This window comes from Dubosiella newyorkensis (genome assembly GCF_001945605.1).
Lineage (GTDB): Bacteria > Bacillota_I > Bacilli_A > Erysipelotrichales > Erysipelotrichaceae > Dubosiella > Dubosiella newyorkensis.
This window is the reverse complement of sequence record NZ_MPKA01000090.1, coordinates 1-57,671: the sequence shown is the minus strand read 5'-3', so window position 1 is coordinate 57,671 and position 57,671 is coordinate 1. Positions and strand designations below refer to the sequence as shown.

At 41.7% G+C, this 57,671-nt stretch carries 48 protein-coding genes and 1 tRNA gene (1 of these 49 running past the window's edge); 14 read left to right on the top strand and 35 right to left on the bottom strand.

Going from position 1 to position 57,671, the window contains the following annotated elements:
- A protein-coding gene (locus BO225_RS09690) for a chloride channel protein (RefSeq protein WP_076342034.1) crosses the window boundary here: on the bottom strand, window positions 1–470 show its start. The gene continues 766 nt to the left of window position 1, outside the view; the window shows 470 of its 1,236 coding nt (coding positions 1–470); its start codon is at window positions 468–470; its stop codon lies off the left edge, out of view.
- A 51-nt stretch (window positions 471–521) separates the two neighbouring features.
- Window positions 522–908, bottom strand: coding sequence for a desulfoferrodoxin family protein (locus BO225_RS09685; RefSeq protein ID WP_076342033.1), 387 nt, complete (start codon window positions 906–908; stop codon window positions 522–524).
- 96 nt (window positions 909–1,004) lie between these two features.
- On the opposite strand from BO225_RS09685, the gene BO225_RS09680 reads away from it, so the two are divergent.
- Entirely contained in the window at window positions 1,005–1,820 is an 816-nt protein-coding gene (locus BO225_RS09680; RefSeq protein ID WP_076342032.1) for an RluA family pseudouridine synthase, read from the top strand.
- Here the strand turns inward: BO225_RS09680 and BO225_RS09675 are convergent.
- The 3 genes from BO225_RS09675 to BO225_RS09665 are packed head-to-tail and all read right to left on the bottom strand — an operon-like array spanning window position 1,803 to window position 4,456.
- Window positions 1,803–3,098, bottom strand: coding sequence for a patatin-like phospholipase family protein (locus tag BO225_RS09675; RefSeq protein WP_076342031.1), 1,296 nt, complete (start codon window positions 3,096–3,098; stop codon window positions 1,803–1,805). The genes BO225_RS09680 and BO225_RS09675 overlap by 18 nt on opposite strands.
- A 25-nt stretch (window positions 3,099–3,123) precedes the next feature.
- Window positions 3,124–3,528, bottom strand: a complete 405-nt coding sequence (locus tag BO225_RS09670; RefSeq protein ID WP_076342030.1) for a hypothetical protein — start codon at window positions 3,526–3,528, stop codon at window positions 3,124–3,126.
- A gap of 58 nt (window positions 3,529–3,586) precedes the next feature.
- Entirely contained in the window at window positions 3,587–4,456 is an 870-nt protein-coding gene (locus tag BO225_RS09665) for an RluA family pseudouridine synthase (protein WP_076342029.1), read from the bottom strand.
- A 169-nt stretch (window positions 4,457–4,625) separates the two neighbouring features.
- Here BO225_RS09665 and BO225_RS09660 point away from each other — a divergent pair, with 169 nt between their 5' ends.
- Complete coding sequence (locus tag BO225_RS09660; RefSeq protein WP_076342028.1) at window positions 4,626–6,143, top strand: 4Fe-4S dicluster domain-containing protein; 1,518 nt, start codon at window positions 4,626–4,628, stop codon at window positions 6,141–6,143.
- Between the two features lie 54 nt (window positions 6,144–6,197).
- Window positions 6,198–8,123 (top strand): NAD(+) synthase, encoded by a 1,926-nt coding sequence (locus BO225_RS09655; RefSeq protein WP_076342027.1) that lies wholly within the window; start codon window positions 6,198–6,200, stop codon window positions 8,121–8,123.
- 17 nt (window positions 8,124–8,140) lie between these two features.
- Here BO225_RS09655 and yihA read toward each other — a convergent pair whose 3' ends face one another.
- The 4 genes from yihA to BO225_RS09635 are packed head-to-tail and all read right to left on the bottom strand — an operon-like array spanning window position 8,141 to window position 13,100.
- Window positions 8,141–8,737 (bottom strand): ribosome biogenesis GTP-binding protein YihA/YsxC, encoded by a 597-nt coding sequence (yihA, locus tag BO225_RS09650; RefSeq protein ID WP_076342026.1) that lies wholly within the window; start codon window positions 8,735–8,737, stop codon window positions 8,141–8,143.
- Window positions 8,730–11,042, bottom strand: coding sequence for an endopeptidase La (gene lon, locus BO225_RS09645; protein WP_076342025.1), 2,313 nt, complete (start codon window positions 11,040–11,042; stop codon window positions 8,730–8,732). Before lon ends, yihA begins: the two co-directional genes overlap by 8 nt.
- 53 nt (window positions 11,043–11,095) lie before the next feature.
- Window positions 11,096–12,379 (bottom strand): trigger factor, encoded by a 1,284-nt coding sequence (gene tig, locus BO225_RS09640; RefSeq protein WP_076342024.1) that lies wholly within the window; start codon window positions 12,377–12,379, stop codon window positions 11,096–11,098.
- On the bottom strand, window positions 12,369–13,100 hold the full coding sequence (locus BO225_RS09635) for a hypothetical protein (protein ID WP_076342023.1): 732 nt from the start codon (window positions 13,098–13,100) through the stop codon (window positions 12,369–12,371). The genes tig and BO225_RS09635 overlap by 11 nt, the downstream gene beginning before the upstream one ends.
- A gap of 191 nt (window positions 13,101–13,291) precedes the next feature.
- Here BO225_RS09635 and BO225_RS09630 point away from each other — a divergent pair, with 191 nt between their 5' ends.
- The 3 genes from BO225_RS09630 to BO225_RS09620 are packed head-to-tail and all read left to right on the top strand — an operon-like array spanning window position 13,292 to window position 16,048.
- Window positions 13,292–14,356, top strand: coding sequence for a TPM domain-containing protein (locus BO225_RS09630; RefSeq protein ID WP_076342022.1), 1,065 nt, complete (start codon window positions 13,292–13,294; stop codon window positions 14,354–14,356).
- A gap of 40 nt (window positions 14,357–14,396) precedes the next feature.
- On the top strand, window positions 14,397–15,017 hold the full coding sequence (locus BO225_RS09625) for a LemA family protein (RefSeq protein WP_076342021.1): 621 nt from the start codon (window positions 14,397–14,399) through the stop codon (window positions 15,015–15,017).
- A complete protein-coding gene (locus BO225_RS09620) occupies window positions 15,017–16,048 on the top strand; it encodes a TPM domain-containing protein (protein ID WP_083632177.1) in 1,032 nt (343 codons plus the stop codon). The genes BO225_RS09625 and BO225_RS09620 overlap by 1 nt, the downstream gene beginning before the upstream one ends.
- Before the next feature lie 48 nt (window positions 16,049–16,096).
- Here BO225_RS09620 and BO225_RS09615 read toward each other — a convergent pair.
- A tRNA-Arg gene (locus BO225_RS09615) sits at window positions 16,097–16,173 on the bottom strand.
- 94 nt (window positions 16,174–16,267) lie between these two features.
- Between BO225_RS09615 and BO225_RS09610 the strand changes: the two genes are divergently transcribed.
- Complete coding sequence (locus BO225_RS09610) at window positions 16,268–17,029, top strand: InlB B-repeat-containing protein (RefSeq protein ID WP_076342019.1); 762 nt, start codon at window positions 16,268–16,270, stop codon at window positions 17,027–17,029.
- Between the two features lie 40 nt (window positions 17,030–17,069).
- On the opposite strand, the gene BO225_RS09605 is transcribed toward BO225_RS09610, so the two are convergent.
- From BO225_RS09605 to uvrC, 3 genes are read right to left on the bottom strand one after another with little or no spacing between them, the layout of a single operon-like run.
- On the bottom strand, window positions 17,070–17,558 hold the full coding sequence (locus BO225_RS09605) for a metallophosphoesterase family protein (RefSeq protein WP_076342018.1): 489 nt from the start codon (window positions 17,556–17,558) through the stop codon (window positions 17,070–17,072).
- 1 nt (window position 17,559) lies between these two features.
- The gene (locus tag BO225_RS09600) at window positions 17,560–18,603 is read right to left on the bottom strand and encodes a M15 family metallopeptidase (protein ID WP_083632176.1); all 1,044 of its coding nucleotides are present in this window, start codon (window positions 18,601–18,603) and stop codon (window positions 17,560–17,562) included.
- Between the two features lie 17 nt (window positions 18,604–18,620).
- Window positions 18,621–20,378, bottom strand: coding sequence for an excinuclease ABC subunit UvrC (gene uvrC / locus BO225_RS09595; protein WP_076342017.1), 1,758 nt, complete (start codon window positions 20,376–20,378; stop codon window positions 18,621–18,623).
- 1,119 nt (window positions 20,379–21,497) lie between these two features.
- Between uvrC and BO225_RS09590 the strand changes: the two genes are divergently transcribed.
- Window positions 21,498–21,992: a hypothetical protein gene (locus BO225_RS09590; protein ID WP_076342016.1), complete on the top strand. Its 495-nt coding sequence runs from the start codon at window positions 21,498–21,500 to the stop codon at window positions 21,990–21,992.
- Window positions 21,993–22,428: 436 nt separating this feature from the next.
- Here the strand turns inward: BO225_RS09590 and BO225_RS09585 are convergent, their stop codons facing one another.
- On the bottom strand, window positions 22,429–24,735 hold the full coding sequence (locus tag BO225_RS09585) for an endonuclease MutS2 (RefSeq protein ID WP_076342015.1): 2,307 nt from the start codon (window positions 24,733–24,735) through the stop codon (window positions 22,429–22,431).
- A gap of 100 nt (window positions 24,736–24,835) precedes the next feature.
- Between BO225_RS09585 and rnhC the strand changes: the two genes are divergently transcribed.
- The gene (gene rnhC / locus BO225_RS09580) at window positions 24,836–25,696 is read left to right on the top strand and encodes a ribonuclease HIII (protein ID WP_076342014.1); all 861 of its coding nucleotides are present in this window, start codon (window positions 24,836–24,838) and stop codon (window positions 25,694–25,696) included.
- Window positions 25,697–25,726: 30 nt separating this feature from the next.
- Here rnhC and BO225_RS09575 read toward each other — a convergent pair whose 3' ends face one another.
- The 6 genes from BO225_RS09575 to BO225_RS09555 all read right to left on the bottom strand — a co-directional run bounded on the left by BO225_RS09575 (window position 25,727) and on the right by BO225_RS09555 (window position 30,871).
- Entirely contained in the window at window positions 25,727–26,212 is a 486-nt protein-coding gene (locus tag BO225_RS09575; RefSeq protein ID WP_076342013.1) for a deoxycytidylate deaminase, read from the bottom strand.
- Window positions 26,209–27,126, bottom strand: a complete 918-nt coding sequence (locus tag BO225_RS09570) for an RluA family pseudouridine synthase (RefSeq protein ID WP_076342012.1) — start codon at window positions 27,124–27,126, stop codon at window positions 26,209–26,211. Before BO225_RS09570 ends, BO225_RS09575 begins: the two co-directional genes overlap by 4 nt.
- Window positions 27,102–27,611 (bottom strand): signal peptidase II, encoded by a 510-nt coding sequence (gene lspA / locus BO225_RS09565; RefSeq protein WP_083632175.1) that lies wholly within the window; start codon window positions 27,609–27,611, stop codon window positions 27,102–27,104. The genes BO225_RS09570 and lspA overlap by 25 nt, the downstream gene beginning before the upstream one ends.
- A gap of 9 nt (window positions 27,612–27,620) precedes the next feature.
- Window positions 27,621–29,210 carry an ABC1 kinase family protein gene (locus BO225_RS09560; protein WP_076342011.1) on the bottom strand — a complete coding sequence of 530 codons (1,590 nt, stop codon included), beginning with the start codon at window positions 29,208–29,210 and terminating at the stop codon, window positions 27,621–27,623.
- Window positions 29,197–29,364: a hypothetical protein gene (locus BO225_RS12415; RefSeq protein ID WP_158023828.1), complete on the bottom strand. Its 168-nt coding sequence runs from the start codon at window positions 29,362–29,364 to the stop codon at window positions 29,197–29,199. Before BO225_RS12415 ends, BO225_RS09560 begins: the two co-directional genes overlap by 14 nt.
- A 64-nt stretch (window positions 29,365–29,428) precedes the next feature.
- Entirely contained in the window at window positions 29,429–30,871 is a 1,443-nt protein-coding gene (locus tag BO225_RS09555; RefSeq protein ID WP_076342010.1) for a leucine-rich repeat domain-containing protein, read from the bottom strand.
- 263 nt (window positions 30,872–31,134) lie between these two features.
- Between BO225_RS09555 and BO225_RS09550 the strand changes: the two genes are divergently transcribed.
- Both BO225_RS09550 and BO225_RS09545 read left to right on the top strand, forming a co-directional pair.
- A complete protein-coding gene (locus BO225_RS09550; RefSeq protein WP_076342009.1) occupies window positions 31,135–31,347 on the top strand; it encodes a cold-shock protein in 213 nt (70 codons plus the stop codon).
- A gap of 63 nt (window positions 31,348–31,410) precedes the next feature.
- Window positions 31,411–31,872, top strand: coding sequence for an HD domain-containing protein (locus BO225_RS09545; RefSeq protein WP_076342008.1), 462 nt, complete (start codon window positions 31,411–31,413; stop codon window positions 31,870–31,872).
- Here BO225_RS09545 and BO225_RS09540 read toward each other — a convergent pair.
- From BO225_RS09540 to sufC, 7 genes are read right to left on the bottom strand one after another with little or no spacing between them, the layout of a single operon-like run.
- Window positions 31,869–32,936: a hypothetical protein gene (locus BO225_RS09540; protein WP_076342007.1), complete on the bottom strand. Its 1,068-nt coding sequence runs from the start codon at window positions 32,934–32,936 to the stop codon at window positions 31,869–31,871. The genes BO225_RS09545 and BO225_RS09540 overlap by 4 nt on opposite strands.
- A complete protein-coding gene (locus tag BO225_RS09535; RefSeq protein WP_076342006.1) occupies window positions 32,933–33,457 on the bottom strand; it encodes a 5-formyltetrahydrofolate cyclo-ligase in 525 nt (174 codons plus the stop codon). The genes BO225_RS09540 and BO225_RS09535 overlap by 4 nt, the downstream gene beginning before the upstream one ends.
- Window positions 33,450–34,850: a Fe-S cluster assembly protein SufB gene (sufB, locus tag BO225_RS09530; protein WP_076342005.1), complete on the bottom strand. Its 1,401-nt coding sequence runs from the start codon at window positions 34,848–34,850 to the stop codon at window positions 33,450–33,452. The genes BO225_RS09535 and sufB overlap by 8 nt, the downstream gene beginning before the upstream one ends.
- The gene (gene sufU / locus BO225_RS09525; RefSeq protein ID WP_076342004.1) at window positions 34,837–35,295 is read right to left on the bottom strand and encodes a Fe-S cluster assembly sulfur transfer protein SufU; all 459 of its coding nucleotides are present in this window, start codon (window positions 35,293–35,295) and stop codon (window positions 34,837–34,839) included. Before sufU ends, sufB begins: the two co-directional genes overlap by 14 nt.
- A gap of 14 nt (window positions 35,296–35,309) precedes the next feature.
- A complete protein-coding gene (locus BO225_RS09520) occupies window positions 35,310–36,563 on the bottom strand; it encodes an aminotransferase class V-fold PLP-dependent enzyme (protein WP_076342003.1) in 1,254 nt (417 codons plus the stop codon).
- Entirely contained in the window at window positions 36,553–37,341 is a 789-nt protein-coding gene (locus tag BO225_RS09515; protein ID WP_076342002.1) for a SufD family Fe-S cluster assembly protein, read from the bottom strand. The genes BO225_RS09520 and BO225_RS09515 overlap by 11 nt, the downstream gene beginning before the upstream one ends.
- Window positions 37,341–38,162, bottom strand: coding sequence for a Fe-S cluster assembly ATPase SufC (gene sufC / locus BO225_RS09510; protein ID WP_076342001.1), 822 nt, complete (start codon window positions 38,160–38,162; stop codon window positions 37,341–37,343). Before sufC ends, BO225_RS09515 begins: the two co-directional genes overlap by 1 nt.
- Before the next feature lie 132 nt (window positions 38,163–38,294).
- Here sufC and BO225_RS09505 point away from each other — a divergent pair, with 132 nt between their 5' ends.
- Window positions 38,295–39,317: a peptidylprolyl isomerase gene (locus BO225_RS09505; protein WP_076342000.1), complete on the top strand. Its 1,023-nt coding sequence runs from the start codon at window positions 38,295–38,297 to the stop codon at window positions 39,315–39,317.
- Window positions 39,317–40,228, top strand: a complete 912-nt coding sequence (locus tag BO225_RS09500) for a peptidylprolyl isomerase PrsA family protein (RefSeq protein ID WP_076341999.1) — start codon at window positions 39,317–39,319, stop codon at window positions 40,226–40,228. Before BO225_RS09505 ends, BO225_RS09500 begins: the two co-directional genes overlap by 1 nt.
- A gap of 50 nt (window positions 40,229–40,278) precedes the next feature.
- On the opposite strand, the gene BO225_RS09495 is transcribed toward BO225_RS09500, so the two are convergent.
- Both BO225_RS09495 and BO225_RS09490 read right to left on the bottom strand, forming a co-directional pair.
- Window positions 40,279–41,025 carry a class B sortase gene (locus tag BO225_RS09495; protein WP_076341998.1) on the bottom strand — a complete coding sequence of 249 codons (747 nt, stop codon included), beginning with the start codon at window positions 41,023–41,025 and terminating at the stop codon, window positions 40,279–40,281.
- A 79-nt stretch (window positions 41,026–41,104) separates the two neighbouring features.
- Window positions 41,105–43,288, bottom strand: a complete 2,184-nt coding sequence (locus BO225_RS09490; protein ID WP_076341997.1) for an ATP-dependent helicase — start codon at window positions 43,286–43,288, stop codon at window positions 41,105–41,107.
- A 112-nt stretch (window positions 43,289–43,400) separates the two neighbouring features.
- Here BO225_RS09490 and BO225_RS09485 point away from each other — a divergent pair, with 112 nt between their 5' ends.
- The gene (locus tag BO225_RS09485; RefSeq protein ID WP_076341996.1) at window positions 43,401–44,180 is read left to right on the top strand and encodes an SGNH/GDSL hydrolase family protein; all 780 of its coding nucleotides are present in this window, start codon (window positions 43,401–43,403) and stop codon (window positions 44,178–44,180) included.
- A gap of 49 nt (window positions 44,181–44,229) precedes the next feature.
- On the opposite strand, the gene BO225_RS09480 is transcribed toward BO225_RS09485, so the two are convergent.
- The 6 genes from BO225_RS09480 to BO225_RS09455 form a co-directional block, all read right to left on the bottom strand.
- A complete protein-coding gene (locus BO225_RS09480) occupies window positions 44,230–46,287 on the bottom strand; it encodes a sulfatase-like hydrolase/transferase (protein ID WP_076341995.1) in 2,058 nt (685 codons plus the stop codon).
- Window positions 46,288–46,350: 63 nt separating this feature from the next.
- Window positions 46,351–47,793, bottom strand: coding sequence for a cellulase family glycosylhydrolase (locus BO225_RS09475; RefSeq protein ID WP_076341994.1), 1,443 nt, complete (start codon window positions 47,791–47,793; stop codon window positions 46,351–46,353).
- Window positions 47,794–47,886: 93 nt separating this feature from the next.
- The gene (locus BO225_RS09470) at window positions 47,887–50,124 is read right to left on the bottom strand and encodes a phage tail tip lysozyme (RefSeq protein ID WP_076341993.1); all 2,238 of its coding nucleotides are present in this window, start codon (window positions 50,122–50,124) and stop codon (window positions 47,887–47,889) included.
- 83 nt (window positions 50,125–50,207) lie between these two features.
- Window positions 50,208–52,499: an RICIN domain-containing protein gene (locus BO225_RS09465; RefSeq protein ID WP_076341992.1), complete on the bottom strand. Its 2,292-nt coding sequence runs from the start codon at window positions 52,497–52,499 to the stop codon at window positions 50,208–50,210.
- A 14-nt stretch (window positions 52,500–52,513) separates the two neighbouring features.
- Window positions 52,514–55,396, bottom strand: a complete 2,883-nt coding sequence (locus BO225_RS09460; RefSeq protein WP_076341991.1) for an RICIN domain-containing protein — start codon at window positions 55,394–55,396, stop codon at window positions 52,514–52,516.
- Between the two features lie 218 nt (window positions 55,397–55,614).
- On the bottom strand, window positions 55,615–57,348 hold the full coding sequence (locus tag BO225_RS09455) for a hypothetical protein (RefSeq protein WP_076341990.1): 1,734 nt from the start codon (window positions 57,346–57,348) through the stop codon (window positions 55,615–55,617).
- Between the last annotated feature and the right edge of the window lie 323 nt (window positions 57,349–57,671).

The following is a 57,671-nucleotide window of genomic DNA, read 5'->3' as shown; positions in this document are numbered from 1 at the left end:
CCTACCACCAAAAAAATCGATTTTGCGTCTTTATATTTGAGAAAAGGTTTAGAAAATGTATCCGAGATCGCTGCTCCGATCTGCATCGCAACCCCTTCCCTACCAACACTGGCTCCAACAAGATTTGAGATCCACGTTCCTAAAATCATCAATGGGACCATTCTTTTAGGGATCCGCTTGCTGATGCCTTGAGAAACTTCAAATACAAGATTCATTCCTTTCATACAATCTTTTCCAGTATGTTGGAAAAGATAGACGATCAAGAGCCCTGCTAGAGGCAAGATCAAAAGCAGCCAGTTTTTCGTTCGATGATGGATTTCGATCATATATTCGAGCCCATAGCCGAAAAACACCTCAAAAAGGGAGACACATAAGCCGATCACGATTCCGACCAAAGTCAAAACGGCGAGTTCTTCATAATTCATGAATGTGCGCTGAAGAGCTTTTTTAAATAGTTCTTTTTGATTCATTGTTTCCTTTCAAAAAAAAGATGTGATCTAAGATCACATCCTGTTCGTATCTTAAAGTTCGATCTCTTTTTTCCAAAGTCCGTGTAAATTGCAGTATTCGTAAACGCTAACTTTTCCGTTCTTGTCTTTGATATCGAATACAGCTACAGGTTCTTCTCCTGGCTTCAAAGTCGTTTTGTCCACTGTTCCATCTGGATATTCGACCCAAATGTTCGTGATATAGTGCTCGTTGAGCATTGGGTGTTGGACCTCACCAACTTGGACATGTAATTTATCGCCTTCTTTGATTACAGCAGGCACGTGCTTTTCTAAAGCTGCATCTGTAGTATCGGCAACCAATTCAACCATTGGTTCTCCGCCCAATGTAAGATCAAGTTCACCTTCTGGTGCGTAGATCACTTCTACAACTTCACCGTTTTTACCTTTATAGAGTTTCATTGCTTTTTACCTCCTCTTGTTCTAGTTTCTATTATATTCATATTTCTGATCGCTTCCTACTTGATTGCATGAATTTCTTCTTGCTATTCTAGAGCTATGGAAACAATAAAAACATATCCTGACCAAGTCACAAAAGTCAAGGGGAGCCTTACAGAAATCCTTTCTCGCTACGCGATCACGAAAACCGCATTAAAAAATTGGACGATCCAAGAAAAGGAGTCGTATGTCGATTTTATTCCCAAAAAAATCGATCCTCCTCTGTTCCAAGAACAGGAAGCGAAGATTGTTTATGAAGACGAAGCATGCCTTGTCGCTTATAAACCCTTTGGACAGCTTGTCCATAGCGATGGGTCTGGCGAAAATACGCTCGAAGACGATGTGAACTCGTATTTAGCGCTTCAAAACTTTCCATATAAAGCGAAAGCTTGTCATCGGATCGACACGTCGACATGCGGACTTGTCCTCTTTAACAAGATCCCTTTTCTGCAAAATTTTTTCGATAAGCATTTTCGAGATCAAACGATCGAAAAAGAATATTATGTTCTCGTGGATGGCCTTTTTCCTTGGCCAAAAAAGCGAGTCAAGAAACCGATCGGCAAAGATCGGCATGATGCCAAGAAAATGATTCCATATTCGCAAGGAAAGGAAGCGGAAACTCTGTTTGAAAAGATCAAAGAAGCGAATGGACGCACTTTATTGAAAGCGAAGATCTTTCATGGCCGGAAACATCAGATCCGTGTTCATGCCGCTTATCTTGGCTTTCCGATCGTCAACGACCGACTTTATAATCCTAACCATAAAGCAGGTGTACTGGGATTGGAGAGCATGCATCTAGTTTTCGATTCTCCTATTCAAACAAAAAAAGTCGACATCGAAGTCGACTTGGATCCAAGACTAGCTGATTTCATTTAAATAAATATGCAGCTCGTACCATATAAGAGCAAGGATATATTGAACATCAAAAACGTTTTTTAAAGGCTCATAAGTAAGCGGCAGTTTACCGTTGTTGTTTTGAAGAAGCAAATGGAAGAGATTGACGATCTCTTCTTTTTTGCGATTGTGCATAAAATCGTGGATCGATTTGATCGAATCCGGGACTTCAAGATGTGGCAAGGCTTCTAATCGATGATCCAGCTCTTGAAGAAATTGGGAATAATCATACAACATGACAGGATCTAGATTGGCAATAAATGCTAAACATTCGATTAGGCGACCATAAAAGTAATCGTTCGTATTGTACTTCGAGTCCAGCTGACTAGGCTTGTAGCCTAAAACTTTCTGGTAGGCTTTCTCATTGATGCCCTTTACAAAGATCGATGCGTGGTTCTGGTTTTTAAGCTTTAAATATTGCTCGATCATAAAGATCTTCGGCCAGCTTTCTTTTGTAAATGTGAACAAATAGCCACAGAACTGGCTATAATACTTCATTGTCTCTAAATACCCTAAATGAAGCGAGCGCTTCGCTTGCTGGGGCATGAAATCTAAAAAGTTGCCAAGCGGAAGAAGTGGCTGGATCAATTTCACCTGCAAGTTCGCATCGATCTTTTTGACACGACCAGGACCATGGACATCGATCACGACAAATTCATTGGCACCCATTTCTTGACATAACGAAATTGGAATATTGTTCTCAAAGCCTCCATCGATATATAAGTCGTCTTTGATCTTGGCGATCGGAAAAGCTGGATAGCAAGAAGCGGAAGCGATAATGATGTCGATCGCATCTTGTCGAGTCATCTCTTTTTTAAAGAACGCTTCGCCTCGCATTTTTGTGATATTGTAGGTCATACACGCGTAGTTGATCTTGGAAGCCATAAACGCGTCATAATCGAACATATGTTCGATCCTCTCTTTTAATGGCGAAATATCGCTTCCCTCTTTGATATACGATTTAAAGAATGCGAACAGCGTTTCTTTGTTCGCCACGATTTCATCAAAGTTTTCTGGAAGATCCGGCATATTGGTGATGATATGACTTGGCTTCAAGGTATAGACGAATTCGATCGCATCATGAAGATTGCCTTGGACATAGATCGCGCCTACGATCGCGCCAATGCTTGTTCCGCTCACGCAATCAAAATGAATGTTGCATTCGCGGAATGCTTGCCAGGCGCCGACCTCATAACAACCTCTTGCTCCTCCGCCCCCTAATACGAGTCCACGCACTTTTTTATTTTGTTCTTGTTCCATGTCGAAAGTATACCATGACTCGATTTTAGAGCGGTATCATGACGATCGAGAGAATGGAGCCAAGCATCAAAAATGGAACGAATGGGATCTTTTGCTTCCTGAAACAAAATGTAATCATCAAACCGCTGATACAAGCTGCACAAACCATCGCGTGCATTTGGGCGAGATTGAAAAATGTCCCAAAGAAGAATAAAAGAAACACGTCGACCCAACCGATCATGCATGGATAGATCCAATAGATCAGCAGAGCAGACACCCCATAGAGCATTGGAATAAAGCCTTCTTGAAAAAAAGAGGTTGGAGCTAGAGAGACAAGCAACCCCCAATCGAGCACAAGAAAGAGGATGAGTTTTACGGGAACATAAAACGTTTTCAGATCCATGTAAGTTCCTAAAAGAAGAAGGAGCCAAATCACGCTCCAAAGCATCATAATAAAGAATCTCATATCTTATAAATACGACTTTTTGAAGCGTTTTGGTTCCTATTTCTTATTTTTTTGTAAATTCGTTGGTTTCAAATTCCATTTCGATCGGATCGATCTTGATTTTGTACGCGTCCAGCTTCATGTCTTCGCTAGACAAGGAGCCATATTTTTGGTCGCCCACTAAAGGATGTCCTAGATAGGCCATTGATGCCCGGATCTGATGAAATCTTCCCGTGATCAATTCGACTTTGATCCAAGTGTTTCCGTTTTCATACTTATATGGATAGATTTTCATGACCGCCTTTTGGTAGCCTTCTTTAAAGGTCGGTGAAATATAGGCTTTCGTCTCTCGTTTTTGAAGATAGAGAACGATCAAGCCTTCTTTTTCCACATGGCCTTCTACATAGGCATTATAGTATTTATGAATATGGTGATCTTGGATCGCCGCATTGATTTCGCGGCTTGCGTAGGCGTTTTTAGCTCCAATGATCAAGCCAGACGTATTGCGGTCGAGTCGATTGCAGATCGAAGGTGTAAAATGGTGTTCGCTTTTTGGATCGTATTCTTTTTTTTGATAGAGATAGCTCTTGAGTCGTTCCACGACGCAGTCTTCTTGTTCTTTACTGCTTTGAGAAAGCAGGCCGGCCGGCTTGTCGATCACTACGATATTATCATCTTCATAAACGACATTCAGTTGGGCGTTTTTTTGAAGATATACTTGTTTTTCTTGGAGGATATCGTCGGGCAAAAATAGCTGAAGCTGGTCTCCTGCTTGCAGCATTTGGTCGTAGTTTGCCCGTTTTCGATTGATCTTGATCTTCTTTTTACGCAGTGCTTTATAGAGCATCCCGGATTTGAGCTCTGGAAATGTTTTAAATAAAAATTTATCAAGTCGCTGGTTGGCGTCATTGACTTGGATCGTTAATTCTTTCATATATGGAATCCTTTCGTGTTTCGTTTATTTTTAGTATATCTCTGTTTTACTTTTTTTCCTTCTTGTTCGATTTCGTTAATTTTTTCACGAATGAGGTTTCCTGTTTTCGGCTTTTTCGATATAATATAGAAAGTCAGCCGGAAGCAACGGCAGTAAGAAGGAGTAAACTATGAGAGGAATTTATAATTCGGTTACTGATATTCGAAGAAAGGTTTTTTCGGAAATTGCGAAAATGGCCTACGACGATGTAACAGACTATGCAAAACGCATCGAAGAGATCCCCTACGAGATCCTTCCAGGAACAAAAGCAAAATATAGAAACTCGATCTTTTTAGAGCGAGCTGTCATTGGCGAAAGATTGCGTGTTGGAATGGGCCTTCCCCTTCGTGAAATGGGAGAATATGGCGCTTTGAGCGATGGAATCGAAGAGAGCGTTATCGCTACGAAATACTATGATGATCCTCTTGTCAATATCATTAATTTCGCTTGTCATGGCTGTCCTGAGAAAAAAGTGTTCGTGACAAACGGATGTCAAGGCTGCTTGTCGCATCAATGCACGGAAGTTTGTCCTAAAGACGCGATCCATATCGTTGATGGGCACTCCAAGATCGATCAAGATAAATGTATCAAATGCGGAAAATGTATGGAAGCTTGTCCATATTCGGCGATTATCAAGATCGAGCGTCCTTGCGCAGCCAGCTGTGGAATGAATGCGATCACGAGCGATGAAGATGGAAAAGCAAAAATCAATTACGATAAATGTGTAAGCTGCGGCATGTGTCTTGTCAATTGTCCATTTGGCGCGATCGTCGATAAAGGTCAGATCTTCCAAACGATCTATTCGATCAAGCAAGGGGAACGTGTGGTTGCTGCGATCGCTCCTGCTTTCGTCGGCCAATTTGGCCCTACTGTAACTCCGGATAAAGTCAAAGCGGCTTTGATGGAGCTTGGATTCGCGGATGTCGTGGAAGTTGCGATCGGCGCCGATTTATGTACGATCGAAGAAGCGGAAGACTTCCTTGACAAAGTGCCCGAAAAACAACCATTCATGGCCACAAGCTGCTGCCCTGCGTGGTCTGTGATGGCGAAAAAGGAATTCCCGCAATTCGCTCCTTATATCTCGATGGCGCTTACCCCTATGGTCTTGACTGCCCGTATGATCAAGAAGGACGATCCAAACTGTAAAGTTGTTTTCATCGGTCCTTGCGCGGCGAAAAAGCTCGAGGCTTCAAGAAATTCCGTTCGTTCCGATGTTGATTTCGTACTCACTTTCGAAGAAGTGATGGGTATGTTCGAAGCGAAAGGTGTAAACTTGTTGTCGATCGAAGATGTGACCCCTCTAGAAGCAGGCACGAATGATGGTCGTGGTTTTGCGGTCAGCGGTGGCGTGGCGAAAGCGGTCAAGAACGTGATCGAGAAAAAGCATCCGGAAATGAATGTCAAGGTGCAAGCGGCCGAAGGTTTAAAAAACTGCAAGACGATGCTCATGATGGCCAAAGCAGGCCGTTTGAATGGATATTTATTAGAAGGTATGGCTTGCCCTGGAGGCTGTGTAGCGGGAGCTGGAACGTTGCAGCCGATCGCGAAGTCAAGTGCGGCCGTTAAACGGTACGCGACAGAAAACGCGAAGAAAACTTCAGATGAATCGCAATACGCGGACCGTCTGCATGAACTCGCGGAAAACTAAGATGTTATAATGAAACCATCGAGCGATCGATGGTTTTTTTGAAAAGGAGATAGTATGGACCGTTTTTCCTATTATAAGGTGGCTGCGATCACTCCACCGGTCTCGATTGGAGATCCGCATCAAAATGTCGATGCGATGATCGATATCCTCCATCGTTTGGATTATGATACGCAGCTAGCCGTTTTTCCCGAATTGGCGATCACAGGCTATACATGCCAAGACTTGTTTTATGAATCGCTGCTTTTGAGTGAAGCGAAAAAAGAGCTTCTTCGTATGGCGAAAGAAATGCCAGTCAACCTCGCTTGCGTTGTAGGTGTTCCATTATTGATCGAGGGGACTTTGTATAATTGCGCCGCGTTCTTGTTCGAGCAAAAGATCCTTGGAATCTATGTGAAGTCGTTTATTCCTGGTTATAACGAATACTATGAACCTCGTTGGTTTTCAAGCTCTGATACGCTAAAATGCGATCGCATCGTTTTAGGCGACCAAATCGTTCCGCTAAGCAAGCATATCGTCTTTCATGATCAAACGACAAACGCGACCATTGGCATCGAGATTTGTGAAGATCTATGGGTCAGCATTCCAATGAGCAGCGATCACGCGCTTGCAGGCGCTAACATTCTTGTAAATTGTTCTGCGAGCAACGATATCATCAGCAAAGACGAGTACCGTCTTTCTTTGATCAAGCATCAATCTGCAGCTTGCTACGCGGGATATGTATATGCTTCTGCGGGCGCGGAAGAAAGCAGTTCGGATCTTGTTTTTTCTGGTCATGATGTGATTGCTGAAAATGGCCGCATCCTCGCGCAATCAAGTCTTTACGAACCTAAAGATGTAATTTATGGTTTGATCGACCTGGAGCATCTACAAAATGATCGACTTCATTTTAAAACGAGTCTTTCTAGAATGCCGAAACCAGACTATATCCATATCCAATACGCTTCTATGCCGATCCAGGAAGTTGAATTGATCGAAAGGATCGACGCGTTTCCTTTCGTTCCAAAAGATTCAGCCAAGCGGCTTGAGCGATGCCAAAAGATCTTGACGATCCAAGCGCAAGGACTAGCTACCCGCTTAAAGAAGATCCATTGCGAAAACGCGATCATCGGGATTAGCGGAGGATTGGATTCTACGCTCGCTTTATTAGTCACGTATCGAGCCTTTAAGTTATTGGGACTCAATGTCAAAGGGATCCATGCGATCACGATGCCTGGTTTTGGAACAAGCGACCGAACAAAGAACAACGCGATGGAGCTGATGAAAGAACTTGGTGTCTCGATCCAGACGATCCCGATCCAAAACGCGGTCCTGACCCATTTTAAAGATATCGACCACGATGAGTCGAATCACGATATCACGTACGAAAACTCGCAAGCCCGATATCGGACGATGCTTTTAATGGATCTAGCCAATAAATACAATGGGATCGTTATCGGCACAGGGGATCTTTCTGAACTTGCGTTAGGATGGTGTACGTACAATGGAGATCATATGTCAATGTACGCGGTCAATGTGAGTGTCCCGAAAACATTAGTCCGTTATATCGTTGAATCGGAGGCGATCAAAGCGAAAAAAGATGGAGAGGTTACTTTAGCCGCTGTACTTCTCGATATTTGCGATACTCCAGTCTCTCCAGAACTTCTTCCTTTAGATGAAAGCGGCAAGATTGCTCAAAAGACCGAGGAAGTTCTTGGAAGCTACGATTTGCATGATTTCTTTTTGTATCATATGCTTCGTTATCATGAATCGCCAAAAAAGATCTTTGCGTTGGCAAGATCCGCTTTCCCATCGATCGAGACTTCTGTGATCTTAGAAGCTCTTCGAACGTTTTATCGTCGTTTTTTTACTCAACAATTTAAACGAAACGTCATGCCAGATGGCGTAAAAGTCGGTACGATTTCTTTTTCTCCTCGTGGAGATTGGCGGATGCCAAGCGACGCTTCTGTTCGGCTATGGATGCGAGAAGTCGAACAATTATAGCAATTAAAAAAGATGGATCATTGCTTGTCCATCTTTTTTGCTTGTTCGATTCGTTTTTGTAGCTCCTCTTCGACCTGCTCAAAGCCGATCTTCTCGGTGGAAGAGACGGCAAAAATATGAGCAAGAGGGATCTGAAGCTTTTGCGAGATCTTTTTTAAATGATTGATCCGTTTTGTTTTAGGGATCTTATCGATCTTTGTCGCGACGGCGACGATCGGAATGTGCATCTCTTTAAAAAAATCGACCATTTCCATATCGTCTTTCGATGGATCGTGACGCGCGTCGACCAATTGAACGACACATGTCAAATTTTTCCGTTTGAGAAAATACTCATCCATCATTCTTCCTAATTTCGCGATTTGCGCTTTTGATAATTTTGCGTATCCATAACCTGGAACATCGACTAAATACCAAGCGCCGTCGATCATAAAGAAGTTGATCAGCTGTGTTTTCCCTGGCGTGTTTCCGACATAAGCGAGTTTTTTTCGATTCGTGAACGCGTTGATAAACGAACTTTTCCCAACATTGCTTCGTCCCACCACGACAACTTCAGGGCGATCGGCTTCCGGATACTCTCCTTCTTTTGTCGCGCTCGTTAAAAATTCACTATTCATAAGCTACTAGAGCGTTTTTCAACACTTCCTCCACCGTGCTGACTGGAATAAATGTTACGGACTTCTTAACTTCTTCCGGAACTTCGTCAAGATCCTTAACATTCGCTTTCGGAATCAAGATCGTTGTGATTCCTGAACGGTGCGCGGCTAATGATTTCTCTTTCAATCCGCCGATTGGCAGAACGTTCCCTCTCAAAGTCACTTCACCAGTCATGGCGAGGTTGGCTTTGACAGGCTGATCGCTTAGGCAGGAGACCAGAGCCGTAGTCATCGTGACCCCTGCGCTTGGACCATCTTTAGGAACCGCTCCTTCTGGAACGTGGATGTGGATATCTTGTTTTTCGAAGATTTGCGGGTCGATGCCATATTCCTTGGCGTGCGCGCGTACATAGTCGAGTGCGATCGTCGCGGATTCTTTCATGACATCGCCTAATTTCCCCGTCAAGATCAGTTTACCAGAACCTTGGAAGCGGTTCGCTTCGATCTGAAGGACATCGCCGCCAAATGAGGTGTAAGCAAGTCCTGTGACCGTACCTACTTGATCTTCTTTTTCTTTTTGACCGTATTCGACTTTTTCGTTTCCTAGCCATTTATGGATAAGTTCTTTGTTCAGGACAATCTTTTCTTCATGATCTTTCAAGATCGCCAAGACTGTTTTGCGACAAATCGTCGCGATCGTACGTTCTAATTGCCGCACACCGGCTTCTCTAGTATAATAACGGACCAAGTACAAAAGCATATCGTCATCGATTTGCAGCTGGCCTTCCTTCAACCCATTTTCTTTCATTTGTTTAGGAAGCAAATGCCGCTTGGCGATATTGACTTTTTCCGCGTCCGTATAAGAGCTTAGCTGGATGATCTCAAGACGATCCTGCAAAGCTGGCGGAATATTTTCCAAGTAGTTTGCGGTCGCGATAAAAAGCACTTTGCTTAGATCATAAGGCTCTTCGATATAGTGATCGGAGAAAACCGAATTTTGTTCAGGATCGAGCACTTCGAGCATGGCGCTGGAAGGATCGCCTTTATAATCAGAAGCCATCTTATCGATCTCGTCGATCAAGAAGACCGGATTGATCACTTCTGCCTTTTTCATGCCTTGAATGATCCTGCCAGGAAGGGCGCCTAAATATGTACGGCGATGTCCTCTTATTTCGGCTTCATCACGAACGCCGCCTAGCGACATTTTCACAAAATGACGATCGAGCGCCCGAGCCACGCTGCGGGCTAGAGATGTTTTTCCGACTCCTGGAGGACCGACTAGACAAATGATCGGCGCTTTCAAAGAGTTTGTCATTTGTTTGACAGCGAGGTACTCCATGATCCGCTCTTTGACTTTATCAAGTCCATAATGATCTTCATCCAAGATCTTTTGGGCTTCGTTCAAATTCTCATTGTCTTCTGTTTGCTGCCACCAAGGAAGATCCATCAGCCAATCGATATACGTCTTGATGACGCCCGTCTCGCCGCTTGCTTGCGGAAGCATTTCATAGCGAGCGAGCTCGTCTTTGACTTTTGTCTTGATATATTCTGGGTATGGATTTTCGTCCAAACGTTTCCGGATCGATTCCGCGTCTTTGTCGGCTTCGACCACGTCGCCAAGCTCTTCCCGGATCGCATGGATCTTCTCTCGTAAATAGTAGTCCTTTTGTCCTTGATCGATCCGCTCTTTTACAGTCTCGTTGATCTTCTTTTCAACTTCCGACATCTTCTTTTCTTTTTCAAGATCTTGAAGAAGCATGATCAAACGTTCATTGATTCCTGTCGTTTCAAGGTATTGTTGCTTGCGTTCGACAGGAAGAGGAAACGCCTGGACCGCTTTATCGGATAGTGCGTCGGCTCCAACACCCTTGGAAAGCTCGATCATGAGATCTTTCGAAACAAATCGTTCCCCAGGATGCATTTGTTCAAAAGACGAAGCGATCATTCGCACAAGCGCGCTCTCTTCCGTCTCATCTTCCCTTACACTTGGTAATAATTCGACGTGCGCCATTTCTGATAGGGATCCATCGATCCACTTTTTCAGGCGTACGCGGGATAATCCGCGGAATTTCACACGCAAAAACTTATCGAAACGACGAACATGACGGATTTCGCATAAAGTTCCTACATGGTAGATATCGTCTTCTTGCGGATTTTCTTGATCCATCTTTTTTTGCGAAAACAATACGATTTGATCATCATAATTGTCTTGCGCGTTTTCAATTGCTTTTAAGGAAGCCTCTCTTCCTACATCAATTACGATTTCCTGATTTGGAAATATGATCACCCCTCGGGTGCAGATCAAAGGATAGATTTTATCACTCATCCAGATCCTCCTTTTCTTTATGAGCAAAAAAGACGCCTAGCGTCTTTTTGATCTTATTCAGATTGCGCTGTTTTCTTCAACAGATCCAACGCTTGTTGTTGTTTCAGATCGTATTCAATGTTTTCTGGAACGATGATCGCCTTGATCTGTTCCACTGGCATTTGATACATATCTGACATTAATTTGTATTCTTCATCGATTTTTTCTTTCGGAATTTCGATGTGTTCATTATTGGCGATCGCTTCGAGCACCAATGTTGTTTTTACTCGTTTAGCCGCCTCTTCTTTCATTTGGTCTTTGATATCTTGCTCGCTTTGGTGAGTCGCTTCCAAGAATTGTTTCGCTGTAAAGCCTGAGCTTTGCATTCGTTGCTCGAATTGCTGATACATTTTATTGACTTCTTGGTCGATCATTACTTGTGGGATCTCAACGGAAGATTGTTCGACCACAGCGGCAAGTACTTCGTTTGTGAACTTTTCATCCGCTTCTTTTGTCTTATGCTCTTCTAAAGCGTTACGAGCTTGTTCTTTGTATTGCTCAACCGTTTCAACGCCATCACGTTTGAGATTCTTAACGAGCTCGTCATTGATTTCTGGAAGCTCCTTGTATTTGATATCATGGGCTTTGACTTTAAAGATCACGGCTTGTCCAGCTAGATCTGGAGCTTGATAGTCTACCGGGAATGTCACTTCGATATCCTTTTCTTCGCCGCTCTTGATCCCTACAAGCTGATCTTCGAATCCAGGGATGAACGTGTTCGAACCGAGTACTAATGGATAATCGTTTCCAGCTCCGCCTTCAAATGGGATCCCATCTTTTTCACCGACAAAATCGATCGTCACTTGATCGCCGATCTGCGCAGGCTCTCCTTCTTCACGAAGTACCCAGTCTGCGTAGCGGTCTTGTAAGTGCTTGACTTCGGCATCCACTTCCTCTTCGCTTACGCTCACTTCTGGTTTTTCGATCCGAATCGAAGTGTAGTCGCCTAACGTAACTTCCGGTGAAACTGTGCATGTGAAATCAAGAACCGCTTCGTCATCGCCTAATTTGCTGACCGTCAAGATTGGACGAGAGACTAGATCCAAGTCAAACTCTTTGATTCCTGCCTGCAAGGCATCGTTTGCGATCTCATCGATAGCTGCTTCTTGGATATGCTGAGAACCGATCGTTTTTTTAGCGACCGCATCAGGAATTTGGCCTTTTCTGAAGCCTTTGAGCGTAAGACCGGATTTCAATTTATTGAATGCCTTTTTTTGTGCTTTTTGCCATTCCTCTGCATCTACTGTAACACTCAACACGCCTGTTGAGTTCTTATCGATTGTCCAATTACTTTTCATAAGATTCTCCTCGCTTTTCAATAAATAAAGTAGTATTTTCGACTTTTTCAAGTCCATTTTTTTCGTAAAACTGTGCTAACGCATCCTCTTGAGACATTGCTTCGTAAACAAGTCGCACAATATTTTTCGCCAATACGAGCGGGTCTAGATCGCTCATATCGTAAGGCAGCATTTCATAACGTTCTTGTTCGAGCAAACGGATGCAAAATGCAAGCATCGAAGGATCATTGTTCGAGAACCACGCCTCAAATAAAGAGCGCACGCTTTGCATCGTGGGGTCGTCTTGAGAGGAAACGATCAAAGATGGAACGAAGGTGATCTCCAATCCCTCTTTCTCGATACGATAAGGAGTGTCGATTTTTTGTTCCATGAGAGCTTCGATCAATTCTCCTTTGAACTCATCCAAAAGAGAAGAATCAAGCAGTTTCTGAACTTCCGCTTCGTGCATCCTTAAATTCGTGGTTTTTAAGAGATTGACCGCCTTTTCCTTTTGAAGCTCATTACCTTCGCATAACTGACTTAATTCGATCGAGCTAGAAACAATCGGTTCATCCGTGTTTTCAAGGCATTCTTGTTCGATCTTTTCAAGCGAATGCATCGCATCCAAAGGGACATAAGGAAGTTCTAGCTCTTCTTTTGCTAGATTGAACACTTCTTGATATTTTCCTTCCTGGATCATCTGTTCAAGCTCCTTCAAGAGCGATCGATAATATGGGTTCACTCTTACCTCCTTGCGACTTTTAGCATTATAGCATAGCGATTGCTAACTAGCAATTCGTTCTACTCTTATTACTATACCATAGCTTCCCTTATTGTTAGAGAAAATTGAGTGGTTTTTTCCACGAATTTTAGAGTTTCTATATCGTTGAACCGCCTAGGAAATGCTATAATTGCACTGGAAAGGAAAAAATTATGCTCAAAAAAAGCTTAAGATTTCTCTTTCTTATTCTGATCTTTCCTGTATTATTAACCATACCAGCGTATGCGCGCAACGAGCTCGCTTTACCGATTCATGATTATGTCAACGATTACGCGGATGTGATGGATCCTTCTTCCGTTGAAGAACTCGACAGGATCGGTCGCGCGTTTTATGAGAAAACAGGGGTGCAAGCCGTGATCGTCACGACCGATTCGCTTAATGGTAAAGATGCGATGCAAGTAGCGACGGATACAGCCAATGAGGCGCAGATCGGGAGCAAAGATAAAGACAATGGTGTCTTGATCTTAGTCAGCATCGATGACAAACAGCGTTTTATGGCTGTAGGAAGCGGATTGGAAGGCGATCTTACGGATATCGACTGCGAGCATCTGCAGCAAGAATATCTCGTCCCCGCCTTTCGTCAAGGCAACTATCAACAAGGTCTTGTCGATCTATACAAGGCGACGCTCCAGCATATCGCCAACGATTATGGCGTCGATCTTTCTAGCGAAGGGATCGAAGCGCCTGAAAACAGGACTCCAGAAAGACAAAGCGATTCGTTTTCGCTCTCGAGCTTGATTCCTATCGTTTTCGTGCTTTTGATCGGAATCGTTTTCTTAACAAGAGGCTCTTCGAAAAAAGGGTCGGCTTTGACGCTTTATGTTGGTCAAAAGTATCGTTTAACGACCCCAGGCTATGATTTTGATTCTGGATCGATCATCGTGAGCAGCTCCGACCCAAATGTCGCATCGATTCGTCCAGATGGAATCATCCACGCCCTCTCCAAAGGCTATACGATCATCACATTGCAAAAGCTGGATGGAGAAAGCACCAAGATCCAGGTACAAGTCATCTATCGCTCTCATTCAGGCGGAAGAAGAGAGGACGACGCGCTCGACGCCTTTATTTTAGGCAATATACTTGGCCGAGCCTCTAGACGTTCTAATCGCTATGGGGGATTTGGCGGATTCGGTTCTGGTGGCGGATTCGGTTCTGGTGGCGGATTCAGCGGCGGAGGCGGAGGCTTTCGAGGTGGAGGCTCTGGCGGAAGCTGGTAAAAAACAAGACAGAAAAAAAAGAATTTGAAAAGGAGAATTTATGACTCGTAAAAAATTTCCAGGTTGGGCGATCGCTCTGATCGCTGTTCTCGTGATCGTTCTCATCGGCGGTGTGGCTGTCATTGGCCCATACAATACGATGGTCGGTTATGATGAACAAGTTAGTACAGCCCAAGCGAACATTCAAACCCAACTGCAGTCACGGCTTGACAAGATCAATGAATTGATGCCTGCCGTACAAGGTTCCATGAACCAAGAAGATGATATTTATAAAGATATCGCCGCTCTTAGAAGCAATACCCCAGGAATCAATATGGATGCCGATGGCAAATTGACGATCGATAAAAACGCATCGATCAAAGAACTAGAAAACGCCGACGCAGCCAGTTCCCAGATGATCCGGGATATCAATATCGCGCAAGAAGCGTATCCTGAACTCAAATCAAGCGATTTGATGAAGGATTTCATGACTAGTGTCGAAGGAATCGAAAACCGCATTTCGTACGCTCGCGACAACTACAACGAAGATGTGCAAGCCTACAATGTCTACATTCGATCTTTCCCACACAATATTGCCGCTTCGCTTTTTGGCTTTAGTCCAAAAGAAAAATTCGAGGCGTCTTCGGCGGCTCAAAACGCGCCAGTCGTGAAATTTGACTAATGGCTGCGATATTTAAAAAATGTCTATGGAGTTCAATGTGCATTGGACTCCTTCTTTCTATCTTTTCTTGTTCGATCTATGCTCAAAGCGAGGCGATCCCAATCCACAATTATGTCAACGATTATGCAGGGATCCTATCGAGCGAAAAAGAGGACGAGCTCAATCAAGCAGGCAAAGAGTTCGAAGAGAAAACAGGCTCTCAAATCGTAATCATCACCACCGATTCTTTAGATGGAAAAGATCCAATGAAAGTCGCGGCCGATTCAGGCAATGAAGCAGGTATTGGGAATAAAGATCTAGACAACGGGGTCGTGATCCTTGTCTCGATGGAAGACAAGCAGCGGTTTGTCGCGACGGGAAGCGGAATTCAAGGAACGCTTAGCGATATCGTCACCGAGCATTTGCAGGAAAAGTATCTTGTTCCCGCCTTTCAAGATGGCGATTATGAAAAAGGCTTAAGCGATTTGTATTACGGGATCATGGACGCGATCCAATACGGAGTCGATCAAGGAGAACTAGAAGCGTATCAAAAAGAAAAAGAGCAAGAAATCTGGTGGATCCTTGGGATCGTGCTTTTCATCTTCGTGTTCGTATTCGGTATTCTTGGCTTTGTTTTTTATACAGTCTTCAAGAAGCGGATCGTTCTAGAAGTCGGCGATATGTTTCAGCTCAAACATGCCGGATGGGATTTCGAAGATCCGAATGTCGTATGCATTAGTTCCGATCCTGAGATCGCTTCCGTGAGCAAGACAGGTTTGATCAAAGCAAAGGCGCTTGGCCAAGTCAAGATCACCTGTATCAATCACGATCGAACGAACCGGTACATATATGTAAGTGTGAAAAAACAAGCGAAAACTCAAGATGAAAATGAAAAATATATGGAACAGCTCTTCAAAACTGCTATGATCATCAATTCGAACACAGGCTCAAGCGGTTCCGATTTTGATTCTGGTGGCGGTTTTTCTAGCGGATCCGGATTCTCTGGAGGAGGCGGAAGCTTCAATGGTGGTGGATCTGGCGGCAGCTGGTAAATAAAAAATCTCTCATCGTTTGATGAGAGATTTTATTTCAAAAAAAAATGGCGTCCACGGAGGGATTCGAACCCCCGACCGTGCGCTTAGAAGGCGCATGCTCTATCCAACTGAGCTACGTAGACAACACATTCATTATAACAAATATCGGATAGATTTCAAGACAGAAAATTTCTTAAAAAAAGCGGTATAATAAAACGATAAAAGGTGAATAAAACGATGAACAACATTACGAGAAAAGGCTATCGATTTGTCGGCTGGTATATCGATCCTGAATTCACGAAACGAATCAATCCTGGCGGGGTGCTTCCTCATACCGTGACTCTCTATGATCGATGGGTCCCTGAAGTCTATTCGATCACATACGATTGCAACGGAGGAATCAATTCAAGACGCAACCCTCGTCGTGTGACTGTCGAATCTGGTTTGATCAAGCTTTTCCCCGCTTACAAAAAGAATCGACAGTTCGTCGGCTGGTCCTATCAGGGCGATCTCATTGAATTCTTGCCTGTTCAGATCACAGAACCGATCACTTTAAAGGCGGAGTTCAAAGAATTGACCACAATCGCTTTCGATACGGATGGCGGCGGCAAGATCCAGCCAAAATCCACCAATGAGTTTGGTTTCTTAGAGCCATTTCGCGATCCTAGGCGATTAGGTTATCGTTTTAAAGGTTGGTATTTGGATCCAAAACGGATCATTCCATTTCATTTCGATCTTCCGCTTAAGGAAAATATCACTTTATATGCGAAATGGGAAATCGAACGTTTTCATATCCAGTATCATCTAGATGGCGGGATCGCCTCTAGAAAAAACCCAAAAACGTATACATACTTTGACGAGACGCACATGCTGCTTCCTGCCCGCAAAAAAGGCTATCGCTTTGTAGGATGGTTCGATCCTCGAGGAAATCCATTGTCCGAGATTCGGGAGCGCTCTTTAGGCGACAAAGAGATCTTTGCCAAATTCGAGAAATTATAAAACAAAATGTCGAGGGATACTCCCTCGACATTTTAGCTTTCTACCATTCGCTTTCAAATCGCAATTCGGCTTCCACTTGCATTCCTTCCAAATACAAGATCGCATAGCTCGGCTCTTTTCCATCCCGGCTAGACCAAAGCGAGCCTGGATTAACTAGAAGGACATCGTGCATTCGTTTGATCATTGAACAATGCGTGTGGCCAAAACATACAATATCGCATCCATAGCTGCGGGCGATCCTTACAAGCTGCTCTTCCCGATTCACAAACGAGACCCGATGGGAATGCGCGACATAAATCCTATGCTCGCCAACTTTGATCGTCCTCTCCATAGGCATCGTATCTCCCGGGAAGAAATCATTGTTGCCCCGGACAAACAGCCATCGATTAAAGTCGAGTGGATTGTCTTCAAGATCGCCGCAATGAATGAATAGATCGGCATCGGGATTGTCCTTTACGATTTGATCCAATAAGCCTGACAATCCATGCGAATCTGAAACAACGACTACTTTATACCGCTTTTTATCCATTTTAATTTTCCTCACTAAACTTCATCGTCTCCATGACTTGCCCTTCCTCAAACATGATCTTGGCATTTTCCTTGCCTACATACCGCAACAAAAAAGGTTGATACCAATGCCCCGTAAGCTCTTCTTTGCCTTCTGGATAGCGGATGATGAATCCATAACGCCAGGCATTGCTTTTGAGCCAGTTGAGCTGATCGATCTCGTTGTCGTCTAGTTGTTCTTGGGCTTTGGCGTAGTCATTATCCAAAAACAGCTTTTGTTCGATCATCGTCGCGTTCCACTTGATCGAAGGTTCCAATCGGATCGAATATCCTAGCTGCATTTCATTTTCACCGGCTGAATAAATGAATCGGTCAATGTAGTCTCCAAGCTGCGAGGAATATGTATAATATGCCTCCAAAACTTGTTCATAGCTCGTATACCCTTCGATCACCTTTAAATGATCTTCTTGATTTTTTAGCTTTTCATAGTCCGAACACATCGCTTCTAGGTTTTTCTGCATCGTTTGCTTGATTGAAACTCCCTCTTGTTCTACAAGTTCCGATGGCACATATCGATAGACCGATCGATCTTGATCAAGAACGAGATATGGATAGGAAGGATCTGCGACCAGCTGGATATTTTCGTGAAGCACTTGCTCATTTTCATAAAAAGAAGTCAGATCCGTGTAGGAATAGTGTTTGAGCAATGTCTTCAATGTATCCAAATTGAAATGGCTTCGATACTTGTTGACAAAGTTGATGATGAACGCATTAGGGGCGTCTTGGATCTTTTTTGCTTGCGCATAATACAATGTATTATAGATTGAAAATTCAGGTTCATCAATGAAATCAAGAAATTGATTCGGTTTGATCTGCTGCGTAATAATATAATCCACACCTTTTTGATCGAGATGCTCTAAGATCGTTTTCCGATTCTCTTCGGTAGCATAAGGATAACGGGCCAAAGGATCGTAAGTTTCATGGATCTTTTGAAGACATGTCAAAGCGATCACGGCGCAAAAGACGATCAATAAGATCCGGATCATCAATACTTTTTTATCTTGCATAAAAAAATTATATCCATCTACTCCGCGGGATTCAAGGAAGCATGGACTCTCTTGGCGATCTCTTTTGGAACGACTTGCTCGAGTTCCTCGATACTCGCGCTTTTGAGCCGCTTCATACTTTTAAACGTTTTGAGCAGCTCTTTTTTACGCGCAGGACCGATACCAGGGATCTCATCTAAGATCGATTTTGTCATCGACTTGTCCCGAAGCTTGCGATGGTATTCGATCGCGAACCGATGCACTTCATCCTGCATCCTTGTCAACAAGAAAAATAAGGGATCCTCTTTCGAAAGAGGCACCTCTTCAAGATTTTCTAGCATGAGCGCTCTTGTGCTGTGCTTCTCGTCTTTGACCAGACCGACGATTGGAAAAGGAAGATGTAGGGAATCACGGATCTCTTGAGCGGCATGGATCTGCCCTTTCCCTCCATCGACCACTAACAAATCGGGCATTGGCTTTTTCTCTTTGAGCAAACGGAAATACCGGCGATAGACGACTTCCTTCATACTGTCGGTGTCTGACCGATACTCATCGAGCTGATAATGACGATATTGGGATTTGTTCGGCTTTCCATCTTCAAATACAACGAGTCCAGAAACGTTGAAAGCGCCTTGAATGTGCGAGTTGTCAAAGATCTCGATCGTATGGATCGGGGTTTTTAAGATCCGAGAAAGATGCTGCATCGCCATAGCGAGCTCTTGATCTTTTTTATAGATGAGCTGGAATTTTTGATCATGCGCCTCTTTGGCGTTTTTGATCACGAGATCGACGAGCTTTTTCTTTTCTCCGCGTTCTGGGATCCTCACTTTTACATCCAGCGCTTCTTCTAACGCTTCGACATTCGTTTCTTTAGGAACCAAGATCTCTTTTGGCTTCGTATTCGTTTGATAATATTGAACGATAAAGGAAGTGAACGCGTCTTGGACCTCTTCATAGATCGGGGTGATCGAAAGTGTTCTTTCAAGCAGCTTTCCATCCCGGATAAAAAAACCATAAAAGCTGACATATCCTTTATCTTCATAGTAACCGAAAACATCGCGGGAAAGCGTATCTGAAAAATCGATCGACTGCTTCTCTTTGATATGCAATATATTCTGGATCTGATCGCGCAGCTCTTTAGCTTTTTCGAATTGCAGATCCTCGGCCGCCTTTTCCATCCGTCTTTGCAGTTTTTGGATCACATCATCCATATCGCCTTTCAAAAACTTGATCACTTGCGCTCTGATCGCTTCATTTTCTTTGGGGTCGATCGTCTTGACACAAGGAGCCAAGCATTGATGCAGATGATAATACAGGCACACTTGTTTTTTTAAGGTGGAACATTTCCGGATCGGAAAGATCTGATTGACGAGCTTGACCATTTCATAGGCGCTTGTCGCGTTTGGATACGGTCCAAAATATCGTGATTTTTTATGATTCGGTTTTCTTGAGATCCTCACGAGAAAATCGTTGTCGCCTGTCACTTCGATATAAGGATACATCTTGTCGTCCATAAACATGATGTTGAAGGGAGGGCGATGTTTTTTGATCAAGTTGATTTCAAGAAGAAGCGCTTCTTTTTCGCTTCCGGTCACGATATATTCGAAATCGCGTATCTTTGAGACGAGCTTTGTCGTCTTATTGTTGTGGACGCCAGAAAAATAAGAGCGGACCCGATTTTTGAGCACCTTCGCCTTCCCCACATATAAAATCTTTCCTTTTTCATCTTTCATGATATAGCAACCAGGCGATTCTGGAAGCAACGCGAGCTTATCTTGAATATGTTTTGAAGCCATAGATGTCTACTAGTATATTGAATTTGCTCAACAAAGATGGCTTTCAATATACCTTTTCCTTTCTAACTAAGCCTTTGTTTTCTGCTTAGGTTTATTCTAGAATCGAAATTGTAAATATGTTCTCCTTATATCTTTGATACATTGTTCATCATTGGATGTTTACTATAATTGCGATTATTTTGATGTCGGATAATTCAAATCCTATTTCTTGATATATTGCTGAAAATCATCTTTTAATATTTTAATAAAGACGCAGAGCACTTTTAAGCCTTTACAGAAACTTATTTATTAAAAAAGAACATATGTTACCTTTAATTCGCAAAAAAAGGAAAAAAATCATATGCCCCATAACAATATTATCAAAAAAGGTCAAAGAATCAAATCCGTTGTACTTACATGAACCAATATAGATGAAAAACAGCAGACAATTCCGGATACTGCTCGTTTCAATTATTCTCGAACACATCATTATCTCAATGTAAAATAATTTAACCAGTAGACACCATCCTTTCAAAGATCAAGGGAAGCGATGGTCATAAATCCAATAAATAATTCAATCGTTATGGAATCGTCATGTATACAGCAGAAATAATGGATAAAGATAAAAAACGCAATGGAAACAAATATACCCTAGCTTTCCGCTTATAAAGGACAAAGACTCTTTTTCAAGCGTGCTTCATCAGAATTATCGTATTTTTAATCACCTTTCAATTTCTAGTTCCGAAATTTTCCTGAATCAAACTTTCTCTAGCTTTTGTCCGCGTGCCTTGCCCTGTTCTCCCTCTTTCGGTTCTCCACTATACTACAATTCCAATACTCTTTAATAATATTTTTATCTATCTTTGTTTTTGAACCTTTGTTTAAAATCCAATATAAAGCAATAAATGCTAAAAGCTGCTAAAATATAACAATATAAATAATAATCAGAATTTAACCATGTTGGATGACTCTTATCAAGGTAGCTTATTAATATTTGGATACACATCGCACTTACTAATAAAAATGAACTAGAAAAAAGCAACATTATATTGACCTCCATTTTCTTAAGTTATATAACCCAATCAACAGAAAGCTTTCTTATGATAATGATATTATATAATATTCTAAGGAGAAAGGATTATGAAATTTAAAAATTTTGCTTTAGGTTTTTCTTTGATATCGTGTATATTTTCTGGCGTAATTTCACCTATATCAATCACAGCTAAGGAAAATGATGATTCCACCGAAGTTGCTCCTCATGGATCTACCCGCGTGGAAAATACACTAATATCGACAGCATATCCAAATAATGTTTTTATTGGTTATTCATCTATGATTGGAACTTGGCAAAAAGCCTCTAGTTATACTGTAAGCGCTAGTTATACGCAAACCGCTTCTGGTTCCTATAATTATGACGGAATCACTATTGGAGTAAGTGTTTCGAACACTTCCGGAGCATCTTATATTCTTCCGGCTGATTCTTCAAGATATAGTAGATTAGGGATTTGGGCAGATTTGACGGTCCGAAAATATAAAGCCACTCAAATTGACAACAATACTGGCCAAGTTCTTAGCACATGGTATTTTGGAACTGCCCAACAAAGAAACACATACGTAAATGTAATTTATCAATAGTATTTACAGTATTATAACAACAAAATAGGTTAGATTGTTTAATAGAACGCTTTTAGAAAACCACCCGACTTTCGAAATCAAGACCTCGAAATGGTATTGCTATCAGCTGTTGGTTGAACACTATTGCTTTTGATTCATTTTAGAAAGTACTGCATGTAAAAAACACTGAAATAACTATTTATAATTTTCAAATCTAAAAAAACTTGATTTTGGTTACACAAAATCAAGTTTTTTTCATTCCACACTTCTCTTATCTGAAGCAGTTAGAAAAAAATGTAGAGCTGATCGATTGTAAAGGATCACTTCAAAAAGGGTTGACGGAGTTAATTCATTGACTTTTAATTACCCACACTCTTTTAATGATTTCCACAGATTATTTGATGCGATCTAAATAGTGAAGGAATTAAAACAAACACAAAACCTACTTATATTCCTCTTATTTAAAATTGACGATTGTTGCCCCAAGGCCTCCTTCTTGCGGGCCTCCTGCTTGAAAGCTTTTGACGGTGCTGCGCTTTTTTAGATCGTTCCAGATCGCCGCTCTTAGCTTTCCAGTGCCCATTCCATGAATGATACGAACACTGATCGCTTTATGGACGATCGCCTGATCTAAATAATGATCGAGCGCCTGCAAACCTTCTTCCACCCGCATTCCGATCAAATTGAGTTCAAGAGGGAAACGAGTCGAGACTTTATCGACGCGAGCTTTCGTAGGCACTGGTTTGGGTCTAGGCCTTTCGATCTTGGAGAGCGTATTCAGTTTGACATTCATCTTCATGCCGTTACTCAATACTGTCGCCTGCTTCTTTCGGATTTCGATGATCTCGCCATGGGAATTTAAAGAAGAAATATGAACATAATCTCCTACTTTGAAGTCCTCTTTTGCTTGTTTTTCTTCTTTTTGAACTGGAGCCAATTGATTGATCTGATGCAAGGAGTCGATTTGCTCATGGACTTTCGCGTTGGACTGCATCGATTTAATGATGGAGCGCGCTTCTTCTCTTTTTTCTTCAAGCATCTCCTCGATACGCTGCTCATACTCCGCTTGCAGCTGTTCGTATTTTCGTTCCCATTTTTGACGCTCGGCTTCCGCTTTCTTTTGAAGATCGTGTGCGTCTTTGATCAATTGATCGAATCGTTCTTTCTCTTGCATCACTTTCTTTTGTTCGATCTCTAAACGCTCGAGCGCCTTATCCGACTCCTTCATTTGACTTTCCTTGAATTCGATCGCGCGATCGATGATCTTCTCATCAAGTGATAAGTCTTTAGCGATCGAAAACGCGAACGAACCTCCAGAAATACCGGGCAAATATCGATAGGTCGGTTTGAGCGTCTCTAGATCAAATTCCACACTGGATACTAACGTATGTGGATTGGAAGTCCCGAACGCCTTGACTTGCTCATAGTGGGTGGAGGTGATGATCGTCGCTTTTTTGGCGATCAAATACTCTAAGATCGCCGAAGCGAGGCTCGCTCCTTCGTTTGGATCGGTCCCATTTCCGATTTCATCCAGCAACAAGAATGTTTTATCTTTCGCGTGCTCACAGATCGTGGCAATCTTGCTCATATGGGAAGAAAAAGTCGATAGATTTTGTTCGATCGATTGATGATCTCCGATATCGAACCACATCGATTCGAACCAAGGAAAGAGAGCTTCATGAGCCAAGACAGGAAAACCAGCATGCGAAAGAGCGACAAATAAGCCGATCGTCTTTAGCGTCACTGTTTTTCCTCCCATGTTCGGGCCTGAGACCATCAAACAATATTGTTCAGGTTTTAGGGCATAATCATTCGCAACCACTTTTTTCTCATCGATGAGCGGATGACGCGCATTATTGATCTGCAGTCTAGAATCTCGTTGCTGGAATACAGGAACACACCCATCATATCGATACGCCCATTTGGAACGGGCAAGAAGCGAGTCGATCTTAGTGATCGTTTCAAGATCTGATTCAAGAGCGATCGCTTTCGCCTTCACTTGTCTGCTCAAGGTTTTGCGGATCGCTTTCTTTTCTTCTTCGATCTGCAGTTCCAGAGATTGAAGGGTATTGTTGATCTTGACAAAGCTGGATGGTTCCACATAATAAGCAAGTCCCGATTGGCTCGCGCTATGGATCAGACCGCCAAACGTGTTTTTTTCGCTTGCTTTGGCCAAAACGCAAAAGCGGCCTTGGATCGTCGTGATCGTCGTATCCATCAATTGATTGACGTGCTTGCGAGCGAATTCTTTCGTGCTGCGAGTCGCTTCAGCGCGTGTGTTCCGCTGCTGTTGAATAAGCCGTTCTAAAGCTGGTGTCGCGTTTTCTTTGACGTCTCCGCTCAGATCGATTTTGGCGTCGATCTCTTTTCTAAGGGCGATACATGGATCCATCGTATCGCAAAGATCAAAGAAGAGCGGCTCTTCTTCATGGAACGAGTTGATCGCATTGTAGACTCCCGAAAGAAACATCGAGACTTGCATGAGTTCGCCCGCAAGAAGGATGATTCCTTTTTTTGCAGATTCAATCAAAGGCTGAATGTCGCTGATCCCACCTAACGAGCAGTCTTTTCCTTTGCGGATAAACTCGATCCCTTCTTGGATATAAGCGAGATCTTCTTTAGCTTTGGCGAGCTCAGAATAAGGAAGCGCTTGTTCTATGTGTTGTTTTGAAGCCGAAAACGACGCGAATCGAGAAACTTGTAAAAGCACTTGATGATAGTCGATGGCTTTATTCAGTTCATTTCGAAATTGAGAAGGATCCATTGGACCTTATACCTCCTTTTAAACGATTGTTTCACACTTATTTTAGCATATTCGGCAAGCGAATCTATTTTACGACCTGTAAGCGTGCTACAATCAATCTATGCCTACAATCACAAAAACGATGTCGCTTGAGGACATCGACTCTCTAAAACAAAGGATCGCCCCCTACGTCGTTGCATGGAAACAACCTAACTATACGCTTTTTCAAGCAAAGCTCGAATCGATGAGCATCACCGCCTACGCTTCAGGCAAAGTCGTTTACCAAGGAAAGGACCTTTCTTTTTTGGAGCCAGAGCCAGAAAAGAAAACAGAGGCGATCTTTCCTCAAGCAGGAAGCGATGAAGTGGGAACGGGCGACTATTTTGGTCCAGTCGTCGTAGCAGCTTGCATCGTCGATCAAAAAGCGGCCGAAAAGCTCATGACGTTGCAGATCACCGATTCAAAAAAAATGAAAGACGCCTTCATACTGCAAGTCGAAGAAACGATCAAAGAGCTTTGTCCGCATTCGATCTTGATCGTCAACAACGCGAAATACAACGCGATGTCTTCGCGATACAATATGGTCGCGATGAAATGCATCTTACACAATCAAGCGTATTGGAATCTTGAACAAAAAGGAAATCCGCTCCCTTCTTTAAGTGTTGTCGATCAATTCGTCCAAGAAAAATCGTATTACCGCTATTTGCAAGGCCAAGATCACGTCGTGAAGGATCTTCATTTTGAAACGAAAGCGGAATCGAAATATTTAGCAGTCGCGGCTGCAAGCGTGTTGGCTCGAGCGACCTTTTTAAAGTACATGGATAAGATGTCGGAAAAATACGATTTTCTCTTTCCGAAGGGCGCTGGCGCGAAAGTCGATCAAAGCGGTGTTCAGTTTGTAGAACGCTATGGATGGGATCCTCTGTATGATGTTGCCAAATTGCATTTCAAGAATACAGAAAAGATCAAACATATGCTTTAAAAAAGCCTTTTTTCGCAAAAGGCTTTTTTCTCATTCTTCGATTTCTTCCACGCAGACTTTCAAACAATAAGGCAGCTGGATCAAAACGACTCCCGCGTCGAGAAACATGCGCTTGCTTGCCATATTTTCAGGAGAGCCATCATACTTGTCATCTTCATAGACTACCGTTTTGATTCCGGATTGAATGATCGCTTTCGCGCACTCGTTGCATGGAAATAACGATACGTACATCGTGCATCCCGCTAAGTTTTGAATACTATTGAGGATCGCGTTGAGTTCGGCATGAACGACATACGGATACTTCGTTTCTAGAAAATCGCCTTCCCTCTCCCAAGAATACTTCGTGTCGCTGCACCCCATCGGGAATCCATTGTACCCTAAGCCAACGACTCTTTTTTGAGGATTGACGATACATGCGCCCACTCGCGTGTTTGGATCTTTGCTTCGCATCGCGCTTAGATGAGCCATACTCATAAAGTATTGATCCCATGTCAATACATCTTCCTTGGCCCTCATTCGATCTCTCCTGTTTCCATTTTATGGAGCACGTCTTGAAAAATCTGAGGCGGCTCTTTTTCAAAGCGCATTCTCTTGCCTGTCGTTGGGTGCGTGAATTCAAGCGCATAGGCGTGAAGAAGCTGTCCATCAGTCGGAAGCGTTTTACGATACCCATATTTTGGATCGCCGACGATCGGATGTTCGATATATTCCATATGGACACGGATCTGGTGGGTCCTTCCCGTCTCGAGCTTGCATAAAATATAGGCGTAGTTTTTAAAGTTTTCCAACACCTCAAAATGCGTGATCGCGTTTTTAGAGTTGTTGGCTGTGACCGCCATTTTTTGGCGGTTCTTCTCATCTCTTCCGATCGGTGCGTCGACTGTGCCAAATGTATGACTGAATGGACGATGGACGATCGCCTTATATTCTCGTTTGCACTCTTTCTCTGAAAGTTGCTTAGAGATTTGTGTATGTGCGTTGTCGTTTTTGCAGACGATCAATAACCCACTTGTATCTTTATCGATCCGGTGCACGATCCCTGGACGCATCACTCCATTGATCCCGCTTAAATCTTTGATGTGATACATCAAGGCGTTGACTAGCGTTCCTGAATAATGGCCTGGCGAAGGATGAACGACCATTCCTCTTGGCTTGTTTACGACCAATACATCCTCATCTTCATACACGATATCGAGAGGAATGTTTTCCGGCTTGATCTCGACTTCTTCTAAAGGCGGCATGAGAAGTTCGATCTCATCGCCCGTCTGTACTTTATACGAGGGTTTGGTGCCGATCCCATTGACAAGGACCGCTTCTTCATCGATCAGCTCTTTGGCTCGATTTCTAGAAATGTCAAAGAGTAGACAGAGCGCTTTATCGAGGCGTTGATTGGCGCCCTTCTCTTCTACGACTTGATATTGTTTTTCCATTGTTTTTCCTTTCTGTATTCATCCCACAACAAATAAACGACTAAAAGGATAAAGCCGACACTAATACAAATGTCCGCGATATTGAAGACGGGAAAATCCCAGCCAAAAAGATTGAAGCTGAAAAAATCCACCACATAACCTAGTCTCATGCGGTCGATCAAATTGCCGATCGCTCCTGCGAAAATAAGCGTTAAGCTCAGCTGCACCATCCGATCGTTCGTATGATAGAAATAGTAAACTATGGCGCATAGAGCGATCAGAGTCAGGATCAAGAAAAACCAAGGTCCAAATCCTTCAAATAAACTGAAGCCAGCTCCCGTATTCTGGACATAAAACAGCTTGAAAAATCTAGGCATGATCGGGATCGATTCATACAGCTTCATGTGGGTTTGGATTGCCCATTTGCTCCATTGGTCAAGTCCGACAAGGATCAAGATAAGCAAGCTTGAAGCCATTGTCGCTTTTATATGTTCTTTCAAATTCATGCTCCTTTGCTAAAACGGTTTGTTTTTTTGATGCAGAAAAAGCATCTTCACAAACAACCACAAACTCATGCCAAAAGCGATCATAAAGCCAAGAAAACCAATCAATGGGATCCCTAGCACTTTTGGCTTCATATTGGTCGTACATATTATACTGCTTCCCATCAATAAAGCGGCGATCAAGACACAAACAACGATGCGATTGATCATTCGATCTAAATTCGCGATCGGCGCTTCGCTGCCCAATAAATTTAGATTCACCTTGATCTGCCCTTTTTGGACCGCTTTCAAGACCGCGTCGAGCGTGATGGGCAGATCGAGCGACTTGTTGGCCGCGTCCAATACTTTGAGGGTCGTTTTCTTGAGCTGCTTGGCCCAATCGATATCTAGAAGATCGTTTCGATACATCGAGACGATTTCCATGATATTCGTCATCGGATCGAGCGCTTTTATCGTTCCTTCAAAGGTGACGAGCGATCGTGCGAGCATCGAGATCCCTTTTGGCAACATGATCGAATATCGATGACAGATCGCGAACATATCTTGGATCATCTTTGGTAAATTGATATCCACTAACGACTGATTGACGTATTGATTCATGAACCGATCAATCTCGACAGTAAATTTAGAATAGTCGATTTCCTTTTGACAAACGCCTAATGTCAAGATCGTCTCGACTAGCAAGTTCGTATCCCGATTGGCCAGAGCTTCGATCCCTTGGCGCATCAGATCTCTATCACGTATCGAGAGCTCTCCCATCATCCCAAAATCGATCCACACGATCTGTCCTTGGTCGACCCTTAAATTTCCTGAATGAGGATCGGCATGAAAAAAGCCGACCTCGATGATCTGGTTCACATAGTTATAGGCGAGTTTGCGGGCGATCTCTTTTCGATCATAGTCTTGCTGATCAAGAGCGAGCGAATCATCGATTTCTTCTCCTCCAATATACTCCATCGCCAAAACGAGATTCGAGGTATACGTCTCATAGATCGAGGGGGCATTGATATAAGCCGTATCTTTGTAGATTTCTTTGAAGCGCTTGGCGTTGTTGGCTTCATGATGAAAATTCATTTCTTGTTTGGCTGTGCTCCAAAATTCATCAAGCACCATATTTAGATCGACGACCGAAGAGAGCGTTTCCGATACATTGAGGACTTTGATCGCCTTGCGGATCAGGTTTACGTCGCTTTCCATTTCTTTATAGATACCTGGGCGCTGGATCTTTAAGACGACTGGATTACCATCTCTTAAAACCGCTTTGTGGACTTGCGCGATCGAGGCGGAACCAAGAGGGACTTCATCGATGCTCTCGAAAATTTCCAAAGGTGGTTTGTGATAGTTTTCCCGTAAGATCTCGAGGATCGTTTCATAAGGAAGAGGCGCGACATTGCTTCTAAGTTTTGTCAATTCTTCGCAATAACGCTGGGAGAACATATCTTGGCGTGTCGACATGATTTGGCCGATCTTGACAAAGGTGGGTCCTAGATCTTCTAAAATATGCCTGAATTTGACGGGATCCATTCCTTTTTCGATATGATATTTATGCAGGATCTTGACGATCTCCACAAAACGATGGAAGCTGGATTCATTGGTTTTCATTCTCTTCCTCCTTTCTATGGAGCGGCGTGTTCATGACATCTTCTTTTTGGAAGAGGATCTCGATCAGGCTGGCTGCGTAGTGGATCGTCGCGTTGGCGACCTGGATCTCTTTGTCGATCATTTTTTCGATTCCCTTTTTTGCTTGTTTTAACATACGGCTATTTTAGCATACTCTTCTTCGTTTTCATCTTCAAAAGAAAAATCCCGGAAGCCCGGGATCAATCTGTGAACTTATCATAAAATTCCATGCTTTCCAATACGGAAGTATCCGCGATCGGATTGTCATCTAGACGGAGCGCTTCAAGCAATCGAAGGTCTTTAAGTGGCGAAACATCCGTGATGTAGTTGGCTTTCAGCGTCAATGAGCGCAAGAATTTCAAATGTTTGAGCGGAGTCAGATCGATGATCGCATTGTGATCCAAACGCAGATACGATACATATTCAAGGTGCTCTAGCGGTTTGAGATCAGAAATCACGTTATTGTAGAGATCGATCATGCACAAATTATCCAGTCCGGCTAATGGCTCGATATTGTGGACATCGTTGTTTTCTAGGGATAGGATCGCGAGCTGCTTCATATCCTTCAAGCACTCGATATCACGGATCTGGTTGCGTCCAACATTCAATTCGACGATATTTTTATCCTCTCTCAATACGTCGATGCTCGTGATGCGATTCGTAAAGAGATCGAGGCTTTCCAGCTTGTGCGCATGTTTCAAGAAATCGACATTGGTAAGCTGGCAGAATTCGGCCTTCAAACTTTCTAGATTCTCGACATTGCGGAATCGATCGACATTTTTCAGATCGTTTTTCGATACGTTCAGAACACATAAGCTTTTCATGTGATTGAGAAGCTCCATATCATGAAAGCCGGTCTGTTCCATCGAAAGCTCCTCCAAAAGCGGAAGATTTTTCAAAAAATCAAAGTTGTTCGGCTCGTTATAGTTCATATTGAGCTTTTTCAGCGATGGGAATTCTTCCAAGATCGTATAATCTTTCAAGTATGGGTTGTTGCTTACATCCAGCTCTTTTAAATGCGTCATGGAAAGGAGCGGTGAAAGATCGCTCATTAAATTAGTCGAAAGATTCAAGCTTTCTAGTGTCGAGATGTAGGTCAGATCGTCGATATAAAATCGGCGCATTCCCGACATATCCAGTTTCTTCAAATGTTTGAGCGTGCCTAAGATGGAATAGTTGAAGGGTCCATTTTCGGTATTGATCCTTAGTTCTTCGAGTTTTTTACAATGGATGATGTGCTCTAAAGAGTCGATCTTCGCTTTCTTCAGATCAAGCACTTCGAGATGGATCATGCCAGCGATGCTCGAAATGTCCATCGTATACAAATTATTTCGGGATATATTGAGTTTTTTCAGTTGACGATAGCCATGCAGCGCTTGGATATCGCGAAGCTGATTGCTCGAAACATCCAGAGTCAAGACGTTTCTTAGATCTCTGATCGGTTCAAGCGATTGTAAGTTGTTGCCACTAGCGTCTAAAAATTCCAGGTTTTCCGCATATTGGAGTCCTTCTAGCGATTTGATCTCCATATCGGGCACTTCGAGATGGATGAGTCCTTGCAGCGATTCTGGGGTAAGCTCATCCTCTTTGATTTTTAGGTTTCGTGCAACTGCCTCTCTTAAGGCTTCATCTTTGATAAACATAGGTTTGTCCTCCTGCACTCTTTAGATTTATTATACTTGAATGATGTTTTAGAACCAATCAGAATGTTCGACTCCCGCAAAAAAAATGTGGTATACTTTTGAAAATGAATGCGCTTTACATTTAACGACTTCTTTGTTGACACTTTGTTATAGGTTTCGTATAATTTCTATAGGGAAAGCCTTATCGTGATTTTGTACTTCATCGGATTGTTGACGGTTGATGCGGGAAAATAATCGATAAGATCGAACCAGGGGGTTAAACAATGAACACAGGAAAAGTAAAATGGTTCAACGCTGAGAAAGGGTATGGGTTCATTACCGGCGAAGACGGAAAAGATGTTTTCGTTCACTACTCTTCCATCAACTGCGATGGGTTCAAGACATTAGAAGAAGGACAGACTGTCACATATGATGTTATTGAAAGCAATCGCGGTCAGCAAGCCAGCAAAGTGACTGTAGTCAACACGATTGCTTAATGTAAGTCACGATCGAGGCAGCGCATGATTTAAATTCATGCGCTTTTTTTTGGGAGGTTTTCTATGGAACGCTATCAACGCATCAAAGATCATGTTTATGGAAAATTCAACGCGATCTATAATGAGATTTTAAGAGCCAACGCGATGACGCACACCAACGCGGTCGACAACTGTATCACGTTGCTCGCCATTTCCCGTAATTTAAATCTAGAACTTTGCAAGATCTGTGCTCTTTTCCATGACTTTTCTCAATATACGCAAAATTGTCCCCACAGCGAGCATGCCCGCATGTCGGCGATCTATGCCCATAATTTTTTGAGCGAAACGAATTTATTCAAGATCAGCGAAATCGACGAGATCTGCTACGCTATCTCGCAGCATTCGAAAAAAGGTCAATACGATTCTCCTTTATGCGAAGCGCTCAAAGACGCGGATGTGTTGGCTCATTTTTTAGAAGATCCGACCAAGCAATTTGAAGGCATAAAAAGAGAGCGCCTGCTGAACGCATGCGCTGATCTTTCTTAATTCATCGTTTCTTGAAATGTTTGAAAATGAAGTTCGACTTTCGGGTCGAGCTTTTTTTTGATCTGTTCGAACGCTTTTTCAAAACCTTCTAGATCGAAGATGATCCAATCGATATACGAAAAGCTTTTCCCCATCGCGCCGCCGATCACCTTTCCTAAGTTGAGCTTCGACATCGTTTCGTCAAGCTGCTTCGAGAGCTCTTGCCGAAACAAAGCGTTATCCTTTCCTTGAAAAGGATTCACATAATAAATATATCCATAATCGCCATCTTTCGCTTTAAGATCTAGAAGAACATCGTTTTTTTCTCCTAGCGTTTCCTCGACTAAAAGTGGATGGGTGGTGAAGATGATCTTCATATCTTTACGCAAGGCGTCATGGGCAAAATCTTGATTCGGTTCATAGATCGAATAAATATCTAATGGAGAAGCGTATTCTTTCCAGTGATCCTTTTCAACGATGTCTTGGATCTTCGTGTAGAAGTCGACAAGGGAACAAAAATTTGGATTGTCCGCTTCGGGCTGGGTCAATGGTTCGACTAGCGAGATATAAGCTTCATAATACGTTTGTCCGATCGCGAGCTCTAAAAGATACATGCTCATCTCTTTGGTGTATTCGTCGTTTTCGATCAAGGAATATCCAGGACAATACACTTTGGTCTGGATCGTTTGGCTGCTTGAATCCACTGTATAGAAGACATAAAAATCCACGAGAGAATACACTTGGTCTTTGATCTGGACGGAGGCCTCGATCGCTTTTTGTGAAAGCGGCTGCAAAGAGGCGTTGATGCGCCATAGCGCTTTCACGTTATCGGGCGCCATTTTTTTTAGACGCTGGGCTAAATACTGGCTCGTTTTATTTGGACCTGGATCAAAGGTCATTTCAAAATCTTCGCTGACATCTTCTACAAAAAAACTGCATCCGCTGATCGCGTTGACTTCTTCGTTCAGTCCTTGAACGATCTCGTTGATCAAATCATAGTTTTTGGTTTTTAGCGCGTTCTGCAAGTCGCTTTGTTCATCCTCAAAGCGTTCCCAGAATTCGCGAATATTTGTAACAACACTCATAATTCTCTCCTCTTTTTTTTGGCAAGGATCCTCTTGTCGGTAATGATATAATCTAGCGCCACATCCCACGGCTGGATCATGAATTCGCCTTCCTGCTCCTCAAAAGCGAGTCCGATATGGAGAGCCTCGCTCGTTTTTAAATAGCGATCATAATATCCTTTCCCATATCCTAAACGATTCGTATTGGAAAAAGCCACAAGCGGCACGAGGATCACATCGATTTGGCTTGGATCGCTCAAAGGATTGATGGGAGGTTCCATGACTTTGAATTGACCTCTTTCCAGTTTTGTTTGGAGATCAACTTTTTCAAAGCGCATTTGAATGGAACGAGGATCTGTTTTTGGTAAATATTGGATCCGATCGTCTAAAAAGCGTGTCACGTCGACCTCGCCTAAGATGGGCATATAGCCTGCGACGATCTTTCCTTCTAAAAAAGGCAATAGTTTTTCAACGATTGCCCTTTCTTTGGATTCACGATCTTCGATGTGTTTTCGCTTTTCGATCCAGTCTCTTCTATCCAATGGAATCACTCATATCCAATTTGAGGAGCTGGTTGAGTTCGACTGCGTATTCCATCGGAAGCTCTCTTGTGAATGGTTCCAAAAAGCCCATAACGATCATTTCGGTGGCTTTTGAACGAGACAATCCTCGAGACATCAAATAGAAGAGCTGTTCTTCGGAAATATTCGATACCGTGGCTTCATGTTCGATCTGGCTCGTTTTGTTGTAGGCTTTATTGAGCGGGATCGTATCGGAGCGGGATTTCTCATCTAAGATCAGCGTATCGCACTCGACTTTCGATTTTGAATATTCGGCATTCTTGCTTTGAACGACCCAGCCCCGGTAATTCACTTCCCCTCCATCTCGAGCAACCGATTTCGAGACGATCGTCGAATAGGTATGCGGAGCAAGATGGATCATCTTAGCGCCCGCGTCTTGTTTTTGGCCCTTGGAAGCCACAGCGATCGAAATACATGTGCCTCTTGCGTATTCGCCAGCAAGAAGACATGCTGGATATTTCATATTGATTCCGCTGCCGATGTTTCCATCGATCCATTCCATATGACCAAACGCGTCCACTTTGGCACGTTTAGTGACGAGATTGATAATGTTGTCTGACCAGTTTTGCACAGTTGAATACCGGCATCTCGCGTTTTTATGAACGAAGATCTCTACGACGGCCGCGTGCAAGGAATCTTTGGAATACGTTGGCGCGGTACAGCCTTCAACATAGTGGACATCCGCGCCTTCATCGACGATGATCAATGTCCGCTCGAATTGTCCCATCTGCATCGAGTTGATTCTAAAATACGATTGCAGAGGTTTTTCGAGCTTGACACCTTTTGGTACGTAGATGAATGAGCCACCAGACCATACGGCTGTATTGAGGGCCGCGTATTTATTGTCGTTATAAGGAACGAGTTTCCCAAAGTACTTTTTGACGAGATCTGGATGTTCGCGCAGCGCAGAATCTGTGTCTAAGAAGATCACGCCTTTTTCTTCGACTTCTTCGAGCATGTTATGGTAGACGACTTCCGATTCGTATTGGGTAGAGACTCCAGCTAAAAATTTTTGTTCCGCTTCCGGGATGCCGAGTTTCTCGAATGTGTCACGGATCGTTTCTGGGACCTCGTCCCACGTTTTTTCTTGTTTCTCGCTTGGTTTGATGTAATACGTATAATCGTCGAAATCGATCTCGCTAAGATCAGGTCCCCAGTTTGGATTCGGTTTTTCTTCAAAGGCGTGATATGCTTTCAAGCGCAGATCCAGCATCCATTCCGGCTCTTTTTTGATCCGCGAGATCTCGCGGACGGTTTCTTCATTCAAGCCTTTTCCTGTTTTAAACACGGAAACGTCTTTATCGTGGAATCCGTATTTATATTCGGTCGAGGGGAGTTCTTTATTGTTGTCCATCTTCTTCCCCCTTCTTTGTATCGTTGAGGATCTCTTGGATCCCATTCCATCCAATGGTTGCGCATTTGATCCGATTGGCTTGCTTGCCAACGTTTTGGAACGCGATCGCTTCATCGAGAAGCTCTTCGTCGTAAGCTTCTTCGTCTACCATCGCCATATAATTGTCGATGATCTCTTGAGCTTCTAGGATTGTCTTTCCTTTTAAAAGCTCGCCCATAATGTCGGTAGAAGCTGTCGAAATTGCGCAAGCAACACCATCGAAGCGAACATCTTCAATCTTTCCGTCTTTAACTTTCGCTTGGACGGTGATATCGTCGATGCATGAATCGCTGGCCATATGTTTGGATTTATATGAATCGTCGTTTTCGACGAGTGTTTTATTTCTTGGATATTGATAATGGTCCATGATGATGTCCCGAAGGATCGTTCCATCGATATTCGCCATATCTATTCCTCCTTTCAAAAGAAAATGTCGAGACACGTCTCAAAGGAGGCTTCCTTCAAGGCTAGGACAAATTTGTCGATTTCTTCAAATGTATTGTAGAAGTAGACGCTGGCACGGCAAGTTCCAGGAACACCTAAAACTTCCCCGAGCAGCTTAGCGCAATGCTCTCCTGATCTTACAGCGATCCCTTTTGTGTTCAAGAAGCTGGCCACATCTTGCGGGAAGATCAATTCGCCTTTGTCATAGACATTGAAGGTGATGATTCCCGACTTGGCATCCGCGTTGTAGACCTTGACGTTGTCGACATCTTTGATCTTTTCTAAAAAGTAGTGCTTTAGTTCGAGCTCATAGCGGTGGACGTTTTCTTTGCCGATCTTATCGACGAATTTCATCGCTGCCGCCATGCCCAAAGCGCCTTCGATCGGCTGGGTGCCGCTTTCGTATTTAAATGGGGTTTTCTTCAGCTTTAATTTGCCACATTTTGAAAAGCGCGCATTGCTTTCGCCGCCAAAGTAGATCGGACTTAGAGCGTCGAGATATTCGAGTTTTCCATAAAGAACTCCGATTCCTGTCGGTCCGCACATTTTATGGGCTGAAAAACAAAAGAAATCCACATCGAGGTCTTGTACGTCGACTGGAAGATGCGCGATCGATTGCGCGCCATCGACAACGACCTTGATCCCGTTTTCATGGGCGATCTTTACGATTTCTTTGACTGGCGCCTCATATCCCAACACGTTGGAGACTTGTGCGAAGCAGACGACTTTCACCTTTGGATGAAGAGCTTTTTTGAAATTCTCCACGGTGATCCGTCCTTTTTCATCCAATGGAATGTACTCGACTTTGATTCCTTTGCTTTCGCCTGCTTCTAGCCATGGCAGCACACTTGAAGCGTGTTCAGCGACCGTTGAAAGAACGACATCTCCTTCTTGAAGCCATGTGTTGGTGATCGACATAGCTAGGATATTCAAACTTTCTGTGGTGCCGGATGTAAAGACAATTTCTTCTTTTTTTGCCGCATGGATAAAATCTTTCGTGAGTTTTCTTGCGCCTTCGTAAGCGAAATCGACTTGAGCGCTCATTTCATAATCGCCTCGATGCGCATTGGCTCCTAAATACGTATAGTAATGAACGACTGTATCGATCACAGATCTTGGTTTTAAGGTCGTCGCGCAATTATCAAGATAAACGAGAGGATGATCGCTCATCGTTCGCTTCAAGATTGGAAATTCTGCGCGAATTTCGCCGATATGGTCTTTAATGTCCATAAACGCCTACCTTTCTTTCCATTTCTTCCCGTGTTTTTTCTCGGATTTCTTCCTCTTGGATCATTTCGATCGTCGGCATAAAGTAGCCGACACTCAAAAGACCAAGCGCCATTTCTTTGCTCAGTCCACGGGATTCTAAATAATAAAGCTGGTTTTCGTCAGGTTCGCCGATCGTCAAGGCGTGAGAGGCTTTGACATCGTTTTCGTCGATCATCAAAAGTGGGATGACTTTGGTCGCGTGTTCTTTGCCTACAGTCAGCACGCGCGTCTCTTGATGAGAGGCCGCTTCTCTTGCCCCTTTATCGATCGTTCCATTGGCGACCATCTCATAATTTGCGCCATCTTTCAGCACCGCGAAATTATGCATATATCCATACGTATAAGGACTTGAATGGCGGACGAGGATATCGCCTTTTTTCTTTTGATCTTGGCAAAGCTGCGCTGTATAGAGTTCAATTCTCGCACCTGGCGCTTTTAGATCGAACGATTCGTAGAGTTCGAAGTCTGTATCTTCTAGATCAAGCAGTCCGAGCTTCACATCGGCGTTTTCTTGAATATCGCCGAGTAGATGAAGGCGCACTTTTCCTTGGGCTTTGTTTTGGATAAATAAATGGATCGATGTCGAGTGCATAGGCGCAAGCTCTATCCGGTATTCTCCTTCTTCTTTTAAAATCAGGCGCGTATTTCCATAGGTATGTGGGGAGACGAGGATCTTGAGTTCTTTTTCTTCTTTGAGTTCAAGTACGTCTTGAAACTCGTCTTCATAGATTCTCTCCATTAAAACCCTCTCCTTTTTGCGCCGCAGCTGCCCAATGAGATCGGTCTTGTGTTTTCTTCTTCTTTGTTGGCTTTGACATGATATTCTTTTTCGATCCAATCATAGCCTTCCTTGTCGATCTTGTCGACGAGTTCAACGCCTCCAGAGATCACGATCTTTCCATCGATCAAGACGTGGGCGTGTGTTGGCTTTAAATAGTCTAAGAAGCGCGCGTAATGGGAGACGATGATCATTCCCATATTCGTTTCTTCCTGGCATTTTTGGATCGCGTCGGCAACGATACGTAAAGCGTCGACATCCAGGCCGGAATCGATTTCATCAAGCATGGAAAGAGTTGGCTTTAAAAGCATCATCTGCACGATCTCGTTGCGTTTTTTCTCGCCGCCAGAGAATCCATCGTTCAAAAAGCGGTGAGCGAGATCGGGTTTCATTTCAAGTTCCTTGATGGCTCGATCCATTTCTTTGATGAATTTGAACAGCGAAATTGGTTTTTCGCTTCTTGCGTTGATCGCTGTTCTTAAAAAATCAGAGTTGGTCACGCCTGGGATCTCGCTTGGATATTGCATGCCTAAAAAGATTCCTAATCGGCTTCTTTCATCGACTTCCATCGCGAGGACGTCTTTTCCATCGTAGGTGATCTCTCCTTGTGTAACAGTGAATTTCGGGTTTCCCATAATGGCGGCTAAAAGCGTGCTTTTCCCATTTCCATTCGGGCCCATGAGTGCGTGTCTTTCTCCGTCTTTGATGACGAGATCGACTCCTTTTAATATTTCTTTATCGTCTACACGTACGTGTAAGTCTTTAACCACTAATTCGGGCATATTGATACCTCTTTTCACGGTGTAATCATAGCAAAATTCTATGTAAATCTCAATGCATACGATTTTGTGCAAACATTGCTTTTAAAAAGAAAATCTCTTATAATTTTATGGATATTTTAAAAGGAGGTCTCTATGTCAGACTTGATCAAAGACAATTGGTTCGTCATTTTGATCGCGGTGATCATCATCGCTTTCGTTGGCTATTTTGTATACGACTCCAATACAGGAAAGGTCGATTCGAAGAAGGCGGATGGAAAAGATGTCGTCGCTTCATTAGCTGATTCTAACATCACGGCGGACGCATTGTTTGAAAACTTTTCACAGTTCGATGGCGCTTTGCTTTATAATTTATACCGAAACGCGGTGGTCGAACAAAGCGTGGAAACTACAAAGGAAATGGAAGAGCAAGCTAAATCGATGGAAAAAACGATCCGCTCGAACGTTTCAAGCCAGAATTCTTCAACGTACCGGGATGCGATCACGCAAGAGCTGGCCAGTTATGGATATGGCAGTTATGATGATTTATACGACTACGCTTTAATGACAGTCAAGCAGCGTTCTCTCAACCAAGAGTATGTGGATGCCCATTTTGAGGAGCTGAAAGATTCGTTGAAAGATGCGAAGCCTCGGATCGTTTCGATCATCAAAATGGAGGCGGCGGATCCTCAAAATCTTACCGATGAAGAAACGAAAAAGAGAGATAGCATCGATAAAGCGATCGAATCGGATTCGTTTGCTCAAGCGGCGACCGCTTTTTCAGATGATGCCGCAACGGCAGCCAAAGATGGTTTATTTGGATACATCGATTCAAGCTCTTCGGCTTCTTCGACAGGTTTAGATCAAAACTTGCTCGCGAAAGGTCTTGAATTAAATAAAGGCGAGACGAGCGACTGGATCGAAGTGAAGAACTCGCAGACAGGTGTCATTTCTCTTTATAAGATCCATGTTGATGAAACGGATCTTGAAAAGATCCACCAAAACAAAGATGAAGATGTCAAAAAATCATTATTATTTTCGATCTTGAATGCGAAGGCAGGCTTGGAAGCGGATATTTTGGAAAACGCGGCGAAAGATCTAAAGATCGAATTTGAAGACCAAGACGCAAAAGAGAAATTGGATCGATATATCGAACAATTGAAGGGAGGCAATGCGTAATGAAAAAGAGTTTGGCAATGCCTTTGATGCTTTCGGCTTTGTTGTTGAGCGGCTGCTCTAGCGAACATACGACTTCGATCACAGATGCTAGCGAAAAAGTCATGACGATTGGCGATGTGAGCGTGACGAAAGGTCAAGAATACGATTTATTAAAAACGAGCAATGGTCCAGTTCAAGTCATCACGATGGCGCAGAACGTGATCTATGATAAAGAAGTGCCTGTTAACGAGGAAATGAAAAAGGAAGCGGAAGACCAATTCAAATTGATTGCTGAAAACAATGAAAAGGTCGTCGATCAAATCGTGAATCTCGGCTATAAAGACAAGCAAGATTATATCGATAAGGTCATGCTTCCTGGCGTGCAAGCGCAAGCGCTTATGAAGAAATATTTTGTGGATGACGCGGAAACGATCGAGCTTCAATATAAACCGAGTATTGCGCAAGTGATCCAATGCGACACTAAGGAAAATGCCGATCAGGCTTTGCAAGCGTTGAAGGATGGAAAGAGTGCGCAAGAAGTCGCAGAACAATATGGGCTTGATTCTTCTAGTTATACGGGTTCTGAGGAATTGGTCACGACAAATGATTCTGCTTTGCCCACGCGGTTGATCAACGCGCTCAATTCGGCGAGCGAAGCGGGAGTCATGCCTGAGGTGTATGAAACCGAGGATTCAAATCCATCTTATTATGTGGCTGTTCTCGTTTCCAATGATTATGATGAAAATGTAGATAGAATCGCGGATACGCTTGGAAGCGATTCGAGCATGTCGAAAAGCTGTCTTGTCTATTATTTAACAAAATACGATTTTGAGGTGTATGATCAAGAATTGTTTGATTATTACAAGCAAAATACGCCTGAGTATTTAGTGACCCACCCTGATTTGATGGAAACGGCGAAAGAAACGGATTAAGATGTTTAAAAAAGGATATCCCTTGAGGATATCCTTTTTACGTTATGTTTTTAGACAGCTTTTTCTTCGACTTCGGTCGCATTCACGATCCATCTTTGATCAGAACCTACCCCGACGCACGTCGATAAAGACAAGATCTTGGAGGCTTGGCTCACTTGCAGGTCGCGGTTCGTGTTGGCTCCGGCTGTATTGATCAGTTCATCATAATAGTTCTGGAACGTTTCCGGATCTGTGTAGTCTTCATTGAGCAAATAGCGGTCATCAAATGTGAGGGCGGAAAAGACTTGGTATTTGATCGTCTTAGTCGGCGTATAGATATAAATATAAGGTTGAGATTCGAAAAATGCTGGATCCTCATATTTGTGAAGGTCCGTGAACATGGAATCCCATTCTGGATTTTCCGTAAATACAGTATGGCCATAGACAGGTGTGACTGGATCGCTGAAGTCTTTCTTATTGTAGCGTTCGGTATAGATCGATCCTGCTTCGTTGTCTTCTTTATTGATCGTTCTTCGCAAGTAATAGCTATCGTCATCGGCGGACTGCACGATCGGGTAGTCGACTGTTGTATCTGGAATATAGATCCATGCGTAAATGTCGGGATTGGTTTGTTCAAGCGCGGCGAAGTCGATCTTCCGGTTGATTGGATCGTTATCGTCGGCTACGACTTCTTCTTGAACTTTTTCGTATTCCTTTTTTGCCTTTTCTAAGTTCTTTTCTTTTGAGTTTGAGCATCCACTGAGCATCAAGACGCCCGCAAAGAAAAGAAAACCTAATTTTTTGAGTGTTCTCTTCATAGTGTTCTCCTTTTTTATGCCACTCATTATACTACAAGATAGCTATAGCAAGAAATACCTTATTAATTCTTTATCGCTTTTAATTGAGATGGGGATCGATCGTTTGATCGTCGAGTTTTTTCAGCTTGGCTCGATGTGAGATCTTTCGTTCTGTTTGTAGACGATCGAAATGGATCGTATACACTTTGTTGATCGGATCGGATTGCAAGATCGTTCCTTTTCCAAAGGCGGGATGTTCGATGCGATTGCCAGGCTCGAATTCGAGTTCCTTTTTTTTAAAGCGCATAAAATCAGTGTGGATGCCGATAAATTGCTTGCTGTCTTCGATGAGAGTTTCAGGAAGCTTAGGATCGTATTCAACGAGGCTTGGATCGATATCGAGCACAAAGCGGCTCGGATATTTTGGCGATCCATCAAAATTTCTTCCTTGCGCTCCGCTTAAGTAAAGTCTTTTTTTCGCTCGGGTCAGGGCTACAAAGGCAAGTCTTCTTTCTTCTTCCATGGATTCGATCGATTGCACTTTTTTTGTCGGAAACATTCCTTCATTGAGTCCTACCACAAAGACATTGTTGAATTCGAGGCCTTTTGCGGTATGGATCGTCATCATTTTGACGGAATTCTTTTTCATATCGAGATCCGCGTTCGTATAGAGGGCGATATGGTTCAAATAGTCGGCGAGTTCGGCTTCTTCCCCGCTGTTGATTTCATAATCTAAGATCGATTGCTTCAGTTCTGCAATATTATCCAGGCGTTCTTGACTGCCTTCTGTCCTAAGCATCCTTTCATATCCGCTTTCGTTGAGCAGCTTTGAAAAGAGATCAGAAATACGTTGTTCTTTGGATTGGCTGCTGAATGTTTCGATCAATTCAATGAATGTCAGCGCTTTCGTCGTTTTAAATAAGTCTGAATTCGCGTTTTCTTTTAGCGCTTCATAGAGGCTGATCTCTTTTTTGGCCGCATATTCTTTAAGGTGTTTAATGCGGCGGTTGCCGATGTTTCGTTTTGGGACATTGACGCATCGCAAAAACGAGAGATCGTCTTTGTACGCGATCATTCTTAAATACGATAGGGCGTCTTTGATTTCCATGCGTTGGAAAAACGAGACGCCTGAGTAGATCGTATAAGGAAGCTCGGCCTTCAAGAACACTTCTTCAATGACTCGAGATATATAATGGGCTCGGTAGAGGATGGCAATCTCGTTGAGCTGAACTCCTTGTTTTTGAAGGGCTTTGATTTTTTCTAAAATCCATTTGGCTTCATCGTCTTCATTTTTTCCATAGTGGACAAGGACATCTTTCCCGTCAGAAAGTGTTGGGATCAAATCTTTCTTGATGCGTTGTTCATTGTTTGAGATCAAGGAATTGGCGGCGTTCAAGATCTGAGGGGTGGAGCGATAGTTTTTGGGCATCATGATCGTTTGGGTAGGCACAAAATCGTTAGGAAAATCGAGTAGATATTGGATGCGCGCGCCTCTCCACGTATAGATCGTTTGGTCGGGATCGCCAACAATGAATAAGTTTTTATGGTATTGGGCGAGGACTTTCATCAAGCGATATTGGAGTTCATCAATATCTTGAAATTCGTCGATCATGATATATTCGAGTCGTTCTTGCCATTTTTGACGAATTGTTTCGTTTTGTTCAAAAATATAGAGCGTTAAGACGATGAGGTCGTTATAGTCGAGTCCGAACATTTTTTTGCATTGATACAAATATCCATAAAATATGATATCTTTTGGATTTTTGGCTTTTTCATATTTTTCTTTGAGAATATTCAGATCCATTTCGATCAAGTCTAAATAGTATTCTGGATTTTCTTCGAGTTTGATGATTTCGATCATATCTCGCGCCTTGGAGAAGGTCATATGTCGAAGGGTCAAATTTCTTTCTTCGTAAATGATCTTTAAGATTTCGTCGATATCGCTGTTGTCTAGAACAATAAAGTTTTTGGGATAGCCGATCGCGAACGATTCTTCAAGAAGCACGGTGTTGCAGAAGCCATGAAATGTGCTGATGAGCCCTGTATCATTGTCTCCAGTTAATTGATGGATCCTTGAGCGCATTTCATTGGCGGATTTATTCGTAAAGGTCACGCATAGGATGTTGGCTGGCATGATACCGAGTTCATTGACTAGATAAGCGAAGCGGTGCGAGAGGGCTCTTGTCTTTCCGGTTCCTGCTCCAGCGATAACTCGAACGTATCCTTCTGTTGTTGTGATGGCTTTTTGTTGTTCTGAATTGAGGATTGGTTTTGTATGATTCATAGGTTCATTTTATCACATTGAATGACAGTTTTTCTGAACTTAAAAAAAAAGATCGTTTGTTTGATTCATTTTGATCGATATAAGGTATGATAGACAGCATAAGGGGATATAAATGATGAAATTTAAATTATGGTTCAAAACGTACTTTAAAATTATTTTGGTTGTTTTTTTGCTTCTTTTGATCGGATCGAGCGTTTGGTTTTTGTTCTTTCGTTTTGATGAGACAGCTTCTGGTTTGTCTTACTTGCGGACGCAGAAATCTAAAGATATTGTCCAGCTGAAAAATGATCTTGCAACGCGTGATCAAGAAGAACTCGAGCAGATGATGGGCAATGGTTCCTTGGAGATCTTTGATTTATTCAGAGACTTTTTGATTTTTGGCGATTCAAGGGTTTATGGTTTTGAGAGTTATGGTTTTTTTCCTGCTGAAAATGTTTTAGCAGATGCGGGCCATACGATCATGAATATTGATGAAGGGATCGAGACGGTTAAACAAAGGCAGCCTAAGAATTTGTTTTTTTCGTATGGAGTCAACGATATGGGATTGAATATCGGTGAAAATGAAGGTGATCCTGGATACGATGTCGTCTACGAGGAGCAGATCAAGAAACTTTTGGCTGTCGATCCTGAGGCGCATGTTTATGTAAATTCGATCATTCCGGCCACGCCTACCGCGCTTCAAAAGTCGCCTAGATGGGATAAGGTGGATGCCTTCAATGCGAAGATCAAAGCGATGTGCGATAGAAATGGTTGGACGTATATTGATAATGATGCGCTAGCGCAAGGCGGACAAGCGAATATTTATCAAGAAGATGGTGTTCATTTCCTTCAGCCATTTTATAGTCAGTGGGCTGAAAATATGTATAATACCAAAAAGAAAGCGGATGCTTGAATGAAAAAAACAGAGTTTGTTCAATGAATGCAAACTCTGTTTTTTGTATTTATTCTGTAGGAGCGGATTGCATCGTTCCGCTGTCTCCTCCTGTTGATGGTGGGGTTGTTCCCCCGCTATCTCCTCCTGTCGAAGGTGGCGTTGTGGTTCCGCTATCTCCTCCTGTTGATGGTGGGGTCGTTGTTCCACTATCTCCTCCACCTAAAGGTGGCGTGGTTGTTCCGCTATCTCCTCCGCTTGAAGGTGGGGTGGTTGTTCCGCTATCCCCTCCTGTCGATGGTGGAGTCGTACTTCCACTATCTCCTCCTGTTGATGGCGGAGTCGTCGTTCCGCTATCTCCTCCTGTCGATGGTGGAGTCGTTGTTCCACTGTCTCCTGGATTGTCTGTTCCAGTGTCTTGGGCTGGTGGCGTATAGCTAGGTTCGTTATAGACTGGTTCATTATACACGGGTGGTGTCCATACATAATTGGAGTCGGAGAAGTTGTCCCGATTGGCTTGATATTCTTGTGCGGTCGGAGCTTGAACGACTTGTTGTTCTTCTTGCGGTTGTTGTTCCTCTTCTCCCTCTTTTTTTGGCATCTTCGATTCATCTCCGCTCATGATGACTTCATTATAGAATTTTGAAGTATAACTCATTTGTCGATTAAGTTCATCGTAACCTAACAATTCGATGAGCGTAGGTGTTTCTGAATACAAGGATGTCCCTAATCCTAAGCGGCTTCCTTGGATCGTCGCGCCTAATGATTCCAAGATTGTCGGGAAAATATCCATTGTCGAATATTCTCGAGTTCGATTGAGTTTATATTCAGGACCGTTGATGACTGTGAAGAATGTTTTTCTCGTGAAATCATCCGGTACGGCTTCGGCGACAAAGCCGTCCATGCTTTGGTGATCTCCCGCGATCACGATTGTCGTGTCTTTGTAGAAATCTTGTTTTTGGCACCATTTTACAAATTCGGCGACTTTATGGTCTGAACATTTGATGACATTTTCGTATTGGGAATCAAATTCATCAGGACAGTCTGGACATTTGTATCCATCTTGAAAGTGGGTGTCTACAGTCAGCATCGTAAAGTTGAATGGTTGATCATTTTTTGCGATGTCCGTTAGTTCTTTTTTAGCGTATTGAAAGAGTTTTTTATCTTCATATCCCCAGAACACGTAGTAGTCGTCATCGATGATCCCATCTTTTTTAGCGGTATTGTAGTCGAAGATTTGATAGTTTCCGTGTTGCTCGTAATAGTTTTTACGGCCCGCGAACGCGGCATCGGATCCGCACATAAAGTAATTATGGTAGCCTTCGTCCTCTAAAATATCCCCGAGTCCTTGTACTGTCGGCATGAACTGGCTCGAATCTTCAAAGTTGCGGTTGAATTCTCCATTCCCGATATTGAGGGGGATGGCCATCGATTGCGCCGCGATTCCGGCGATCGTCCATACTGTATTGCCTGGGGTTAATCCTCCGTTCAAATTTTTGTCGTCTTTTGCGGAGAAGTCGGTGTTTTCTTTGGCTAGCTTTGTAAGCTCAGGAATGAGCGACTTTTTAAAGCCGCCACCTTCTTTTGTGTCGGTATAGCTTTGTTCCATGGATTCACACAATATATAGATCAAATTTCTTTTCTTCTCGGGAAACTTGATTTCGGTCGTATTGGCATCGACATAATATTTTTCGTATAGATCACTTTCTTTTCCTAGACTTGCTTGATATTCTCCGATACCGAGCATTTCATATAAAGCGATTCCTTGAAAAGTATCGACAGAGATCATCAGGCAAAGAAGAACGATGATGCCTCCTTTGAGTGTTTGCGTAAATTTGGCGGGATCGAACTTTGTTTTGAGTATTCCTTGTTTATTGTAAATATAAACGAGCAGCAGCGCGATGTAAGCGAGCGTTCCGATCAGCAACAGAGGCCATTGACGCGCGAAGAAATCTCCAATCACTTCGGCGACTGTGTTTTCGGATCCGGACATGCTGTTTTGAAGCGTATAGAGCACTTGAGCAAATCCACCGACCGTGAGTCGCGAGGTAAAATAATATTTTGCGTAAATGATAATATTCAATAAAAGAAAGAATATATATGATAATGTGCTTAAAAATATCCACATGTAAGTTAGACCCTCCCATTTAATGGATTGTACTGGGTTATGCAAAAGAAAGCAATATTTATTTTATGGATTTATTTGAATCGTCTTTGGATCGATCAAAGAATCGCTCGTAACGATGCATCCAATATCTTGTATTGAATCCTCGGCTTTGATTTTGGAATTATACTCTTTATTGCTGAAGATGAATGTTCGTTGGTCAATGTGTTCGATTTCGCAGTTCCAATAATCATCGATCTGAACGGGTTCAGGAAATTTGATTTCAAAACGCCAAGAGCTAGCTGTTTTATTTGTATTGTTTTGGATCGAGGCTAAATACTGCATGCTGTATTGATTTCCATTTTCCCAATGATTTGTTTCTTGGAAGGTTGTAGTTAGTTTAGCTCTGGCTTCTGCCTTTTTTTCTGATTTTATTGGTTTCTTCTGATTTGCTTGGTCAAGCAACCAATGTCCTGTTGGGGAAAGGTCTGACAGGCTCCATGTTTCCATGTTCGCATCTGGTACAAGAATCGAAGATGTTTCTTGTTTATTGGATGCGTTCCATAGGATCCTTCCTGTTTGATTCTTATTTAATAGATCGATCCATTGTTTGGCGTTTGCTTCATCGATGTTTCCATTGCCGCTTGCGTCGCAAATTCCATATTCGCTGACGATGATCGGTATTTTATTCACATTTTGAAGGTACTTGTTTCTTAGATCGTCTTTATGGGTTGCGGCATAGAAATGGAGGGCGTAAGCGATGTTGGAGTATTTTAATGGTTTTCTGGCGGCTTGATCGATATCTTGCGACCATGTAGGCGTTCCGACGATGATTAGATTGTTTGAATGTTCTCTTATGGCTGGGATAATTTGATTAGCGTATTGGGTAACATCGTTCCATGTCGTATTTCCATTGGGTTCATTGCAGATTTCAAAGATGACGTTTGGGGTTTTTCCGTATTTTTGGGCCATTTTTTCAAAGAACAATTTGGATTGATCTTTATATTGAAGCGGGTCTTGATCGGATAAAATATGCCAATCGATGATGCAATAGAGGTTCAATTGTTGACAGAGCTGAACGCCTTGGTCGATGCGCGATTCTAAGTTTTGTTGATCTCCTCCTGTGCAATAGCCTCCATCTTCAGCAGTATACATAGCTATGCGAACGGTATTCAACCCAAAATCGTCCCTGAATCGTGTAAAACTATTTTGATTGATGATTTCTGGAAACCAAGCGATGCCGTGGGTCGAAATCCCTTTTAGTACGAACGGTTTCCCTTTTTGGTCAACGATCCTATTGTTTTGGATTTTCAAGGATGCGATTTTTGGGGTAGGTTGATCTTTTCGTTGGTGATAAAGTTCTTGTTCGATCATGCTCTTTAATTCAAGGCTCGCATTTTTTTCAGTACTCAATTTAGGGTTCATTTCTTGATCCGATTGTTGGGCTTTTACTATCATAGGTTCTCCATTCATGAATAGAAAAGCAAGGAATATCGTAAGTACAAGATAAATAGCATGCTTAGTTTTCATAGGCTCTCTCCTCGTATTTCTATTATATCAGTATTATATGCGATCATTTTTCCTGATAACTATAAAAAAGGAAAGGTTGTCAACCCATCCTTTTTAAAGCTTTGTTATAAAATTGTACCAATTTCTTGCGTAAACTGAACGTTGTGGCTGATTCCGGTTATATGGCCGTTCATAATTGTTCAAAAAAGCTAGAGCTAAATATTCTGGCGTTTCTTTGGAATTTACAAATTGGTAGAAATTCAAAGGATATTCTTTGGTGGCATAATATTGTCCGCCATATTGATATTCGTCTAAAATCTTAGCGCATTGTCCATATCCGCTTGTGATGGAATATCCTCTCTCTATGAGCCAATTGATCACATTGGTTGCTGGTGTCCATTGCACTAAACCAAATCCACGATCAAGATTGTTTTCTTCGCGCCCTTCCCATAAGCCTGGGTTAATATTGGATTCTGCTTGCATATTGCCTAGGATCGCGGATACGGCATTCGGTGTCCAGCCTTGGTTTTTAAAAAAGTTCCAAACTAGGGTCGCGTTATGTTCCATTTGGCTGATGGTTAAATAATTGTTTGTCGAGATCCATAGAGCATCGTTGGCAACTTGTTTGAATGTGAATTGTTGGGCTTTTGTTCCATTGGATTCATACAATTGGATGTTGGTCCCATTCATTCCAAGAGCCGCTGTAACATCTAAAACGAAGGCGTCATTTTCTGCGGAAACGATCGAGATCGTTCCATTCGTATTTTTTATCAAGATCCATTTATCCAAGTAGGAACTCTTGTTTAATTCATTTTGAATGACATTAGTCATATTTTTTACAGCTGAAGCGGCTGTCAATAGTTTTCCTGAATTGATGTTTTGGATCGTGACATATCCACGATTATCATTGAGCACTCTAAATTGTTGAGCAAACGTATTGTTGGATGTATACAATTGAATATTGGCTCCATTTTCTTTAGAAGCATTGCTTACATCTAGAACAAAATTTGGATCAAGATTCGTATGGATCGTATAATATCCATCGCTGATTGTGTTCTTATTTTTAGAAGCTAAACGATCAATTCTTGTTCTTAAAGATTCTGCTTTTATGAAAGTCCACGTTTGGGAGGCGTGATTTCCTTTATTGCCATAGATCGTACTGTTCATGTTTGAATTCGTTAATAGAATATATGGATCTAGCGCAGATACGATTTGATAATTGTTCCCACTTTTGATGGCCACCCATTTTTGAGCGCGTGTTCCATTGTTTGAATACAATTGAACGTTGTTTCCATTGTTGGTTTGAGCGCCCAATACGTCGAGGACTTTTCCTGTACCAAGGTTCGTAAAGGTGATAAACCCATTTTGATCGTGGTTGACTCTCCAAACTTGACTAGAAAAATTATAATTTTTTTCCAGGTCTACATTTGCTCCATTTTTATTTTGTCCATTTTCTACGCTTAATACATAGTTATTGGTGACATTGGAAATCGTATAGTCTCCATCAACGAGTGTTTTGACATTTTTAATGGCTAAATCTTTCAACGTTTCTTCTTTCGAAATATAGTGTAAAAAGTTCCATCGTTGGGCTTTGGTGTTGTTAGATTTATACAATTGAAGGTTGCTTGTGTTTGTCGCATAGCCTCCGTATAGGTCGAGTACATAGTCTGCATGGAGTGCGGAGGTGATCTTGAAGCCGGCCGTTGTTGGTGTTAAGATCCATTTTTGGGCCTTTGTTCCGTTCCATTCATATTGCTGGATGTTCGTGCCGCTTTGGATCAGGGCTCCTGTAACATCGAGAACTTTTCCTGATCCTGCGTTCCAGAAGGAATAGGTGCCGTCTTTTTGATCGTAGCGGACTTTCCAGATTTGCGCGGCGGTGTCATTGTTTTCGTAGATTTGGATGTTTTGTCCATTTTGTTTTCCGCCTCCACTTACGTCTACGACATATTTTTGATCTACAGCACTTTGGATCGTGTAATCGCCATCTTGTAAGAGCTGGTTAGCGCCTGCCCCTGCGATCTTTAGATCTTGGATTTCTTCATTCGGTATTTCATCTTCATTGTTTTCGATTGATTCCTCTTGTCCTTCTTCTTCTAATGAAGCGTTTGAGTCGAGTTCTGAAACGAAGCTCGATTTTTTCTCGTTTTTTGTTTCGGTCGACTCTTCTTCCAAAGCATATTGATCTTGTACTTCTTGAGAAGCTTCGGTCGTATCGAATTCTTGTTCTATGGGGGAATTAGAAGGGTGTGTTTTGATTTCTTCTGCTTTTAGTTGCGTGATCATAGCGGTTGTTCCAAGAACCACGCCAGATAGCGCGCTTGTGAATGTGATCAATTTTTGTTTATCCATAATCTTCTCCTAGATATCTATAAGTATACCAAATCCAAAAGTAAAAAAGGAGTGATCCATTTACAGATTCTCCTTATTTTTGATCAATATCCATTGATTCTATTGGCCGAAGAAATAATATAGCTTAAATTATTTCGAATATATGGTCCTGGACAAGCGGTGTTTCCGACATCTCCATGAACATTGACATTCTTTCCATATTCTAGACGGCCAAGAACATTTCGCGCGGCAATATCTGCGACGAGTCGAATCAAGGAATTCATCGTTTGAGTCGTTAGGCTATGTCCTGTTGGATAACTTCCATCTGAATTTTCAATCGAGACAGAATGGAGATTGCTATTCCAGTTTCCGTTTGCCCAAGCAGTATTTTTTTCATCGACATATTGGCAGATTTCGCCATTTCTTCCAATTCCGTAATGAGCCGATGCTTCGCGGTTTGGGTTCTGGAAAACATGTCCACAATTCTCAGCGCTTGAAACTCCATCCATATGGTGGATCGTGATATGTGTGATCTTATTTCCTTCTCTACCGTCCGTATAGTTGTTTTGATGGGCATGCACCCATTTTGAAACATAATTTGAATTCGAAAACTGAACTGAGCTATCTGAAATATTCAGCTTTTTTAAATTGAACTTTTGCGCGTTTGTTCCATTCCAAGTATACAATTGCACGTTTTGGCCACTTTTACCTAATCCGCTTAAAATATCGATGACATAATTCGTATTCATTGCTGACATGATCTTGATCGTTCCATCCGCATTCTTTTGGAAGATCCATTTTTCATTCCAAGAATTCGAATTATCATCCGATATTGAAAGATTTGTGAAGTTAGAGGCGCTTCCAGCGACCGAAATGTATTTTTTTGCATGGACATTTAGAATCGAAGAGAAGCCCAAAGCATCGGTAATAATTTTAAAGCGTTGCGCGTTTGTTCCATTCGAAGTGTAGATTTGTAAATTGGCGCCTTTTTTTGTTTCGGCTCCTGCAATATCGAAAACGAGTTTATCATTGATTGCTGAATGAAACTCGTAATATCCATCTGCAACGGTTCCTTTATTTTTGGAAGCAAGATTGCTTGCTTCTTCGCGAATCGAAGTTGTTTTTGTGAACACCCAGGCTTGAGACGCACTCGTTCCTTTATTCTTTTCACTGTCCACATTGGATCCGTTCACGCTCATTCTTAAAGTGGAAGATAAAGCAGAAATGAGTTGAAGAGCTCCCCCATTTTTGATTGTGATCCATTTTTGAGCCCGAGTATTGTTGGAATCATATTGTTGAATGTTTGTCCCATTGACTTTTGAAGCGCCGCTAATATCTAATACGCGGCCAGAATTCATATTGATCAGCGTTACATATCCGATTGAATCGTGTTCCACTTTCCATTTTTGCGTTTCTTGATTTGAAGTAGATGTTATTTCGATATTCGCTCCGTTCGAATTCGAGCTATTGGAAACAGTTAAATACTTTCCAGTTCCCGTGTTTCGAATTAAATAGATTCCATTTTCAAGAGTATTTTTATTTTGGGAAGCTAACTTATCTAAGTACGCAACTTCATTGATCAGCTCTTGGAATATCCAACTTTGTGCTTTAGTATTGTTGTTTTGATAGATCTGTATATTGGTTCCATTTCTTGTATTCGCTCCCGATAAATCGAGAACATAATTTGGGTTGATGGCTGAGACAAGTTTATAACCAGCTGTAGTAGGTACAATGTGCCATTTTTGAGCGTTTGTTCCATTCCAAGCGTATTGTTGGATATTGTTGCTGTTTTGAGCAAGACCTGCATTCACATCCAAGACTTTACCAGAACCTTTATTGGTCAAGGAATAATAGCCTCCTTTTTTGTCATAAACAACTTTCCATATTTGCGCATTCGTTCCATTATTTTCATAGATTTGAACATTCCCGCCATTTGATTTGGATCCACCGTTTACATCCAAGACTTTGTCACTGTTCAAAGAGCTTGCGATAAAATACTCTCCGTCTTTAATATACTGTGCAGATCCTGCCCCTGCGCTTTTAAGATCATCAACTACTTCGTTTGGAGAAACAACAGGTTCTTGAGATTCTAACAGTTTAGATTCATCGATGGTTTCTTCCGATTGATCTTCTTTCGCAAAAAATTGTTCTTCTTGTTGAACTTCATCCTTTTGATTTTGGATATTCTCATTATTGTTTTGATCAACGTCTTCATATTCAGATTCATTGTTATCCAATCCATCAGTTTGGATTGTTTCTGGTTCTTGATTTCCTTCTTCTGATGCTATTATGATTGGTTCACTTCCATCGTTTGCTAAAATTTGGATTCCTTGGGCTAAGGAAACGATTCCAATTCCGCTTGCTACGGCAAGACCTGCTACCCATTTATTCTTCATATTCTTTCTCCCTATTAAACTTTAACAAACTTCCATTTTTGTGCATTCGTTCCATTGTTCGAATACAATTGAATATTTCTTCCATTAACTGCATGTGCTCCAGATAGATCTAATACATAATCTTTGTGGAGAGCCGATACGATTTGAATGCTTCCGTTCAAGTTTTTAAAAAACCACTTCGTCGCATATCCGTTCAAATTCGACTGAATCACATTGAGTCCACTTTTCGCCTGATTTCCTGCTGTTCCTAAATACTTCCCGGAATTGATATTTTGGATGAGAGCGTATCCATTCCCGTCATAGCTGATTTTCCATCTTTGGGCTCCAGTATTATTGTCGGCATAGAGCTGTATATTGGCTCCATTGTTTTTGTTGGCGGCAGTCACATCCAAATTGTAGGAACCATCGACCATCGAGTGGATCTCGTATGTTCCGACATTTACGAGTTTCTTTCCTTGCTGGGCCATTTTATTCATAGCCGTTCTTGGATCTTCTTTTTTTATGAATGTCCAGCGTTGCGCTTTTGTGTTGTTGCTTGCATAGATGGCGATATTGGTTCCATCTTTTGTCTGTGCGCCAGCTAGATCAAGGACTAGATTCGTATTCAGCGCCGAAACAAGTTTGATACCGTCTTCGAGTTTAACGGCGATCCATTTTTGAGCTCTTGTGCCATTCCATGCAAATTGTTGAACGTTGGTTCCATTTTTGGTCGATCCACCATTAACGTCTAAGACTTTACCAGATCCAACATTCATAATTTTGAGATAATCGCCTTCATAGCTGATTCGATATAGCTGTGCGTCGGTTCCATTGTTCGTGTAGATCTGAACGTTTGCTCCATTGTTTGTACTAGCGCCTGTTACATCCAACACTTTATTGCCGTTGATCTTAGATCCGATCACATAATATCCATCACTTATTGTTCCTTTAGATTTTTGTGCTAAAGCATCCGCATTTCTTATTACAGCATCCAGATCATCCAAGCTCCATAACTGAGCTTTTGATCCGTTGTAAGTATAAATTTGTAAAGTATTCCCATTTCGGAAATCAGCGGCTGGTATATCAAGGACATATGCCGAATCTATTGCTGTTGAGAAAACATGCCCATTGGCTGTAGAACGGATCATCCAATAGCTGGATAGATCATTTCTGAGTGATTGCTGGGTAACTTTTAATCCATTATGCACATTTCTCCAATCTGAAGAAGTTGTTAAATACAAACCTGAATTCCGATTTTTGATCGTATAGTAGCCGTTTTTTTGTTTTTCGATATAGTATTGTTGCGCATTTGTATCGTTGGATTGGTAGATCTGCAAAGAAACGCATTTATTTTTCGATCCGGCAGGCACATCGATCACTAGATTTCCATTTCCTTTTGAATGAATCGTATATCTTGAATTTGTGATTGTTGAATCTACGATATAAAAAGCTTTCTTTAGAGTTCCTTTATAGAGTCCTTTACCCATTACGCTAACCGTTGCTTGTCCAGGTTTTGTATTGTTTTCAAAAGAAAGTGTGTAGTCCTTTCCTTCTTGAAGTTGGATATAGTTTCCATTTTGAGATATTCCTACGATTGGTTTCGTTGTGATCGGTTTTCCTGTATATCTTTGATCTCCGATGACGATCGTTCCTTGCGAGCTTAAAGAACTATTGATAATTTTTTTGACAATTTTTCCTAAAGCATAAAATGGGCCTCCATTTAAATTATCGCCCGAGTCTTTAGAGCGTACATCCCAGACAGAAGATAAACTATACCAACCTTGTTGATTATCATGTAGAGGGTCATGAACATAAACTTGTCCATTTCGGTATCCCGATAAATAAATCTCATGGGTTACACCGCCATAATATGGACACCACCTGCTAAAACCAACGGCACCAGCAACAATATTTCCTTCTAGAAGAGAATCGATGATCGAGTTATAACCTAAATTATTTTTATAGGTCAAACCATATGTTTTAGCAATATATTCCCAAACATCAGATGTCGTACCATATCCACCAGGAGCGTTCAAATATCCTTTTTTATTCATTTCTCTTGCGATATCTACAGGACTATAATGCGTTTGATTAAAGTGGTTGATTACTGAAGTAGCTGTCATTGCTACGCAGCCACTCGAAGATAGAGTGAGTCCTCCGACATGAATCATAGCCCATTGCCCATCATTTTGGTTATAATAAGGAATATTTTCTAAATTGGAAGATATGATTTTTCCAGTAGAATCGGCTGTAAACTTTCCTCTTCCATCCGCAGAAGTAAATGATCCTGTTTGAATGGCGCCTTTAGCATCACAAAATACGAGTTTACCATCATATTGAATGAACCCAACTAATGGGTTTCCATCATTATCAAACAGATGGGTTGTATTTCCAATTTTTTTCTCACCAATAGCCAATTGGCCATTTTCATAATATTTATTGTTGTTCCATCCCGTTTGGCCGGTGGCTTTCATAGGTGCTGCCACGACCTTTTTGATCGGTGCGATTTGAACTTCTTCTTTCGTTTCAATCACATCGACAGTTTGTTGAGGTTTCGTTTCCAATATGGGAGCTTCTTCATCTGCGTCTTTCTTTTCCTCTATCGTAGAACTTCCTATTGGTGAAGATTCTCCTTCTTTTTGGAAAATAGTTCCCGAAGTTCCTTCTTCGTTTTCGGTCTGTTCTAGAGTCTGGTCCTCATCAGTTGGCTCTATATCAGGATCCGGATCTTCATGAGCTATATCCGTTTGTACTGTTGATTTAGAATCTTCGTTTGGTGATTCAGATGCTGGTTGTTCTTCCCCCACGACCAACACTTCCTCTGATTGACTTGCTAAAGCTTCTTGATTCATCACTGCCCATCCACTGCTTAAGCCAATAAAAGCAGCAACAAGCAAAGAATAGTCTTTTTTAATCATACTAGATCCTCTCTAAAATATTTATCTATTACGGTATATGATATAGCAAATAACACTAAATATCAATAAAATTATGGGATATTATGTTAGAAATGATTAATAACTTATAGCAAAAAATAAAAAGCCTTTAAACAAAGCTAAAGACTTTTCGATTTCATTCATTTGTTATTATAATCACGCTTATATATCACATTAATCATTATTTATAGTTGTTTTGTTCAAGAATATTCAACTAAATAAACTAGGCTTGTAAAATAACTAAACGAAAGAAGAACTGGCAGACCAATTACATAAAAATTTAGAATTGACATATTGACTCCACTAATAAAAATAAACTGAGAGAACCATGAAATTGCTATAGCATAAACGACTCCAATTCCTAAACAAATCAAACTTGTCAAGAATAAGAAAGAAGCGTTTTTATGTACTGCCTTAAAGCCGTATCTAAATAAACGGAATAGATAGAAACCTATTGTAATTAATATCGAGATAAAAAGAACACAGTTCATAATCCGATAAATCCAAAATAAAATTTGAATGACTTTATCTAAAAAGTTTGAATGAAATTTTTTTGAATAATCCTCAATATAAGAAGTATTTGTATAATCGGCAGCACTTTTAGTTACTTCACTGTCTTCAGAATTTCCTATAGAATTAATTCCAGGGATATAACCTTCTAAAAAGATCGATCCTAAAAATGATTTATAAACCAGTGGTGCTAACGAAATAATTTCTCTAAATGTTCTTCCGCCTGCTGATGATAGCAATTGAATCCTAGTATCCTTTTTCAAAGTTCCATCTTCGAAACCTTTTTCTAGCTCTTCATTTACTTGATGAAAGAGATCAGAAACATTTTTTTCATTTGTCCAAAGACCTGTATCATATAATGCAGTTCGTAAAACCCACGTCAAAAAATCACCTTGAATTGGATTTTGTCCAATATTGCCATACCATGGAGTATTAATAATCGCCTGGTATAATTCTGGATGCTCTTGCAAAGTTTTTGATGTTTTCCACGCTTTATCAATTGCATCTTTAGGCGCCCAGTAAATCATATTCCTTTTATTTGAATCAATTTTGTAGATATTAGCAGCAAATTCCCCTAGCTCGCCGCCATTTCTTGTTTCTATCTCAGGAACACCGAAATATTTTGTGTTTGTATACTTATAATAACTAGTGATACATGAAAATCCAGAAATCATCAATGAAAAACAGAGGAAGATAGTTAATATATATTTTATTTTTTGTTTTACCTTTTTTACATTAAAAATCGAGATCACTATATTCACTAAAATAAAAAACAGCAAACAAGCCAAGAGCCATAAACCATCCTCTTTGATATAATAAGTAAAAGTAAATACTATACTCATGATTATCGAAATTAAACAATCAAGCACTGAAATATGACGATTAAGATTTTTATACGTAAATTCAATCATATAAATAAACATAAACATCACAAAAGGAGCTATAATCGTATTTCGATACACTCTTGTTCCTTGCCAAAGTTCAAACGCAGTTGGAAAAAAAAGTACATAAACAAAGCTAAAATACTCTATCCATTTATTTTTTGAAATCATTTTGATTAGCCTCTTAAAATAAAAGGCATCAATAATCCACAGTAAACTGGTTATAATGCTAAATTGTAAACCAGTAGCTTTAACAAAATTTAAAAATAAAGGAAAGCTCATTGTCTTTACCAAGGATAAATAATTTGGGCTCAAAAAGTGAGTTTGTAAATCCGTATAAGCGATGAATAAAGCGTCATCATAAGTATCTATAGAGTTAAATTGAATTCCAGATGCCCATCCCAAAAAGATTCTTAGACATATAAGCACAATAATAATGTAGAATGATGGTTTTTTTAATTTTTGAAATATTTTACTCATGTTTAAATTACCTTTTCTTTTCAAATGATTAAATATAATAATATCTATCACATATACATTCATTACAACATAACCTATACAGAAGTGTTTTACTTCAATAATCTATTATAAACCAGATGAATAACAGACCAACATAAACAAATGAAAAAGTATATTTTGTTTTTTTTCGTCCTACTATTCCTTTTGAAAATACTTACTTTTTATTCATATAGTAATTCAATTAAACGGGTATTATTAACATATATTTAAATCACTAATCGAGAGTGTAAAATATTTTGTGTAAATAGGTAGATTTGTTTCCTAAATAGAATAGAAAAAAGGAAATATCCTTAGTAAGATTAGTTCGACCAAACAAATACTAGAAAGGACATTTCCCATGTTTGATA

Coding starts and splice junctions, on each gene's coding strand:
- sufU (WP_076342004.1), bottom strand. CDS start 35,295: ATGGCGAATATCGATGGAACGATCCTTCGGGACATCATCATGGACCAT.
- BO225_RS09475 (WP_076341994.1), bottom strand. CDS start 47,793: ATGAAAACTAAGCATGCTATTTATCTTGTACTTACGATATTCCTTGCT.
- BO225_RS09600 (WP_083632176.1), bottom strand. CDS start 18,603: ATGCAAGATAAAAAAGTATTGATGATCCGGATCTTATTGATCGTCTTT.
- uvrC (WP_076342017.1), bottom strand. CDS start 20,378: ATGGCTTCAAAACATATTCAAGATAAGCTCGCGTTGCTTCCAGAATCG.
- yihA (WP_076342026.1), bottom strand. CDS start 8,737: ATGAATAGTGAATTTTTAACGAGCGCGACAAAAGAAGGAGAGTATCCG.
- BO225_RS09545 (WP_076342008.1), top strand. CDS start 31,411: ATGGAACGCTATCAACGCATCAAAGATCATGTTTATGGAAAATTCAAC.
- tig (WP_076342024.1), bottom strand. CDS start 12,379: ATGAAAAGTAATTGGACAATCGATAAGAACTCAACAGGCGTGTTGAGT.
- sufB (WP_076342005.1), bottom strand. CDS start 34,850: ATGGACAACAATAAAGAACTCCCCTCGACCGAATATAAATACGGATTC.
- BO225_RS09515 (WP_076342002.1), bottom strand. CDS start 37,341: ATGGAGAGAATCTATGAAGACGAGTTTCAAGACGTACTTGAACTCAAA.
- BO225_RS09520 (WP_076342003.1), bottom strand. CDS start 36,563: ATGGACATTAAAGACCATATCGGCGAAATTCGCGCAGAATTTCCAATC.
- BO225_RS09605 (WP_076342018.1), bottom strand. CDS start 17,558: ATGGATAAAAAGCGGTATAAAGTAGTCGTTGTTTCAGATTCGCATGGA.
- lon (WP_076342025.1), bottom strand. CDS start 11,042: ATGAGTGATAAAATCTATCCTTTGATCTGCACCCGAGGGGTGATCATA.
- BO225_RS09500 (WP_076341999.1), top strand. CDS start 39,317: ATGAAAAAGAGTTTGGCAATGCCTTTGATGCTTTCGGCTTTGTTGTTG.
- BO225_RS09485 (WP_076341996.1), top strand. CDS start 43,401: ATGATGAAATTTAAATTATGGTTCAAAACGTACTTTAAAATTATTTTG.
- BO225_RS12415 (WP_158023828.1), bottom strand. CDS start 29,364: ATGTTAAAACAAGCAAAAAAGGGAATCGAAAAAATGATCGACAAAGAG.
- BO225_RS09585 (WP_076342015.1), bottom strand. CDS start 24,735: ATGGATCCTTCTCAATTTCGAAATGAACTGAATAAAGCCATCGACTAT.
- BO225_RS09495 (WP_076341998.1), bottom strand. CDS start 41,025: ATGAAGAGAACACTCAAAAAATTAGGTTTTCTTTTCTTTGCGGGCGTC.
- BO225_RS09480 (WP_076341995.1), bottom strand. CDS start 46,287: ATGTGGATATTTTTAAGCACATTATCATATATATTCTTTCTTTTATTG.
- BO225_RS09490 (WP_076341997.1), bottom strand. CDS start 43,288: ATGAATCATACAAAACCAATCCTCAATTCAGAACAACAAAAAGCCATC.
- BO225_RS09685 (WP_076342033.1), bottom strand. CDS start 908: ATGAAACTCTATAAAGGTAAAAACGGTGAAGTTGTAGAAGTGATCTAC.
- BO225_RS09560 (WP_076342011.1), bottom strand. CDS start 29,210: ATGAAAACCAATGAATCCAGCTTCCATCGTTTTGTGGAGATCGTCAAG.
- BO225_RS09550 (WP_076342009.1), top strand. CDS start 31,135: ATGAACACAGGAAAAGTAAAATGGTTCAACGCTGAGAAAGGGTATGGG.
- BO225_RS09680 (WP_076342032.1), top strand. CDS start 1,005: ATGGAAACAATAAAAACATATCCTGACCAAGTCACAAAAGTCAAGGGG.
- BO225_RS09610 (WP_076342019.1), top strand. CDS start 16,268: ATGAACAACATTACGAGAAAAGGCTATCGATTTGTCGGCTGGTATATC.
- sufC (WP_076342001.1), bottom strand. CDS start 38,162: ATGCCCGAATTAGTGGTTAAAGACTTACACGTACGTGTAGACGATAAA.
- BO225_RS09570 (WP_076342012.1), bottom strand. CDS start 27,126: ATGGAAAAACAATATCAAGTCGTAGAAGAGAAGGGCGCCAATCAACGC.
- BO225_RS09655 (WP_076342027.1), top strand. CDS start 6,198: ATGGACCGTTTTTCCTATTATAAGGTGGCTGCGATCACTCCACCGGTC.
- BO225_RS09465 (WP_076341992.1), bottom strand. CDS start 52,499: ATGAAGAATAAATGGGTAGCAGGTCTTGCCGTAGCAAGCGGAATTGGA.
- BO225_RS09555 (WP_076342010.1), bottom strand. CDS start 30,871: ATGTTTATCAAAGATGAAGCCTTAAGAGAGGCAGTTGCACGAAACCTA.
- BO225_RS09505 (WP_076342000.1), top strand. CDS start 38,295: ATGTCAGACTTGATCAAAGACAATTGGTTCGTCATTTTGATCGCGGTG.
- BO225_RS09660 (WP_076342028.1), top strand. CDS start 4,626: ATGAGAGGAATTTATAATTCGGTTACTGATATTCGAAGAAAGGTTTTT.
- BO225_RS09625 (WP_076342021.1), top strand. CDS start 14,397: ATGACTCGTAAAAAATTTCCAGGTTGGGCGATCGCTCTGATCGCTGTT.
- BO225_RS09455 (WP_076341990.1), bottom strand. CDS start 57,348: ATGAATGTATATGTGATAGATATTATTATATTTAATCATTTGAAAAGA.
- BO225_RS09670 (WP_076342030.1), bottom strand. CDS start 3,528: ATGATGCTTTGGAGCGTGATTTGGCTCCTTCTTCTTTTAGGAACTTAC.
- rnhC (WP_076342014.1), top strand. CDS start 24,836: ATGCCTACAATCACAAAAACGATGTCGCTTGAGGACATCGACTCTCTA.
- BO225_RS09675 (WP_076342031.1), bottom strand. CDS start 3,098: ATGGAACAAGAACAAAATAAAAAAGTGCGTGGACTCGTATTAGGGGGC.
- BO225_RS09575 (WP_076342013.1), bottom strand. CDS start 26,212: ATGAGGGCCAAGGAAGATGTATTGACATGGGATCAATACTTTATGAGT.
- lspA (WP_083632175.1), bottom strand. CDS start 27,611: ATGAATTTGAAAGAACATATAAAAGCGACAATGGCTTCAAGCTTGCTT.
- BO225_RS09460 (WP_076341991.1), bottom strand. CDS start 55,396: ATGATTAAAAAAGACTATTCTTTGCTTGTTGCTGCTTTTATTGGCTTA.
- BO225_RS09665 (WP_076342029.1), bottom strand. CDS start 4,456: ATGAAAGAATTAACGATCCAAGTCAATGACGCCAACCAGCGACTTGAT.
- BO225_RS09470 (WP_076341993.1), bottom strand. CDS start 50,124: ATGGATAAACAAAAATTGATCACATTCACAAGCGCGCTATCTGGCGTG.
- BO225_RS09630 (WP_076342022.1), top strand. CDS start 13,292: ATGCTCAAAAAAAGCTTAAGATTTCTCTTTCTTATTCTGATCTTTCCT.
- BO225_RS09620 (WP_083632177.1), top strand. CDS start 15,017: ATGGCTGCGATATTTAAAAAATGTCTATGGAGTTCAATGTGCATTGGA.
- BO225_RS09590 (WP_076342016.1), top strand. CDS start 21,498: ATGAAATTTAAAAATTTTGCTTTAGGTTTTTCTTTGATATCGTGTATA.
- BO225_RS09540 (WP_076342007.1), bottom strand. CDS start 32,936: ATGAGTGTTGTTACAAATATTCGCGAATTCTGGGAACGCTTTGAGGAT.